Source organism: Streptomyces justiciae, from assembly GCF_015163075.1.
GTDB lineage: Bacteria > Actinomycetota > Actinomycetes > Streptomycetales > Streptomycetaceae > Streptomyces > Streptomyces justiciae.
Genome location: NZ_JADDXU010000027.1, coordinates 56,126 through 113,031, shown reverse-complemented (window position 1 = coordinate 113,031; position 56,906 = coordinate 56,126). Strand labels below are relative to the sequence as shown.

Genomic DNA, 56,906 nt, shown 5'->3' with positions numbered 1-56,906 from the left:
GGCTGGTGCCGGGGCTGACCGGACGCCGGATCGGGGGCATGGCGGGGGGGGGGGGGGGGGGTGGAGGGGGGGGGGCGGGGGGGGGGGGGGCGGGCTTCGGCGGGGCGTAATCGGCGGGGGGGGTGGGCTGCTCGGGCGGGTTGTCGGCGGGCGGGGTGGGCTCCCCGGGGGTGTCCTTGGTTGGGGGTATGGGCTGGTCCGGGGTGTCGTCCGTGGGTGGCGCGGGCTGTGCCGGCGGGTTCTTTGCGGGCGGTGCTGGTTCCTCAGGGGTGTCCTTGGCCGGGGGCGCGGGCTTGTCCGGGGTGTCTTCGGCGGGCGGTGTCGGCTGGTCCGGTGTGTCCTCAGCGGGCGGTGTCGGCTGTTCCGGGGCGGGGGCGGTCGGCGAAAGGACGGAAGGGGGCGTGGGTTCGCTCGGAGGCGGCGCCGGCTCATCGGCGCCCGGCGTACGCGTGTCGACCGACGACCCGTCGCCTCGCTCAGCGCTGGCCGGCTGCACCGTCGTACCGCCATCGCCACTGCCACCGTCGTCACCCCGCGCGCCCGCCACCGGCGTATCAGCCGCCGCCGAACCGGTCCCCGGCGCATCGGCCACTGGCGTACCGGCCACCGGCCCTTCCGCCACCGGTACCTGCCCCGCCGGTGCCTCCGCAACCGGCGTCCGCTCGGCCGGAGTCGGCGTGGAGTAGCCGGGGCCGAGGGCGAGGATGACCACGGCGGCGCCCGCCACGACCGCACCGGCCGCGACCGCGGCCTTGGCGCCGCCGGCGGTGACATGGCGTACCCCCTCCAGCACCCCGCCGCCCTTGAGCCCCGCGGCCCCCGCGGCCGCCGCCGTGAGCACGTACTTGCCCGCACCTCCCGCCACGAACACCAGCAACGCGGGCCCGACCAGCGCCGGCAACCGGTCGTTGGCGCTCATCAGGGCCGCCAGCCGCGCCCGGCAGTCGTCGCAGGCGTCCACGTGTCCGAGCAGCCGCTCGGACTGCCGTTCCGTGGCGGCACCCCGTACATACGCGGGCATCCGTGCCCAGTGCACCTGGCAGGCGGGGTCGTCCGGTGCCCCGGTCTGGGTGCGGAGAAACGCCTGCCGCATCCCTTCCCGTGCCCGGTGCAGCAGCACGGCCGTAGCCCCGTCCTTCGTCCCCACCTGCGGCCCGATCGCCGCGAGCGGCTGCCCTTCCGCCTCCGCCAGCCACAGCGCCTTGACCCACCGCTCGGGCAACTGCCCCAGCACCCGCACGAGTAGATCGACGGCGGACACCTGCTCGGCAGGATCAGCGCAGCCCCGCGTCTGAGCGGGCACCTCGCCCCGCTCGTCGCTCTGCGGGTCCTGAGGCGTCTCCCGTACGGCAGTTCCGGCGGCGGCGCTCGCGAGATGGCGCACGGTCGTCATCAGATACGCCGGCACGTTCTCGATCTCGTGCCCCTCGGCCAGCCGCCGCCACACCCTGAAGTGGGCCTCTGCGACGAGGTCTTCGGCCGTCCAGGAGTTCCGCGTGAGGGAGCGGGCGTACGCGACGAGGCGCGGCTGCTGCTCCTCGTACATCCGGGCGTAGGAGAAGTTCGAAGCGGTGGAAGTGGAACCGTCGGACATGGCGGAACGCTCCAGGGCCTGCGTGGGGAGGGGGCAGGGAAGGGTTTGTCAGCGTAGATGACAAAACTTTCAATCAAAGTTTCAAGCGCCATGGAAAGTGATGCAGGTCACATCAACATCTTGCGTAACCGGCGTAATGCACAGGCCACTTGCGTGCTCGTACCAGTACGTCGGCCAACTCGCCGCCGCCCTGCCCTGCTGTGCCCCGCCCCACCCCGCAACGGAGACCGCCCACCATGTCCATCACCCTGGAACAGCCCACCGGCGCCAGCCTGCTCACCCCCGACGACGAGGAGCTGGCGGTCACGTTGACCCTCCGCTACACCTCGGCCGACCCGCTGGCCGTCCACCTCCTCTTCCCCGCGTGGATCTCGCTCGACGGCGAGGAGCTGACCTGGACCTTCGCCCGCAGCCTTCTGGAGGAGGGGCTGGGCAGCCCGGCGGGCGTGGGGAACGTACACGTCCGCCCGTACGGCCCGACGCGCACGGCGGTGGAGTTCCGGGCGCCGGAGGGCGTGGCGATCGTCCTCTTCGACACGACGACACTCCACCGCTTCCTGCTGCGCACGTACACGATCACGGAGCCGGGTGGCGAGCCGGTGGGGCGGGAATTGGAGCAGGGACTGGCCTCCCTGCTGGGCGGAGTATGAGCCGGACGACGGCCGCCCGGCCTTACTTCTCCTTCTTCGGCCGCTTGTCCTCGGTCTTCATCTTGTCGTTGACCTGCTTGGCCAGTTCGTCGTCGAGCTTCTTGAACTCCCGGACGACGGCGTCCGACATCTTCGACAGCGCGTCGAGCTGCTGCGTGATGTCCTCGCGGCCGTCCTCCCAGTTGGACTCGAAGTCGTCGAGGGCGTCGTTCACGCTGCCGTCGCCGATGTCGTCCTTGTACTGCTCGAAGAGCTTCTTGGTGTGGTTGAGGCGGGTCTTGATCGACCGCAGCCGGCGTCCGTAGTCCTCGAGTTCGCTCAGCGGGAGCGAGAGGTCACTCTTGCCGTTCTGTCCCATGTCCCCGTCCCCCGGTTCCGGTGCCGATCTCGTAGTCTGACGTGCACGGTACAACGCAACGGTTGCAGCGAGCGATCGAGCAAACGCGCGGTACTTCCGAACCACGGGGAACAACGGGGAAGGTCGACGTCATGGCCCGCTACATGGAGGCGCTCACGGTCGAGCGCGGGGGTTTCCGTATCAAGGTCCCCGAGTCGTGGTGGGAGTTCGACGTACGCCCGGAGTCCCGTGACGACTCGATCCGCCGCATGGTGAACGACCGGATCGCCCAGCGCCCGGAGCTGTCCCCGTACAAGGACGTGTACATGGACTTCCTCCGCAAGGCCGCGGCGGACGCCTGGAAGTCGGGCGCCCTGTACTGCGGCTGCATGGCGGAGAACTTCGGCGGCGACACCCCGATCACGGGCTCGGTGACGGTGTCGATGGTCGGCGGCCGCAACGAACGCGGCGAGCCCCTCTCCACCGACCCGTCCGTCATCGCGAGCCAACTCGCCGTCAAGGAAGCCAAGAAGGAGGGCGACTCCTGGCGCAAGGTGACGACGGTGGACATCCCGGGGGTGGGCCCTGCGGCACGCACGTACGGCATCGAGGACATCGTCGTACCCGGCGACGCCCTGAACCGCACGATCCGCGCGGTCCTGATGCAGACATACATCCCCGTACCCGGCCAGGAGGGCAAGGTCGCCCTGGTAGGCGGCAGCAGCCAGGTCCTGGACCTGGCGGACTCCTTCTTCGACATCTTCGACGCGATCACGTCGACGTTCCGGTTCACCGGTTGACGGTGGTCGGGGCCGACGAACGTGGGCTGGCGTACGACGTCTTCGGGCCGTTGTGGTCGGTACTGGACCTGGCGGCCGCGGCCGGGTCGTCGACGCTGACCACCTTCGTGACGGCACACCGCGCCGAACTGGACGGGCTGCTCGCGGTGGTACAGGCGGTCGGCGACTTCTCACCCGAGACGATGCGGCTCTTCGAGCGACAGGGCGGTTGGGGCGACGGGTCGGGGGACGTGACGGCCGAGTCCCTGATGTTGCACTCGGGCTGCATCGAGGAGTATCCACCGAACGTCGACGACCCCTTGGTGCTGCGGCGGATGCTCGGCATGGGTGCGGACTTGCAGTTGGCCAGGCTCATGGAGGGGCTGGTGGGCGCCGCCGTGGCGCGGGGCCCGGGGGTGGAGAGGGGAACGACTCTCGTCGTAGCGGCAATGCGGAGGGCGGCGGCACTCGCAGTGCCCAGGTCCGTGTCGGACGTCTTCCGGATGTGGCGGGTGGCGTTCCTGCCGGGCGTACTGCGACCGGTTTCGCCGACGCCGGAGACGGCGAGGACGGGCGTCAGGGCGTACGCCCATGCATTGGAGGGTGTGCTGCTCGATGGGCCTGGATGACCTGCGTACGTCGTACGACCGCCTGCGCGCGGAGCTGGAAGGGACACGGTTCGAGGTGACCTGGCAGGCACCGACCGCGAACCACCCCAAACAGAGCGCGTGCCTCAGCCTCGAAGGGCCGGACCGCCTGGGGGCGTTGATCGTCTGGGCCAGCGGGGAGGCGCAGCTACAGCTGGCGGCCGTGGCGAGCGGTGAGGTGACGGACGAGGTGTTGGAGTTGGCCGATGCTGATCAATTGGCGTGGGCCGTGACGAGGTTGAAGGCCTGGGTCATGGGACGAGACACCGGAGAAGAGCGTGAGGCATGAACCGCGACTGGAACTGGGAAACCGGCGAGGGCCTGCTCGGCATGGACGACCCGGCCGAAGTTGACGCCGCGCTCGACCGCAACGACGACAGCCTGGGTGCCGCGGTGATCGGTCTCGCCCTCAACTGCCCGCCCGAGGTGGTCTCCCCGCGGATCATCCGCGCCCTGGAACTACTGCCCGGCCCGGGCCGCGACTTCCCCTTCACCGCGACCGCCCACCTCGCCCGCCTCGACGGTCGCCTGACTCCGGAGCTGTACGACGCCCTGCGCGCCGAGGGCCTGGGCGGTGCCGCAGACCATGCGATCGACGACACGCTGACGTTCGTACCCTTCCGGGACCTCCCGCCGTGGCTGAAGCGGCGGTGGGTGTACGTGACGGTGCGGGAGACGCTGCTGCGGTGGATGCGGCCGCTCGAGCCCGTCGGCGACGCGTGGCGAGCTGTGCGCAGTCGCCGCCGGCCCTGATGACATGCTGTTTCTCGCGCCGAACGGCTGTTCCCTGTAGGTTCGCGTGTGCACATGGCTGTTGATAGTGATGCACGCGTGACGGGGGTTGCGGTATGGCGGGGCATCGGCCCACGGACTGGCATGTCCTGGATCTGGACAAGGACCCGACGCCGGGTGATCCGGACCGGATCAAGCTGCTGGCGAAGACACTCCACGACTTCGCCGATGACGTCTCGGATGCCCTTCGCTTGGTCAATGGCATGGCGGGTGAGGACACCCTGCTGGAGTGGGCCGGCAAGTCGGCGGAGGTCTTCAAGGACGAGTTCGGGGACGTCCCGAAGAACCTGAAGAAGCTGAAGAAGTCGTACGAGTTGTGCGGCGACGCGCTGACCGACTTCTGGCCGAAGCTGGAGCGCGCCCAGGCGCTGGCCGACCGTGCCCTGGCCAAGGGCCGGGAAGCTCAGAGCGACCTGTCCTCCGCCAACTCCCGCCTGGCGTCGGCCGATTCGTGGGTGACGCGGGCGAACAAGGAAGCCGACAAGTACAAGGACGATCCCACCGGAAGTAAGTCGGGCGGTGACAAGCCGGACGAGGGCAAGGTCCGAGCCGCCACCCGGGATGCTCAGCATGCCAAGTCCGCGCAGACCAGCGCCCAGTCGGACGTCAACGACGCTCAGGGTGCGTTGGCCGCGGCGAAGAAGATGGCCGAGGACGCGCGCAAGATGCGCGAGGAGGCCGCGCACACCGCGAAGACGAAGATCGACGAGGCCTCCGACGCCGGTATTCAGAACCGGTCGTGGTGGGAGGAGGTCGGGGACTGGTTCTCCGACAACTGGGACAACATCGTCGCCGTCTGCAAGATCGTCGTCGCGGTGGTCGGTGTCATCGCGATGATCATCGGTGGGCCGATCCTCGGCGCGATCGTGCTGATCGCGGCCCTCGTCGTGCTCGCCGACACGCTCTACAAATACTCCAAAGGCCAGGCCTCCCTGTGGGATGTGGGCCTGGCGGCGTTGGACTGCATACCGGGGATGAAGGGGCTGACCACCCTCGGCGGCCTCGCCAAGGGGCTCAAGGCCTTCGGTAAGACCGGACTCAAGGGCATGGCTCTCGGTGTCAAAGGCCTGGGCAAGAGCGCTCGCGGGCTGCTCGACGGATCCAAGGGAGCCTTCAACCGCCTCAAGAACGTGGTGCGGTCCAAGGGCAGTGACCCCGTGGACATGGCCACCGGCGCCATGTACCTCCCGCAGTCCGATGTGTATCTGCCGGGTCTGCTGCCTTTGGAGTTCACCCGCCGAGTCGCCTCCGACTACCGCTGCGGCTGGTGGTTTGGCCCGACCTGGTCCTCCACCGTCGACCAGCGCCTCGAAGTCGACGAGCAGGGGGTTGTGTTTGTCACCGAGGACGGGTTGCTCCTCTCTTACCCCCATCCGGCCGATACCCACGCCCCCGTACTGCCCACAGCAGGGCCCCGATGGCCGCTGATCCGAGGGGACGACGGCGGGTACGCAATCGAGGACCCGTATACGGGGCTCACTCGTCAATTCGCCCACCCCACCACTGACGGCCTCGCGCTTCTGGCACGAATCACCGACCGCAACGAGCACGCCATCACCTTCGAATACGACGACTACGGCGCCCCATTGGCGATTCGCCACTCCAGCGGCTACCACCTCGCCCTGGCCACCGAGGACGGCCGGGTCACCTCCCTCAGTCTCGTCGGTGCCGCGGAGGACGGCTCGGACGTGCTCATCAAGCGGTTCGCTTATACCGACGGCAATCTCACCGAGACGTTCAACTCATCAGGTTCGCCCCTGAGGTTCAGCTACGACCACCGGCTGCGCATCACGTCCTGGACGGACTCGAACGACAGCCGCTATGCCTACACCTATGACGCCCGGGACCGCTGTGTCGCCGAGGGCGGCGAGGCCGGTCATATCGCCATCACCCTCGACTACGAGGACACCGACCCTGCCTGGCCCGGCTGCCGCATCACGACCTTGACGACTGCGGAAGGCGCCGTCACCCGCTTCGTCGTCAACGACAACTGTCAGGTCGTCGCAGAGATCGACCCCCTCGGCCACACCACTCGGACCTCCTACGACGAGCACCACCACGTCACGTCGCACACGAACGAGCTGGGCCACACGACGGAGTACCGCAATGACGAATTCGGCCGACCTCTGGAGATCCGGTACCCGGACGGGAACCGGTCCATCGTCGTCTACAACGAGTTGGGCCTGCCGACCGAGACAGTGACGCCGAACGGCGAGCGGTGGCAGCGTACGTACGATGACCGCGGCAACGGTCTCACCCTCACCGACCCGACCGGAGCGACGAGCCACTTCCGCTACGACGGGCAGGGGCGCCTCACCGAGTTCGTGGACGCTCTCGGACGTGCAACGCGCCTTGTCTGCAACTCGGCGGGACTAGGCATCGAAGTGACCGACCCGCTCGGGAACCGAACCGTCCAAGAGCGTGACGCCTTCGGCCGGACCGTCTCCGAGACCGGCCCTCTCGGCACGGTGACACGGTGGCGGTGGAACACGGAGGGGCAGCTCCTCAGCACCACGCACCCGGACGGTTCGACCGAATCGTGGACCTACGACGCCGAGGGCAACTGTACGAGCCACACGGACGGGACGGGCGCCGTGACGTACTACGAGTACACCCACTTCGACCTGCTCAGTGCCCGCACCGAGCCGGGCGGCGTGCGGTACCGCTTCGAGTACGACCCCTCGCTCCGGCTCATTCGCGTGAGCCGGCCCGACGGCCGTGCCTGGGATTACGCGTACGACGCGGCTGGGCGTCTGGTCGCGGAGTCGGACTTCTGCGACCGTGTGGCTCGCTACGAGTATGACGCTGCAGGAAGGCTCATCGCCCGGACGACCCCCACCGGCCAGGTCGTCCGGCACGCACGGGACGTCATGGGACGGGTGTCGCGCACCGAGGCGGACGACGAGGCCACCGACTTCTCCTACGATCCCATGGGCCGACTGGTGGGCGCCGTGTGGTCCGAGGGGCAGCTGACCCGTGCCTACGACGCCGCGGGTCTGCTGACGTCGGAGACGGTCAACGGGCGCACGCTGCACCTGACGTACGACGCCGTGGGGCAGCTGATCCGGCGCCGGACGCCGGCGGGGACCGACACCGCGTACTCCTACGACGCGGCGGGTCGGCGGACCGTGCTGGCCGTTGGCGGTCGTACCATCACCTCCGCGCACGACCCGGTGGGGCGGGAGACCGGGCGCAGCTGGGGAAGCACGGTCCACCTGGCGCAGTCCTGGGACGTCATGGACCGGCTGCTCAGCAGCGGCCTGAGCGGTCCGCGGGGTCCGGTGTCGGCCCCGCAGGAGTACACGTGGCGTCCGGACGGGGCGTTGGCCGCGGTCGGTGACCGGCAGCACACCTTGGGCGCCGACGGCAGGATCACTCAAGTCCGGGCGGCCGACTGGACGGAAACGTACGCCTATGACGCCCTCGGCAACCAGGTGGAGGCTTACTGGCCCGCGTTCCATCCCGGCGCGGACGCTACCGGAGCACGCGAGTACGAGGGCGGCCGTCTTGTCTCGGCCGGGCATGTGCGCTACGAGCATGACGCGAGCGGGCGTCTCACCGTACGGCGCCGGGTCCGTCTCTCCCGGAAGCCCGATGTCTGGCGGTATGTCTGGGATGCCCAGGACCGGCTGACTGGGGTCACCGTTCCCGACGGGAGCGTGTGGCGTTACCGGTACGACCCGTTGGGGCGCCGCATTGCCAAGCAGCACTTGGCCGCCGACGGGCGGACGGTGCTGGAGGAGACCTGTTTCACCTGGCACGAGGGGATGCTGGTGGAGCAGAGCATGAGTGTGACGGATGTTCCCACTGTGCAGACGATGACATGGGAGTTCGACGAGAGCGGGATAGAACCGCTGGCGCAGTCGGAGCGTTACATGAGGGCCGCGCCCGTAACGCAGGAAGATGCCATGTCGCAGGAAGAGGTCGACAACCGCTTCTACGCCATCGTCACCGACTCCATCGGATCACCGACACAGCTGCTCGACGAGCAGGGTGGTGTCGCATGGAGCCGCACAGCGACCCTGTGGGGCGCCACCACCTGGAACCACGACGCCACGGCCTACACACCATTGCGTTTCCCGGGCCAGTACCACGACGTGGAGACGGGGCACCACTACAACCTGCACCGGCACTACGACCCCGAGACGGGACGGTATCTCAGCCCGGATCCTCTGGGATTGAGCGCGGCACCCAACCCGGACACCTACGTCCACGACCCCCTCACGTGGTCTGACCCCTATGGTCTCTCTCCCTACCAGCCGATCCGGGTGAGAGCGGGACAGCAGGTGAAGAAGGGGACGCCGTTCGAGATGAGCCCGCCGGAGCGGGAGTTTGTGCAAGCGCTCCTGCAGAAGCGCACCAACCTGCGGGTCTATCGCACGCACGGCAAGCAGGCCGAGGGAGACTTTGTGATCGTAGACATGACGGACAAGAAGAACCGGGTCGGGTGGGTCGTTGACCACAAGATGAACAGCGAAAAGGTCACCAAGGGCAACCAGTTTACGAACGCCGCTCGGGCCGCAGAGGCTGTCGGCATCAGGTCCGGAAATTTTGAGATCGCCACGGGAGACACCGAGAAGCTGCTGCAGATCCTCAGCCGTGGCCGTGGTGAGTGGGGACGGTAGAAAGACGTGATCGTTCTTCCCAAACTGATCGACGATCTCCTCGACCAGGTCGAGGAGAAACGCGCTGCGCATCTGGCTCTGGACTTCGCGCATCACATGCTTGACGTCCAGCGGGCGGAGATCGAGGACGACGTGATGGCCGCGTGCCTGGAGTACCTCGCGGCCGCAGATGAGGCGATCGAGCTCGGTGAGGCGACTCCTCGGCTGCTCACGGCGCATGAGCAGCTCAGCGTGACCGCCGAGCGGTGGGAGGGCGACCGGCATCTGCTTGCTCGGGGAGCAGGACTGGCGGTGCAGGCCGTTCGGGTCGGCTGTCAGCGGATGATGGAGGACGTGCGCGATCACGTGATGCGGAGTTCGCTGATCACCTGCCGGGACGTCGCGCGTGAACTTCAGGCCGAGGCCGGCCGCTGGTATGCGAAACGGACCTCTGGCGGCGCCGACGAGCGGCTCGTCGCGCGCAGCGCCCGCTGGGAGGAGGCCCGCTGGCAGCTGCAGCATGTCATCGCCACCGAACCTGCGCCGCACGGCGGCGGCATCACCTGACGAGGCACTTCAGAGGACGACGAGGAGGGCTCGGTGACGTTCTTCGAGGACGGGGTCCGGGTGTGGTGTCTGCGGCACGGTGAGTCGGAGAATGTCACTGGCGGAGTCGCCGGGGCCGTGCCGAGTGCGTCGTTGACCGAGCTCGGGCGGCAGCAGGCTGCCGTCGCGGCACGGGCCCTCGCCGGGGAGCCGATCAGCCAGGTCTACTCCAGCACCGCCCTGCGCGCACGCCAGACCGGGCAGGCGCTGGCCACCGCATTCCGTGTTCCGTTCCGGGCCATGCCTGAACTCGTGGAGATGGGTATCGGCAGGCACGAGGGGAGCAGTGATCCGGGCGTCCGGCGGCAGACGGCTGACGTGCTTCGCGCCTGGGTTGTCGACGGCTGCCTGGAGCGACAAGTCGCCGACGGTGAAAGCGGGTTCGACGTCGTGGGCCGAGTGACCGCGGCCTTCCGGCGCATCGCCGCGCAGCACTCGGGCGAGACCGTCGCCGTCGTCGGCCACGTGGCCGGCCTCACCGTCGCCCTGGGCCGACTCTGCTCGCTCGGGGCCGCGGTCTGGGGTACGCCGCTGCCCCACGCACAGCCCTTTCTCATCGAGGGGGACGGCTCCGGGTGGCGCTGCCTGTCATGGCCGGGAGCGAAGACCGACCTTTGATCCGTCGTTCACGGCATCGATGAAGGTCGTGAAGGTGGCGGGAAGGAAGGAGAGGGTGCCCTGAGTAGGGTCCTTGGAGTCACGGATGGCTATGTGGGTGTGGCGGTCAGTGACTTCCACGCAGGCGTCGCCTTGGCCGCCGCCGGAGTAAGACGCCTTCGTCCACGTATCGGGGGTGAGCACGCTCTCACAGCTCCTTCGTCAGGCGGTGGATGAAGTCACGCGAGCGCACAGGTTCGAGTGACAGCGCCTCCACCTTATGGAAGAGCGTTCGATAGCGGCTGAGTTGGGCCTCGGCGTTGACGAAGACCGGACCGTTGGGGCTGTCACGCACCAAGGTGTCCAGTTGGGGTACGAGGCCGCCCGCGTAGACCATGGCGCTTCCGGCGCCGCCGAAGCCGTCCAGGTCGAAGGGGATGACCCGCACGGTGATGTGCTCGACCTCGGACTGTTCCAGGATGCGGGTGAGTTGTGCCCGTGTCGCGGTTCGGTCGCCGACCCTGATGCGTAGAGCAGCTTCGTGGATCACCGTCGCGTACGGGACCGGATCAGGCCGCTCGATGATCGTCCTGCGCTTCATCCGGTGCTCCACCCAGCGGTCCACATCACTGGCCGGGAACTCCGGGTTGACGAAGGCGAAGAGGGCGCGAGCGTAGTCGGGTGTCTGGAGCAGGCCGGGTACGTGCAGGAAGTCCACGTCCCACCGGTAGCTGGCGTGGTGCTCCAGCTCCGGCAGGTCCAGGAACGGGGTCGGCAGATGATCGCGGTACTCCTCCCACCAGCCGCGCGTCCGATCCGTTGCCATCGCCACCAGGGCGTCGATCAACTCCCCGTCGGTGCAGGAGTAGTGCGCGGCGAGCCGCCGTACGCGCTCCTCGCTGACGCCCGCGGTGCCGGCCTCGATCTGGCTGATCTGCCCTGAATCGGTCCCCAGCAGCGCGGCGGCCTCGCGCCCCTTGAGTCCGGCGGCTTCGCGCAGTTTCCGCAGCTCGGCGCCGAGGCGTTCCTGTCGTGCGGTGGGCTGCTGCCTGCGCGGCATGTGCTTCCTCCCTGCCTCAACTGCCCTCTGGCAGCCACTCGTTCGGAGGGCAGATTACGGCAATGACTTGCGTGGTCCCAAAATGAGGACCTACCGTCAGTGACGCAACGCACACGCTGCGGAACCCGGGAGTCCCGGAAGCGCACCACTCCGTCCTGCCATGACGGCTGCGGCACTGCCACCGGACCGGCCCGCCAACTCCCCTCCCTTCGAACGGAGTTCAGCCATGCCCCAAACCGACGACGCCCCCTGGGAGTACTGTCTTCACATCCCCAACGACCCCCGCGCCGTCCCCATCTGCCGCCGCACTCTCCGCCTGATCCTGACGATGCACGGCCTCATTCGCCTCGTCGACACCGCCGAACTGCTGGCGACGGAGTTGGTCTCGAACGCTGTACGCCATACGAAGGGCCCCGCGGCGCTGAGGGTGCGTTGCGCGGACGGGGTGCTGCGGATCGGGGCGTGGGACGCGGACCCTGAACCGCCGGAGCCGCCGGGTGAGTTGGCCGAACTCCTCGGCGCCGAGGAGGGGCGGGGGCTCGCCCTCGTCCGGGCCTCCGCCGACCTCTGGGGCTGGCAGCCGCTCGCGCGCAACGGGCATCGGGGCAAGTACGTGTGGTGTGACCTTGCCGCGGCGTAGGCGTTGATCACGTCGTACGAAAGGAGGATCGATGGTCAGATCGCCGCACGAAGGGCTGCACCGGATCTGTCAGAAGGACCCGGCAGGCTTCACCCTCCTATCTGTACGCGAAGTATGAGTGGGAGCCGGTGCTGATCGTCCTGACCCAGGACAGGGCCACGGCCCGCTGGGCGAGGCAGCCGATTCTGCTGGGGCTGCCGGGCTGGCATTCGCCGGCGGTACGGCCGCTCGTGCTCGGGCCTGAGAACGTGCCCCTCATCGCCGACGAGGCAGAGGCCCAGCGGGACTTGTTCCTCGCGGCCTTCTCGGCGATGACACATGGTCGGGGACCAAGTGCCGCTGCCGTACTGAAACCGCTGGCGCCAGCCTTGGCGACCACCGACACCGAGAGCGCGGGCGTGCTCGCGCAGTTCGTCGAATCCTGTCTGGTCGATGTCGAGGCCCGGCAGACGTGGAAGGAGCTGATGATGGCGGTCCACTACTTCTTCCGGCACGAGGTTGCCGAGAAGGTGCGCGAAGAGGGTCGCGAGGAAGGTCGTGAAGAAGGCCGCGACGAAGGCCGGGCCCAGGCCAAGGCGGAGATGGTGCTGCGGATCCTCGAATGGCGGGGGTTCTCCGTCCCGGACGCTGCTCGTGCACGGGTTGAAGCGTGCACCGATCCGGATCAGCTCGAGGCGTGGGCCCAGCGGGCCGTCCACGCAACCGACGCACAGGATCTGTTCGTCGACGCCGCGGACGACCCGGCCTGACGGGTGGCGGTCGTGATTCGGCCGTGCGTCAGCGGTTGATCGCCTGGATCTCCTGGACGTTCATGTCCTGCGTCGTCTCGAAGGTGCCGTCCGGGAGGTCGCCGCCGGTGCCGCCTGAGCCCTCCCACGTGATTTGCCAGGTCACGGACGCGGAGAGGTGGTACGGCGTGCCGCTCGTGGCCTTCAGGTAGCGGATGCCGCAGGGCGGAGTCTTGTTGGCGTCGCCCGTGGAATACGGGGTGCCGATCGAGCCGTCCGCGTTGATCTCGCAGTCGCCGGACGCGGGAAACGTCTGCGCGTCCTCCGTGCCGGGGTTCAGATGCAGCGCGACAGGCTTGGCCGTCGTCTCCGCCCACAGACCCGTGTCCGGGAGCTCGGCGCGGACCTTGACCTCCTGGAAAGTGCCCTTGTCCAGCCAGACCCACGTCGGCAGGTTCACCGTGGACCTGGTGGCCGGCTTCAGCTCGATCTTCGTCTCCGGGACCTTCACCTTGTTGTAGGCGTAGTCGGCGAGGGTCTCCGGCGTGGGAGCGTTCGGATCGTCGGGGATCTCACCGGCGTTCTGCCAGAACATGAGGCGATTGCAGAGTGACGTGTCGTCGATGTCGGCGACGTCCGGGGCGACTCCGTGCCAGAAGTACCCCTTCTTGCCGATGTTGTAGTTCTTGTAACCCTTCACGTTCGCCGGGGCGCCGAAGTAGTTGACAGCGTCTTTCTCGTCCTTGAAATGGTCGGTCCACAGGCTCGATCCGATCCACCCCTGTCGGATGCTGACCTGGCCACTGCCGTCGGTCTCCGCGAAGTTCTTCAACTGCTCCGGTGTGAAGAGGGGCTCGTACCAGCAGGGCGGGAGCTCCCAGTTCACATCGGTGGACGACAGGGTGCCCTGCTTTCCACCCGTCGGACCGCTCTTCTGGGTGACCTTGATCCTGGAGTACGAGGCGGAGGCAGCCAGTTCGGTGCCGTCGGCCTGGCCTCGCGTGTCGGTGCCCGCTTCTCCGATCGCTTCTGCGGACGTCGAGCCCAGCAGGGCCACGGAGAGCGATCCGGCGATCAGGGGTGCCAGCCGGTGTCGCAGGCTCACTTGGAGCACCCGCCTCGCTCGGAGTGCACAGACGCGTTCTGCCAGACGCCCTGGGCGTTCTTCGCCAGGGAGACCGTGTAGAAGACGTAGGGGTTCGTGCCCGCCGGATTCCCCTCGACCTTGCCGGTCTTGAGGTTCCTGGTCTGCGCGGCGCTCTCGTCCGTGCAGTAACTGAGCGATGCGCCTCTGCCGGTCTTGGCCACACCGACCTTGGGTGCGAAGGCGGGCAGCTTGCCGATGACGGTGAGGTGCTTGTCCGTGTAGGACTTGATCCACTCCTTGGTCTGCCCGACGACGCCCTGCGTGTCGTAGAAGGCGACGGCCTCGCTGTCAGGGTCGTTCGCGATGATCGCCGCGTATCCGGCCCGGACCTCTTCCTTGGCGTCGTCGAGTACCGCCTGCTCGACGGGGTCGCCGCTCGACCAGTTTTCGAAGGTGAGCTGGAAGCTGCTGGGGATGGTGATCTTCGGGCGCTCGACGCCAGGCGATGCCGACGCGGAAGCCGAAGCCGACGGGCTGCTCGACCCCGTGTCCGCCCCCTGGATGTCGTCCGACGACGTGTCGTCGCCCCCGCCGCACGCGGAGAGCAGAAGCGTTGCCGACAAAGCGAACGTGGCGGCGGTGACGGGCAGGGTGCGGCGGGCCACGATGGATCTCCCCCGAGGATTGGCGATTGCAACGGGGAACGACGCTATCAGGGGCGGGTAATGCGCCCATGACGGGTCATTGGGGATTGTGTGGGGAACGTGAGGGTGTCGCGTGGCGATTGCGAACGGTGCGCATACCCCCCGGTCTGAAACGGGGCAACTCCGGCCTCTCCGGCAGGTCGTGAGGAAGTGAGTCGGGGCGGGGGCAGGGAGGTTATCCACAGGTCTGCCCGGGCTTCGACGGCGTACTTAAGATCTCTGTAGGCTCAGTGCACTCTCGTACTCCCTTGCATCCACCCCCTCCTCACACGACCCAGGACGCCCGCCATGGCACGACGCCGCAGTTCAAGCTCGTCAAGCTCGACGGGAAACACGACCGCGCCCGCGACCCCGGCGCCCCGCAACCGGACCCCGCAGCCCGTGCGGATCCGACGGCGTTCGTTCGGGGACTTCGTGAAGGCGTTCTTCGCGTTCGTCGCGCTGGCCGTGCTGGTGGTCGGGGTGCCCGGGGCGCTCGCCATGGCGGTCGGATGGCCGTTGCCGCACGAGTTCAAGCCGATGGAGTGGCTGCAACAGCCGATCACCACCGGCACCTTCCTCCACATCCTCACCGTCATTGTCTGGCTCGCCTGGGCGCAGTTCACCGCCTGCGTGCTCGTGGAGATAAAGGCCGCCGTGTCGGGGGTCGGGGTCCCGGGCCGCGTCCCGGGCGCCGGCCCCAGTCAGATCCTCGCCCGGCAGCTCGTCGCCGCCCTCCTCCTCGTCGGCGCCACGGCCGCCAGCCTCACGCCGGGGCTGTCGCAGATCGGGCAGCACAGTCTCGACGGGAACCAGCGCGGTACCGTCGCCGCCGCCCAGCAGACCCCCGGCCTCTTCGCCCAGCAGCAGGAGCAGGCGGCCAGTACCGCCGCCGCCCTCGCCGAGCAGGCCTCCCAGGCCGCCTCCCACGCGGACGCGCAAGGCGGCAGCACCGCCAAGTCCGACGACACGAAGTACTACCGGATCCAGCCTCCCGAGGGCCGGCACCACGACTCCCTCTGGGAGATCGCCGAGCGCCACCTCGGCGACGGCCGCCGGTACAAGGAGATCTTCGAGCTCAACAAGGACCGCGTGCAGCCCGACGGCTCCAAGCTGTCCGAGGCCAGCCTCATCCGCCCCGGCTGGATCATGGAGATGCCGGGTGACGCGCGCGGCGGCGACCTCGTCGAGATGCCCCAGGCGGCCGGTGGCTCCGCCGCCCAGCAGCAGATCCACGACTACGGCCAGACCGGCGACCACGCTCAAGGCGACCACGCCCAAGGCGGCGGCCACCAGCAGGGCAGCGGCGGCGCCTCCCAGGTCTCCCTCCCCGAACAGCGCCCCGCCCCCGACCAGCAGCCCAGCGGACAGCAACACCAGCAGCACCAGCAACACGCCACGGCTGCCACAGAAGAATCCTCCTTCGGTCTGCCCCAAGCCCTCATCGGCGCCCCCCTCCTCGCCGCCGGCCTCCTCGGCGCCCTCGGCCGGCGTCGCCGCCAGGCGCTGTGGCAGTCGGCGTTCGGTGCCGTCGGCGGGCGGCGCGGTATGGAGCCGCCCACGCCGACCGGCGACGCCGCCGACGCGCAGGACGCCCTGCTCGTGGGCGCCGACCCCGAAGGCGTACGACTGCTCGACCGCTCCCTGCGCGGACTCGCCGCGTCCCTCGGTGCCGAGTCCCGTCCGCTGCCGACCGCGTACGCGGCCTGGCTCGGCGGCAACGGCGACCTCCACCTCCAGCTCGCTCAGCCCTCCGGCAACCCGCCCGCTCCGTGGCAGCTCGGGCAGGACCAGACGTTCTGGATGCTCGCGCGCACCGACGCCGAGCGGTACGAGGACGTCGACGCCGCCGCCCCGTACCCGGGCCTGGTCAGCCTCGGCACCATGGACGACTCGCGCCTCCTCCTCAACCTGGAGTCCGTGCCCGGCCTCGTCTCCCTCTCCGGCAGCGAGGCCGACCGCGCCGCCGTCTTCGCCTCCGTCGCCGCCGAACTCGCCACCAACGGCTGGTCGGACCGCATGACCATCACCCTCGTCGGCTTCGGCGAGGACCTCACGCCGCTCGCCCCCAACCGACTCCGCCACCTCGACACCATCGACGACCTCATCGAGACGATGGACGCCGAGACCCGGCAGCGACGGGGGGCGTTGGGCGCCGCGGGCCATGACTCCGTGCTCACCGGGCGCACCGGGCCCGCCCAGCACACCCGTTGGGCCCCGCACCTCGTCCTCCTCGCCGCCGAGCCCTCCGCCGACGACGCGATGAAGCTCGCCGAACTCGCCGCCGACGCCAGCCGGCTCGGCATCGGCTACCTCGTCGGCACCGAGAGCGGCGATCTGCCCGGCGCCGCCTGGGAGATGGAGGTCACCGGCGAGGGCAAGCTGCTCGCCCCGCTGCTCGGCCTCGAACTCGACGCCCAGCTGCTGCCGGTGCCGTTGCAGCGCGCGGTCGTCGAGCTGTTCGTCGAGTCCGACCCCGAGCGCGAACCGCAGGGACCGGCCACCGCGCCGCCGTTCCTCGTCGACATCAGCGAGCAGGGGCGGCCGGCTGTGTACGCGCGGCTCGTGGGACCGTACGAGATCATCGGCCTCGACACCCCGGACGGCGACCGGAGCGCCCTCCTCCACGAGGCGCTCGCCCTGCTGCTCCTGCACCGCGAGGGCGTCCACCCGCGCGTGCTGTCCTCGGCGCTGTGGCCGCGCGGTGTCACCGACGACGTCCGCGAGGCCCTGCTCGACCGGCTGCGCGCCTGGCTCGGCACCGACCCCGACGGCAGCCCGCGGCTCCGGACCGACTCGACCGGGCGACTCACGCTCGCCAAGTCCGTCGTATCGGACCTCGACGTGCTGCGCTCGCTCTACCACGAGGCCACGCAGGGGCGCGGTGTCGACAGCCGGGTCGTGCGCGGGCGGCTGCTCACCGACGCGCTCGTGCTGGTGCGCGGCCCGCTCCTCGCCGACCGGCCCGAGGGCCGCTACCGCTGGCTCACCCACGAGATCATCGACGCCCAACTCCCGCTGCTCGTCGCGGACATCGGCCTCGCACTGTCCGAGTTCCACCTGGTCAAGGACCGCGCGGAGAAGGCCATCGAGGCGCTCAACGCGGCCCTCAACTCCGCCCCCGGCGACGAGCGCCTGTGGCACGAACTGCTCCGCGCCACCCACTCCACCGGCGACACCGCCCGCCTCCAGGCCCTCGCCGCGGACCTCATCACCCGCAGCGGCGCCCGCGGGCTGCCGCCGCGCACCGAAGCGCTGCTCGACGAGCTGCTGCCGACGTGGCGCGACGGCGTCGCGGCCGTGGGATGACCACGTTCCTCGTGATCGCCGCCGCGCTGTGGGGCGCGGCGGCGGGCGCGCTGCTGCCGAGGGCGGCCTACCGGTTCTCCGCACCGGCCGGGGAGGCCTGGCGGGAGACGTGCCCCGGCGGGCATCCGGTACGAGGGTGGCTCGGCCGCGGCCGATGCACCCTCTGCCCCCGGTCCTACGGCCCCTCCACCCCCCTCCTCTCCCTCGTCACCGCCCTCGTCTGCGCCGCCCTCGCCGCCACCGGCACCCGGCCCGAGATCGGCGTCTGGCTGCTTCTGGCGCCGGTCGGCGTGCTGCTCGCGGTCGTGGACCTGAAGGTGCAGCGGCTGCCCGACCCGCTGACCCTGCCCTTCGCGGGCGCTGCGCTCGCCCTGCTCGGCGTCATGTCCTTCGTGCCCGAGCACACCGGCGACTGGCTCCACGCCCTCTACGGCTCCCTCGCCCTCGGCGGCGGCTACTTCGTCCTCTTCCTCATCAACCCGGCCGGCATGGGCTTCGGCGACGTGAAGCTGGCCCTCGGGACGGGGGCGGTGCTGGGCTGGTACGGCTGGGCGACGGTCATGCTCGGGACGTTCGCCGGGTTCCTGCTGGGGGCGCTGTACGGGGGTGCGCTGATCGTCGTACGGAAAGCGGGGCGGAAGACGGCGATCCCGTTCGGCCCGTTCCTGATCATGGGGGCGTTCCTGGGCGTGCTGATCGGGGCGTACGCGGCCTGACGTCGGTCCGGAAGACGGCCTGGCGTAGGCTGGCCGGGTCCGCGCACATGGATGCTTCCGTCCACAACCCTTGACGAAAGGGACGCCCCGGTGACCGAGAAGGCCGACCTTCAGTCCGTCCTCGACCGCGCCGCCGCCGGTGGGCGGATCACCCCTGAAGAGGCGCTCGACCTCTACCGCGACGCCCCGCTGCACGCGCTGGGCGCCGCCGCCGACGCGGTACGACGCCGGCGGTACGCGGGTACGGAGCACATCGCGACGTACATCATCGAGCGGAACATCAACTACACGAACGTGTGCGTCACGGCGTGCAAGTTCTGCGCCTTCTACGCGCCGCCGAAGGACACGAAGAACGGCTGGACGCGCGACCTGGACGACATCCTGCGGCGCTGTGCCGAGACCGTTGAGCTCGGTGGCACGCAGATCATGTTCCAGGGCGGGCACCACCCGGACTACGGGGTGGAGTACTACGAGAAGCACTTCGCCGCCATCAAGGAGGCGTTCCCGCAGCTCGTCATCCACAGCCTGGGGGCGAGCGAGGTCGAGCACATGGCCCGCATCTCCAAGGTGAGTGTGGAGGAGGCCATCCAGCGCATCCACGCCGCCGGTCTCGACTCCTTCGCCGGCGCCGGTGCGGAGCTGCTGCCCGAGCGGCCGCGCAAGGCCATCGCGCCGCTGAAGGAGTCCGGCGAGCGCTGGCTGGAGATCATGGAGACGGCCCACCGGCTGGGTGTCGAGTCCACCTCCACCATGCTCATGGGCACCGGCGAGACCAACGCCGAGCGCATCGAGCACCTGCGGATGATCCGTGACGTACAGGACCGGACCGGGGGCTTCCGGGCCTTCATCCCGTACCTCTACCAGCCGATGAACAACCACCTCAAGGGCCGTACCCAGGCCACGATCCTCGAGTACCTGCGGATGATCGCGATCGCCCGGCTCTTCATGGACAACATCGCCCACATCCAGGGCTCCTGGCTGACCACGGGCCAGGACGCGGGGCAGCTGACGCTGCACTACGGAGCGGACGACCTCGGCTCGGTGATGCTGGAGGAGAACGTCGTCTCGGCGGCCGGTGCCAAGCACCGCTCCAACCTCCAGGAAATGATCGACATGATCCGCACGGCGGGCCGGACCCCGGCCCAGCGCTCCACGACGTACGAGCACCTGGTCGTCCACGACGACCCGGCGAACGACCCGGTGGACGCGCGCGTCATGTCCCACATCTCTTCGACGGCGATCGAGGGCGGGACGGCGCATCCTGAGCTGAAGATCCTCGCGTCCAACTAGTGCGTACGCTGCATGCCGCGGACGAGGTGCGGTACACGTGGACCTCTGAGCCGATCAAGGGCGGCGCCGTCCTGGTGGAGCGGGACAGGATCGCCGCCGTGGGCACGCTGGAGGAGCTGCGCGAGCGGTTTCCGGATGCCCGCGTCCGGGTCTGGCCGGGCGTCCTCGGCCCCGCCCGCAATTTCGTGAGTCCGCTTCCGGACGCCCCGAGCCCGCGCGAGGTCATCCACGCCGTACTGAAGTCGGGCGCGACGACGATCCTGGCGGAGTACGCCGATACGCCCGAACTCCGCGCGGCGGCCGAGCGGAACGACGTACTGATGGTCCCGCGCGCCCAGGCGACACCGCTCAAGGAGGCCGGCCGCGCGGACTTGGCGGTTCTCGACGAGAACGGCGAGTGTGTCGCCACAGTCTGTGCTGGCCGACTGGTGCACAGACGCCGCTAACCCGCCAGCGCCTCCCCGAACGCCCCCGAACTCTGCTCAACCCCGCTGCAGTTGGTCAGCGCATCCTCGTCCCCGGTGCACTCCTGATCCCGGAACGTCGCCCACATCGACACCCACCCCACCCCCTTCTCCTCCGCGAACTCCCGCAGTTGAGCGGCATCGGACAGCGTGAACGTCTCCCCGTCCACATCATTCGTGCCGATCATCGACGTGAGCGCCATCCCACCCCACGCCGTCGCGGCGGACGTACCGAACACGTCTCGCAACTGTGCATGCGCAGCCTTCGCCGCCGTGATCGCGTAGTCGCCCATGTCCCCGTCGTACGACTCCGCGTAGTTCATGGTCATGAGATTGACCGAAGAGACCTGCACCGCACTGTTGTTGGCCGACTCCAGCAGCGCCAACGCGTCGTCATCGAGCCCCGACGGCATCACAGGAAGCGTGAAGACGACGCTCACGTCGCTCCGCTCCTCCTGGAGCAGCGCTATCGCCTCCGACCGCAGCTCCACCGAGTCGGAGTCGGTCAGCGCGTCGCCCTCGATGTCGAAGTCGGCCTGGGTGGAACCGGCCGCGTCGAGGGCGTCGCCGTACGCCTGCGCCAGCTCCTCCGCACTGTCGCAGACCTCCGCCAGCTCCTCCCCGGACGCCCCGCCGAAGGAGACGCGGACGCTCGCCCCGTCCTCCTTAAGCGCCGAAATCCGGGACGCCACGGCCGAGTTGTCGATCGCCGTCGTGCCGTTCCACTTCGGGGTGCAACTGCTGCCGTCCGAGATCACGAAGGCCAGGTTGTACGTCGTCGGCGACCCCGCGGAGTCGGTGTCGGAGGCCTCGGTGGCGCTGACGTACGGGGCGTACGAGGTGACGGACGACGTCTCGGACGGTGCCGCGGAGCTCTTCGCCGGCGCCGCGTCGGACGCCGCGTCGGTGTTCGCCGAACACCCCGCCGTGGCCAGGGCAAACAGGCAACCGAGCCCCGCCGCCGGCCTCAGGAAACGCCGCATCGCGCATGCACCCGCTCTCGTGATTTCTGTCTCAGGACGGAAACAAATCGTGTTTCTGAAGGGGAAATGTCTCACACGCGACTGAGCTTCATGAGGACAGTTGGCGCATAGTCAATCCATGGGCAGGGTCGATCAAAACGGACCAATCGGTCAATGAAACCGTACATTCAACTCCATTCGCCCCGCGCAGGGTTACGCAGGCGTTCCAGCGAACTCTCAGAGAAGAGACAGGATAAGGCGTTTCTCATGGGTGTCTCACATGGGAACCCGAGTTTTCGACACATAAAGCCTCCCTAATATCCGGGGAATGCATTCCGAGCCTGCCATCGAAAACCGCGCCCCGCGTGGTCGCCGCCGCAAACGTGGCAACGGGTCCGACGACGAGGGACCCGTGTTCGTTGACAACTCCGGACGCCGCTCGAAGCTGCTGCGCCGGATCGGCCTCCTGATCGGCGTCCTGTGTCTCGGGTACGCCGTCGTCCTGGGCCTGGCCTTCATGGGAATCGGCACGTCGAGCCCGTCCTCGCTGCTGCCCTTCGGCGGCGGCCAGGGCGGCCCCGCCGGCCAGAGCGGCACCGGCCCGGGCGCCCGCCAGCAGGGCGGCGTCGGCGACGTCGTCCAGCCCAGCGGCAGCCCGCCCGCGCTGCCCTCGGGCGTCCCCACGCCGTCCGCGTCCGTGAACGCGTCCGCGAACGCCAACTGACCGGAGCGCAGGCACCGTTATGACGACGACCACGACATCCCACCGGGGGCGGCGCCGCGCCCCCTCCCGTATCGGGCGCGCGGCGGGCAAGGCCGCGGCGCTGCAGAAACCGCGCGTCCTGCTCGCCCTGCTGCTTCTGCTGGCGCTGACCAGCGTGATGCTGCTGGACGGCTATCTGCGCGCCGAGGTCGGCGGCGACCAGCGCGTCCGTGACGGGGCCAGCTCCAGCAAGGTCCCCGACAAGATCCTCAACGGCGGGCCGATCCTCAGCTTCCGCGGCGGACAGGCCACGACCGTCTCGGTCCCGGACAAGACCATCGCCCTGACCTTCGACGACGGCCCCAACCCCACCTACACACCACAGGTGTTGGAGATCCTGGAGAAGTACGACGTCCCCGCCACGTTCTTCGTGGTCGGCTCGATGGTGTCGCGCTACCCGGGCATCGTGAAGGACATGGTCGAGCAGGGCAACGAGGTGGGCATCCACACCTTCACCCACGTCGACCTCTCCTACCAGAGCGACGCCCGGGTCAACCGCGAGATGCAGCAGACCCAGTTGGCGCTGGCGGGCGCGGCCGGCATCACCACCACGCTGTTCCGGGCGCCGTACTCCTCGGAGACGGACGCCATCGACAACTACAGCTGGCCCGTCTACCAGAAGCTCGGCGAGGACGGTTACACCAGCGTCTTCGTCGACACCGACAGCGACGACTGGAAGAAGCCGGGCGTCGCGAAGATCGTGAAGTGGGCGACGCCGTCCAAGAGCAACGGGGCGTCCGTCCTCTTCCACGACGCGGGCGGCGAGCGGTCGCAGACCATCAAGGCGCTGCCCAAGTACATCGAGAAGATGAGGGCGAAGGGGTACACCTTCACCACCATCAGCGGGGTGCTGGAGAAGGACCAGTCGGTCAACGCGCCAGTCGGACAGCAGCCTTCGGGCGTGAACACCCTCCAGGCCGCCCACCGTGCGGCCACCGGCGCCACCCTCTACGAGGGCAAGGCCCTCATCGCCGCCGTCGCCGTAGCCGAGTGGGCCGTGCCCGCGCTCTCGGTCGGCCTCATGGTCGTCGGCGTCGCCGTCATGGGCCGCTTCGGGATGATGCTGATCCTCGCCCGCCGCCACTACAGGCAGCGCAACAAACGCCGTTTCAGCTGGGGCCCGACCGTCACCCGCCCGGTGAGCGTGATCGTCCCGGCGTACAACGAGAAGGAGTGCATCGCCAACACCCTCAAGTCGCTGGCGCAGAGCACCCATCCGATCGAGATCATCGTGGTGGACGACGGCTCGACGGACGGTACGTCGGAGATCGCGCGCGACGCGGCGTACGAACTCGGCATGACGAACGTCCGGGTCATCCGCCAGGAGAACGCGGGCAAGCCCGCCGCCCTCAACAACGGTGTCCGCAACGCCAGTTACGACATCGTCATCATGATGGACGGCGACACCGTCTTCGAACCGGACGCCGTGCACCAGCTGGTGCAGCCCTTCGCCGATCCCGAGGTGGGCGCGGTCGCGGGCAACGCCAAGGTCGGCAACCGCGACACCGTCATCGGCGCGTGGCAGCACATCGAGTACGTGATGGGCTTCAACCTCGACCGCCGCATGTACGACCTGCTGCGCTGCATGCCCACCATCCCGGGCGCGATCGGCGCGTTCCGCCGCGACGCGGTGCTCCAGGTCGGCGGCATGAGCGAGGACACCCTCGCCGAGGACACCGACATCACCATCGCCATGCACCGCGCGGGCTGGCGGGTCGTCTACCAGGAGCACGCCAAGGCGTGGACGGAGGCGCCCGGTTCGCTGAAGCAGCTGTGGTCGCAGCGCTACCGATGGTCGTACGGCACCATGCAGGCGCTGTGGAAGCACCGCAAGTCCCTGACGGACAAGGGCCCTTCGGGGCGGTTCGGCCGCGTCGGCATGCCGCTGGTGGTGATCTTCCAGATCGTCACGCCCGTGTTCGCCCCGCTCATCGACGTGTTCACCGCGTACTCGATGATCTTCATCGACTTCCAGGCGGCCCTGCTCGCGTGGCTCGCGGTGCTGGGCATCCAACTGGTGTGCGCGGCCTACGCGTTCCGGCTGGACAAGGAGAAGTACCGGTACCTGCTGATGATGCCGCTCCAGCAGCTGGCCTACCGGCAGATGATGTACCTCGTCCTCATCCACTCCTGCATCACGGCGCTGACCGGCGGCCGGCTCAGGTGGCAGAAGCTGAAGCGGACCGGCGAGGTCGGCACCCCGGCGGGGGTGAGCTGAGATGGGCTCGCACCGGAGAGGCGGGCCGACAGCCGTGCTGGCCGCCGAGCGGCCGTCGCTCACCGACACCCTGCCCCAACGGCCCGTACGCGACCGCTACTTCGACACCCTCCGCGCCGTCGCCCTCGTCCGCGTCGTCACCTATCACACCTTCGGGTGGGCCTGGTGCGGCATGGTCTTCCCCTCCATGGGGATCATGTTCGGGCTCGCCGGCACCCTCATGGCGAAGTCCCTGGAGCGCCCCGCGCTCAAGGTGGTGAGGAGCAGGCTGCGGCGCCTGCTGCCCCCGTTCTGGTTCTGGGGCTTCTTCGTGGTGCTGGCGATGCTGATCCACGGCTGGATGCCGAGGCACTACAACATCGTCTTCTGGATCGTGCCGTTCGGCGATCCACCCGGCAACAAGTGGGGCGTCCAGGCCTGGGAGATCCTCTGGTACCTGCGGACGTACCTGTGGTTCGTGCTGCTGTCCCCCCTGCTGCTGAAGGTGTTCCGGCTGGCGCGGGTCCCGGTGCTGCTGCTGTCCCTCGCGCCGATCCTGGTCCTCAACTTCGTGTGGTCCGGTCCCGAGGGGCGGCTCGGCAACGAGCTCTGGGACTTCTCGACGTACCTCTTCTGCTGGATCCTCGGCTTCGCGCACCGCGACGGGGTGCTGGAGCGGCTGAAGCCCGCGGTGGTCGTGGTCCTGTCGCTGGCCGCGATCGGGTACGGCGGCTGGTACGCCTTCACCCGCCAGGGCGAGGTCGGGACGTACGACCTCGACGAGATCCCGCTCGCGCAGGCCTTCTGGTCGGCGGGGTTCGTGATGCTGCTGTTCTGGGCCAAGTCGTCCTTCGGGATCGACTTCGCGTGGCTGACCCGCTTCAAGCGCCTGGACCGGGTCGTCACGATCTTCAATGCGCGGGCCGTGACGATCTACCTCTGGCACGAGATCGCGCTGATCCTCGCCGTACCGCTGATCGACCAGTTCTGGAACGTCCCGGCCTTCGAGAAGTACCTGCCGCTGGAGAGCCAGTGGTTCATGTTCGGGATCGGGTGGGTCCTGATCGCGGTGTTCGTGCTGGCGTGCGGATGGGTGGAGGACGTGGCGGCGAAGAAGAGGCCGAGGCTTCTGCCGTGAGCGGGCCCGGCTCCAGCGGGGCCTCGGCTGCTTCGGCGAGGGCGGCTGCAAGAATGGGCCCGTGACCCGCGCTTCCCTGAACAAGCAGCCGCACGAAGTCGCCTCGATGTTCGACGACGTGGCGGAACGGTACGACCTGACGAACGATGTGCTGTCGCTCGGCCAGGACCGGGTGTGGCGCAAGGAGGTCGCGAAGGCGGTCGACGCCCGGCCCGCGCAGAAGATCCTGGACCTGGCGGCCGGTACGGCGACCTCCTCGCTGCCGTTCGCACAGACCGGCGCGTACGTCGTGCCCTGCGACTTCTCGCTCGGCATGCTCCAGGTCGGCAAGAAGAAGCACCCGTGGCTGCCGCTCACGGCCGGCGACGCGACACGGCTGCCGTTCAAGGACGACACCTTCGACGCCGTCACCATCTCCTTCGGGCTGCGCAACGTGCAGGACTTCGACGCCGGGCTGCGGGAGATGTACCGGGTGACCAAGCCCGGCGGCCGGGTCGTGATCTGCGAGTTCTCGCACCCGACCTGGGCGCCCTTCCGCACGGTCTACACCGAGTACCTGATGCGCGCCCTCCCGCCGGTCGCGCGCGCGGTCTCCTCGAACCCCGAGGCGTACGTCTACCTCGCCGAGTCGATCCGCGCCTGGCCAGACCAGGCCGCACTCGCCGGGCATCTGCAGAAGGCCGGCTGGTCGAAGGTGGCGTGGCGGAACCTGACGGGCGGGGTCGTGGCCCTGCACCGGGGTTTCAAGCAGGCCTGACGTCCGGCTTCGAGTAGGCCCGACGCCCGGCTTCAGGCAGAGCTGACGGACACGTAAGGGTCGCCCGGCTCGTCCAGCTCGCGCTGGAGTCCGCCGGTCGGAGGCCGGGGGATGCGTGGCTCGCGCACCCCTCCGCCGCCTTCCCCTTCGCCGAAGTCGAACCACACGTAGATCACGGAGTCCCGGGGCACCTCGGCGTTGGGCTGCGGGTACTGCCGTACGACGTACTCGACCACCGTCCGGTGGAAGTCGGGCCGGTCCGGAGCGTTGAGGAAGAGGCCGGTCGCCTCGGCCGTCCTGCGCGCGTCCATGGCCATCAGTCCGACGAGCCGCGGCACGCGCACTTCGGGTGTTTTGGGTGTTATGCGCAAGATGTCACCCCCAGCGGTACTAGCAGGGTAACCGCCTGGGGGTGCCGTCCGGAAGCGCTAAGTGGCGTTCTGTAACAGTTAGTTACTGTGCGTGACCGTTCTCCAGGTCGAGCCGGAAGCAGAGCGCGTCCTCCGGGAGCCGCGGGTGCGGGAAGGTCTCCGCGAGCTCCATGCCGAGGCGCCGGGTGACCGCGACCGAGCGTTCGTTGCCCGGTCTGACCATCGCCACCACGTTCGGCACGCCCGCCGCCCGCAGCCGTTCCAGCGTCTCCCGCGCGGCGGCGGTGGCGTATCCCTTGCCCCAGTACGCCCGCCCGAGCCGCCAGCCGATCTCGATCTCGCCCTTCGGCCCCCACTCCTGCGGCCACGGCTGGGCGCCGGTGAAACCGATGACCCGGTCGTCCTCGTCGAGCATGGTCCACAGGCAGAAGCCCAGCTCGGCGTCGTGCCGGCGCTGGCGGGCGGTGAGTTCCTCGTAGACGTACAGCTCCGCGGACCGGCCGCCGTGGAACTCCATGACGTCCGGGTCGTCGAAGAGCCGGTGCCAGGCGACGGCGTCCTCGTCGGTGGGGACACGCAGCCTTACTACGGGGAGAGCTCGGTTCACGGGGCAGCCCTTCAGCCGGGTGATCAATCGTGCTGAATAGACTGCCCATGTCCAGTGCTAGTCGGCACGCAGATTTCGAACTTGGGGAGATCCCGCCGTGACCGCCGTGACCGAGCCCCACTCCGAGCCCCTTTCCGAGAACACCGCCGACGTCATCGTCGTCGGCGCGGGGCCGGCCGGCTCCACGACCGCGTACTACCTCGCCAAGGCCGGTCTCGACGTCCTCCTGCTGGAGAAGACGGCGTTCCCGCGCGAGAAGGTCTGCGGTGACGGCCTCACCCCGCGCGCCACCAAGCAGCTCGTCGCCATGGGCATCGACATCTCCGAGGAAGCCGGCTGGCTGCGCAACAAGGGCCTGCGCATCATCGGCGGCGGCGTCCGGCTCCAGCTGGACTGGCCGGATCTCGCCTCCTTCCCGGACTACGGCCTCGTCCGCAAGCGCGACGACTTCGACGAGCAGCTCGCCCGGCAGGCCCAGAAGGCGGGCGCCCGGCTGTACGAGCGCTGCAACGTCGGCGCCCCGATCATCGACGACCGCACCGGCCGCATCACCGGCGTCCACGCCAAGCTCGGCGACTCCGGCGAGAAGCGGGAGGTCACCTTCCACGCCCCGCTCGTCGTCGCCGCCGACGGCAACTCCACCCGCCTCTCCCTGGCGATGGGCCTGCACCGCCGCGAGGACCGCCCGATGGGCGTCGCCGTACGGACGTACTTCGAGTCGCCGCGCCACGAGGACGACTACCTGGAGTCCTGGCTGGAGCTGTGGGACCGCCGCGGCCCTGAGCCGCGCCTCCTGCCGGGCTACGGCTGGATCTTCGGCATGGGCGACGGCACGTCCAACGTCGGCCTCGGCGTCCTCAACACCTCCGACTCCTTCAAGGAGCTGGACTGGCGCGAGGTGCTGAAGGCCTGGTGCGCCTCGATGCCGGAGGAGTGGGGCTACACCCCGGAGAACATGACCGGCCCGATCCGCGGCGCCGCCCTCCCCATGGCCTTCAACCGGCAGCCGCACTACACGCGTGGGCTGCTGCTCGTCGGCGACGCCGGCGGCCTGGTGAACCCCTTCAACGGCGAGGGCATCGCCTACGCCATGGAGTCCGGCCAGATCGCCGCCGACGTCATCGTCCAGGCCCACGCGCGGGCCACGCCGGCCCAGCGGGAGATCGCGCTCCAGCGCTACCCGCAGGTCCTCAAGGACACCTACGGCGGCTACTACACGCTGGGCCGCGCCTTCGTGAAGCTCATCGGCAACCCGAAGGTCATGAAGATCGCGACCCAGCGCGGCCTGACGCACCCGCTGCTCATGAAGTTCACCCTGAAGATGCTGGCCAACCTCACCGACCCGACGGGCGGCGACGCGATGGACCGGATCATCAATGGGCTGAGCAAGGTGGCGCCGAAGGCGTAACTAGCTGCTCAGGGCCTCGATGTTGGCGGTCCGGCGCGCGAACACCTCGTCCCGCCGGTCCGCCACCTGCCGCAGCGCCTCCTTGCGGTCCCGCTTGGAGAGCCGGTCCAGGTAGACGTGCCCGTTGGTGTGGTCGGTCTCGTGGGCGAGACAGCGGGCGAAGTATCCCGTTCCCTCGACGGTGATCGGCTCGCCCTCCTTGTCGTACCCGCGTACCACGGCCCGCTCCGGGCGCGGTACGTCCATCACGGCGCCGGGGACGGACAGGCAGCCCTCGTGGTCGTCGAGGAGCCCGCGTCCGGCCGGAGCCTCGTCGAGCACCGGGTTGACGATGTGCCCGACATGCCGGGCCCCGTCGTCGTCCGGGCAGTCGTAGACGAACAGCCGCAGATCGACGCCGACCTGGTTCGCCGCGAGGCCGGCCCCGTCCGCGATGTACATCGTCAGGAACATGTCGTCGATCAGGGCGGCGAGATCCGGCCCGAACTCGGTCACGTCCCGGCACGGCTTGTGCAGGACCTGCTCCCCGACCTCCGTGATGCGCCGCACCTTCCCGCGCCGGGCGTCGGGCGCGAGCGGCGGATACGAGTCAACGGGCCTGCCTTGTACGAACACGCTGGGCATGAGTGCGTTTCTCCTCGGTGTGTGGATGCTGTGGGCGGTGGGTCATCGGGCTTCCGGCCTCCGGGGCCGCTCCCTACCCTCCGTTGCCCATGACAACAGAACACACCCAGCGGCCCCAGGGCCACACCCGCAGACGCTTCCTGGCCGGTACCGGAGGAGCGGCCGGCGCCCTCGCGTTATGGCCCGCCGGAGGCGCGAGCGCCGCTTCCGGCAAGCGCGTCGCCGTCCTCGGCGGTGGCGTCTCGGGCCTGAGCGCCGCCCACGAACTCGCCGAACGCGGCTACGACGTCACCGTCTACGAGTACTACGACGTCCTCGGCGGCAAGGCCCGCTCGATGCCCGTCCCCGGCACGGCCGCCGGCGGCCGCGCCGACCTCCCCGCCGAGCACGGCTTCCGCTTCTTCCCCGGCTTCTACCGGAACCTGCCGGACACGATGAGCCGTATCCCCTTCCCCGGCAACGCCGGAGGCGTCCGCGACAACCTCCGCAACGCGACGGAGGAGTTGTTCGCCCGCGCGGACGGACGCCCCGACCTGCACTTCCCTTTGCGCCGCGCCACCACCCCGCCCGCCCCCGGTGACCTCACCCCGCTCTGGATCCGAGACCAGATCCTCTCCGTCCTGGACCTCGCCACCAACCTCCCCGCCCACGAGGCCGCCTACTTCGCCGACCGCGTCCTGGTCCACCTCACCAGTTGCGACGCCCGCCGCGAGGACCAGTGGGAGAAGACCTCGTGGTGGGACTTCATCCGCGCGGAGGAGATGAGCGCGGAGTACCAGACCGTCCTCGGCATCGGACAGACCCGCAACCTCGTCGCCACGCGCGCGGAAGTCGCCTCCACCCGCACGGTCGGCCGCGTCATCATCGAGGCCCTGATCCTGTGGGGCCTCCTCGGCCGCGGCATGGACGGCCCCGACTCCGACGTCGACCGCGTCCTCAACGCCCCCACCAGCGAGGCCTGGATCGACCCGTGGGAACGGCATCTGCGCTCCCAGGGCGTGCGGTTCGTGCTCGGCACGCAGGTCCACGAGGTCCTGTACGACGCCGGCCGCGTCACCGGCGTCCGCGTCTCGGCCCGCGACGGCGGCGACGAACGTACCGTCACCGCCGACCACTACGTCTCCGCGCTCCCCGTCGAGCACGCGCGCGTGACGTGGGGAGCGGCCCTGCGCGCGGCGGACCCGCAGCTCGCGCGCTGCGACGCGCTGAAGACGGACTGGATGACCGGCGTGATGTTCTACCTGCGCACGCCCACCCCCGTCGTGCACGGCCACGTCAACTGCCTCGACTCGCCCTGGTCGGTGACGGCGGTCGGTCAGGCCCAGTTCTGGGACGGCCGGGACTTCGCACGCGACTACGGCGACGGCCAGGCCCGCGACTGTCTCTCCGCGATCATCTCGGAATGGGACAAGCCCGGCATCCTGTACGGCAAGACGGCCAAGGAATGCACCAAGGACGAGATCGTCGCCGAACTGTGGGCGCAGTTGAAGGACGGGCTGAACGACGCCGGCAAGACGACGCTGGTCGACGACGACCGGCTCGGCTGGTTCATGGACCCGGCGGTGACGGGCGTCGGCGGCCCCGACCCGCAGAACCGCGAACAGCTCCTCATCCATCCCACGGGCACGCTCTACAACCGCCCTTCGGCCCGCACGAAGGTGCCCAACTTCTTCCTCGCGGGCGACTACGTCCGTACCGACGTGGACCTCGCGACGATGGAGGGCGCCAACGAGTCGGCCCGGCTGGCGGTCAACGCGCTGCTGGACGCGGACCGTTCGGACGCCGAGCGGTGTGAGGTGCTGGAGCTCTTCCGGCCCCCGGAGATGGAGCCGCTGAAGCGGATCGACGAGGCCCGCCACCGGTTGGGCCTGCCCAACACCTTCGACCTCGGATAGTCACGGGGACGGGCGGAAGGGCCGCTGCCCCCGAGCGGCTGCGGCCCTTCCGACGTTCTGTGCGCCCGTGCGCGTTTTGTCAGAGTACGCGCACGGCACCCGACGCCGGGTAACCGGACAGGTCCTGGATGACAACGCCCTTGGACGGGTTGGCCGCGTCCAGGTACTGGCCGTCGCCGATGTAGACGCCCACGTGGTACGCGGAGCCCTTGCCGCCCCAGTACAGGATGTCGCCGACCTGCAGGTTGGACAGGGACACGTCGGTGCCGGCCATGGACTGGTCCTGGGAGACGCGCGGCAGGTCGACGCCGACCTGCTTGAACGCGGCCTGGACCAGGCCGGAGCAGTCCCACGCGTTGGGGCCGGTGCCGCCCATGACGTAGGCGTCGCCCACCTGGGCCTTGAGGAAGGCGATGACGGTCGCGACGGAGCCGCTGGCGGGCGCCGAGGCGGTCGTGGACGCGGAGAGGGTGCTCCGGCTTGAGGAACGCGAGGCGGCGGCCTCTGCGGCGGCCTTGCGGGCCTCCTCAGCCTTCTTCTTGGCTTCCGCCTTCTTCTTCGCCTCGGCGAGGTCCTTCTTGGCCTCCTTGGCGGCCGCGGCGGCGGCCGCGTCACGCTCGGCCTCCAGCTCGTAGTTCGCGGCGGCCTGCTGCGTGGCGTCCGCGGACTGGGCGACCTGGGCGGCCAGGTCGGCCGTGAGCGTGGGCAGTTCGAGCGTCTGCGTCGTCTCGGCGGCGCTCGCCGAGGCCGACGCGCCCGCCGCTGCCATGCTGAGGACGCCACCGGCAACTCCGGCACGCACGGCGAGCGAAGTCGTCGCGCTGCGGCGGGGTTTCCGGTGGCTGCGTATGTGAGCGGTGTGGGACATGAGAACAACCGGTATCAGGGGCTCCTCCATACCTTCAAGAAACGTGTCCTGCGCCACAGTTGTTCATCCAGCCCCTCGAATCCCGGGCGTGGCGCTCTTTATTGACGCCGTAACGGACATTGCGGGCACGGTCCATCATGGCCGTGATCACGGTCTTTCATCGTTACGCCCGAATTGCCCCGCGCCTACCACCGGTTGGGACCGGTGGCCAAGCCCGCTTCTCAGAGGTCTCTCATCGATGTGGCGGAGGTCACGCAACGGTTACGGCGGCGCCTGCGTCACGCGCGCACCCCTCGCCGTCACCCGCTCGTGAATGTGTGCACGCGTCCACATCGCGCCCCGCGACCCCCTCCCGGGTGTGAACGCCGCGCACTATCAAGCGGTCGCGTCCAGCACCAATTTGCATGCACGGGAAGACTCTTGATATTGAGACGCCGCTTCCGCACCCCGTCCCAACTGCGCCGACGAGCCAAAATGTCACCTCTGGTGATCGCTCGGACGCTTCACGTACGAAGATCACCGCTCATCCGACTTCATGATCCTTCGTCAGGTGGTGGAGATCACAAAGCTTGTGCAATACCCCGTGTCGCAGATCACAGACCGGCGGGCATAAGATGCGGGTCAGTTGGGCTTGTGACCTGCTTCACATGTTCGCGATCTTCGTCGGGACGAACGGGGTTCGTGGGGCACGTGAGACGGAAGTGAACCCGACGCCATCGCCAGCAGTCAGTGCCGACTGAGAGGAGCGAGGAGCGGTGAACGCGTATGCGCCCATCCTCGTACTGGGAGCCCTCGGGGCAGGCTTTGCGATCTTCTCCGTGGTCATGGCCACGCTGATCGGTCCGAAGCGGTACAACCGGGCCAAGCTCGAGGCCTACGAGTGCGGGATCGAGCCGACCCCCACGCCGGCCGGCGGCGGGCGCTTCCCCATCAAGTACTACCTGACGGCGATGCTCTTCATCGTCTTCGACATCGAGATCGTCTTCCTCTACCCCTGGGCCGTCACCTTCGACGCCCTGGGTGTTTTCGGGCTCGTGGAGATGCTGCTCTTCGTGCTCACCGTCTTCGTCGCGTACGCGTACGTATGGCGGCGCGGCGGCCTGGAATGGGACTGAGGGGCCTTTAACTCATGGGACTCGAAGAAAAGCTGCCGAGCGGCTTCCTGCTGACCACCGTCGAGCAGGCCGCGGGCTGGGTGCGCAAGGCGTCCGTCTTCCCGGCCACCTTCGGGCTGGCCTGCTGCGCCATCGAGATGATGACGACCGGCGCCGGACGCTACGACCTGGCCCGCTTCGGGATGGAGGTCTTCCGCGGCTCACCCCGCCAGGCCGACCTCATGATCGTCGCCGGCCGGGTCAGCCAGAAGATGGCGCCGGTGCTGCGGCAGGTCTACGACCAGATGCCGAACCCCAAGTGGGTCATCTCCATGGGGGTCTGCGCCTCCTCGGGCGGCATGTTCAACAACTACGCGATCGTGCAGGGCGTCGACCACATCGTCCCGGTCGACATCTATCTCCCCGGCTGCCCGCCACGGCCGGAGATGCTCATGGACGCCATCCTCAAGCTCCACCAGAAGATCCAGGGCTCCAAGCTCGGCGTGAACGCCGAGGAAGCGGCCCGGGAGGCGGAGGAAGCGGCGCTCAAGGCCCTGCCCACGATCGAGATGAAGGGGCTGCTGCGATGAGCGACGCGAACGGGGCGTCGAACGGCGTGAACCCCGAGAAGGACCTCGGTGCCTCCAACCTCCCCGGCCAGCGGGGCGAGGGCGGCGAGGAGATCCGCGTCCAGCGCGGCATGTTCGGCGCCAACAACGGCGGCGACACCTCCGGCTACGGCGGCCTGGTCCGCTCCATCCGGCTCCCGGGGGCGGCCACCCGCCCCTACGGCGGCTGGTTCGACGAGGTCGCCGACGAGCTGGAGGGCGCACTGGAGGAGCAGGGCCTCCTGCCCGACAACGCCATCGAGAAGACGGTCGTCGACCGCGGTGAGCTCACCTTCCACATCGAGCGCGAGCATCTGCTGCGCGTCGCCCGCACCCTGCGCGACGACCCGGCCCTGCGCTTCGAGCTCTGCACCGGCGTCAGCGGCGTCCACTACCCGCACGACAAGGGCCGCGAGCTGCACGCCGTCTACCACCTGCGCTCGATCACCCACAACCGGCTGATCCGCCTGGAGGTCAGCGCCCCGGACGCCGATCCGAAGATCCCGTCCCTGGTCTCCGTGTACCCGACCAACGACTGGCACGAGCGCGAGACCTACGACTTCTTCGGGATCGTCTTCGACGGTCACCCCGCCCTGACCCGGATCATGATGCCGGACGACTGGCAGGGCCACCCGCAGCGCAAGGACTACCCCCTCGGCGGCATCCCCGTCGAGTACAAGGGCGCCCAGATCCCGGCTCCGGACCAGCGGAGGTCGTACTCGTGAGCACATCGCACGCAACCCCTCGCGAGACCACCGAGGGCACCGTCTACACGGTCACCGGTGGCGACTGGGACGAGGTCGTCCAGTCCGCGGCCCGCGCCGACGACGAGCGCATCGTCGTCAACATGGGCCCCCAGCACCCGTCCACCCATGGAGTGCTGCGCCTGATCCTGGAGATCGAGGGCGAGACGGTCACCGAGGCCCGCTGCGGCATCGGCTACCTGCACACCGGCATCGAGAAGAACCTCGAGTTCCGCACGTGGACGCAGGGCACCACGTTCGTGACGCGCATGGACTACCTGACGTCCTTCTTCAACGAGACCGCCTACTGTCTCGCCGTCGAGAAGCTCCTCGGCATCGAGGACCAGATCACCGAGCGCGCCAAGATCATCCGGGTGCTCCTGATGGAGCTGAACCGGCTCTCCTCGCACCTGGTGTGCATCGCCACCGGCGGCATGGAACTCGGCGCCACCACGATCATGATCTACGGATTCCGTGATCGTGAAATGATTCTCGACATCTACGAGCTCATCACGGGCCTCAGGATGAACCACGCGTACATCCGCCCCGGCGGACTCGCGCAGGACCTGCCGCCCGGCGCGGTGGACCACATCCGCGAGTTCGTGAAGAAGATGAAGAAGAACCTCCCGGAGTACGACAAGCTCGCCACCGGGAACCCCATCTTCAAGGCCCGTATGCAGGACGTCGGTTACCTCGACCTGGCCGGCTGCATGGCCCTCGGCGCCACCGGTCCGATCCTGCGCTCCACCGGCCTGCCGCACGACCTGCGCAAGTCGCAGCCCTACTGCGACTACGAGACCTACGACTTCGAGGTCCCGACCGCAGACACCTGCGACTCCTACGGGCGCTTCCTCATCCGCCTGGAGGAGATGCGCCAGTCGCTGCACATCGTCGAGCAGTGCCTGGACCGGCTCCAGCCCGGCCCGGTCATGGTCGCCGACAAGAAGATCGCCTGGCCCGCCCAGCTCGCGCTCGGCCCCGACGGTCTCGGCAACTCCCTCGACCACATCAAGAAGATCATGGGCACCTCCATGGAGGCCCTGATCCACCACTTCAAGCTGGTCACCGAGGGCTTCCGCGTACCGCCGGGACAGGCGTACGCGGCCGTCGAGTCGCCCAAGGGCGAACTCGGGGTGCACGCGGTGTCCGACGGCGGCACCCGCCCCTTCCGGGTCCACTTCCGCGACCCGTCCTTCACCAACCTGCAGGCCATGGCGGCGATGTGCGAGGGCGGCCAGGTCGCCGACGTCATCGTCGCCGTCGCGTCCATCGACCCCGTGATGGGAGGCGTCGACCGGTGACCACCTCTTCTTCGGAGCGGGGCGTCAGCCTGGGCATGCCCGAACTGCCCGCGCCCGCCTACCCGGACGACGTCCGAGCCCGGCTTGAGACGGACGCGCGCGAGGTCATCGCCCGCTACCCCGACTCCCGGTCCGCGCTCCTTCCGCTGCTGCACCTCGTGCAGTCGGAGGAAGGCCATGTCACGCGCACCGGGATGCAGTTCTGCGCGGACGTTCTCGGCCTGACCACGGCCGAGGTCACCGCGGTCGCCACCTTCTACACCATGTACCGGCGGCGGCCGAGCGGTGACTACCAGGTCGGCGTCTGCACCAACACGCTGTGCGCGGTGATGGGCGGCGACGCGATCTTCGAGTCCCTCCAGGAGCACCTGGGCGTCGGCAACGGCGGGACCACCGAGGACGGCAAGGTCACGCTGGAGCACATCGAGTGCAACGCGGCCTGTGACTTCGCGCCGGTCGTGATGGTCAACTGGGAGTTCTTCGACAACCAGACCCCGGGCAGCGCCAAGCGCCTCGTCGACGACCTGATCGCGGGCCGTCCGGTGCAGCCCACGCGCGGGGCGCCGCTGTGCACCTTCAAGGAGACCGCGCGGATCCTCGCCGGCTTCCCCGACGAGCGGCCAGGGGCCGTCGAGGCAAGCGGCGGAGCGGGACCCGCTTCGCTGGTGGGCCTCCGCCTGGCCAGGGGAGAGGCCGCACCCGCGCGCGTGGTCCATCCGCGCGACGGCGGTCCGCACGACGAGCCGCAGGACAGGGCGCCGCAGGACCGCGCCGTGCACGAGCCGTCGCCGACCGAGCACCTGAGTTCGCACGACGCGCCGCAGGACACGTCGGCCTCCGACCCGGCCCACCCGGCGGGGCCCGTCGCCGAGGAGGGGGAGTGATGACCTTGGCACCCGAGCTGAAAGACACCAGCCCCGAGAAGCTGCTCGCACCCGTGCTGTCGGCCTTCTGGGACGAGGACAGGTCCTGGACGCTGGACGTCTACAAGAGGCACGAGGGATACGAGGGCCTGCGCAAGGCGCTCGCGATGTCACCGGACGACCTGATCGCGTACGTCAAGGACTCCGGTCTGCGCGGCCGCGGCGGCGCGGGATTCCCCACGGGAATGAAATGGCAGTTCATTCCCCAGGGGGATGGAAAGCCGCACTATCTAGTTGTCAACGCCGACGAATCGGAGCCCGGAACCTGCAAGGACATTCCGCTCCTCTTCGCGAACCCGCATAGCCTCATCGAGGGCATGATCATCGCGTGTTACGCCATCAGGTCGTCGCATGCCTTCATCTATCTGCGCGGTGAAGTGGTGCCAGTGCTGCGGCGGTTGCACGCGGCCGTGAGCGAGGCCTATGCGGCCGGCTACCTCGGGACGAACATCCTGGGCAGCGGGCTCGATCTCGACATCACCGTGCACGCGGGCGCGGGCGCGTACATCTGCGGTGAGGAGACCGCACTCCTCGACTCGCTCGAAGGCCGCCGTGGTCAACCGCGGCTTCGTCCCCCCTTTCCTGCGGTCGCAGGCCTCTATGCCTGCCCGACTGTGGTGAATAACGTCGAATCGATCGCGTCGGTTCCCGCGATTCTGCATCGGGGCAAAGAATGGTTCCGGTCGATGGGAAGCGAGAAGTCCCCGGGCTTCACGCTCTATTCGCTCAGCGGCCACGTCGCCAGCCCCGGCCAGTACGAGGCCCCGCTCGGCATCACGCTGCGCCAGCTGCTGGAGATGAGCGGCGGCATGCGACCCGGGCACCGGCTCAAGTTCTGGACGCCGGGCGGCTCCTCGACGCCGATGTTCACCGACGAGCACCTCGATGTCCCTCTTGATTACGAAGGAGTGGGTGCCGCGGGTTCCATGCTCGGCACGAAAGCACTCCAGTGCTTCGACGAGACGACCTGTGTCGTCCGCGCCGTCACCCGCTGGACCGAGTTCTACGCCCACGAGTCCTGCGGCAAGTGCACGCCCTGCCGCGAAGGCACGTACTGGCTCGTGCAGTTGCTGCGTGACATCGAGGCCGGCAAGGGCGTCATGTCCGACCTCGACAAGCTGAACGACATCGCCGACAACATCAACGGCAAGTCCTTCTGCGCCCTCGGCGACGGCGCCGCCTCGCCGATCTTCTCCTCGCTGAAGTACTTCCGCGAGGAGTACGAGCAGCACATCACGGGCCGCGGCTGCCCCTTCGACCCGGCCAAGTCCACGGTCTGGGCCGACTCCCGCACGGAGGTGAACGCATGACGGTGACCACCAACGCTCCCTCGGGAGGGGGCGAGGCGGCGGTCCCGCCGGAAGATCTCGTCTCGTTGACCATCGACGGCGCCGAGATCAGCGTGCCCAAGGGCACCCTGGTCATCCGGGCCGCCGAGCAGCTCGGCATCGAGATCCCGCGCTTCTGCGACCACCCCCTGCTCGACCCGGCCGGCGCCTGCCGGCAGTGCATCGTCGAGGTCGAGGGCCAGCGCAAGCCGATGGCGTCCTGCACCATCACCTGCACCGACGGCATGGTGGTGAAGACCCACCTCACCTCGCCGGCCGCCGAGAAGGCCCAGCACGGTGTGATGGAGCTGCTCCTCATCAACCACCCGCTGGACTGCCCGGTCTGCGACAAGGGCGGCGAGTGCCCCCTGCAGAACCAGGCGATGTCCCACGGGCAGGCCGAGTCCCGCTTCGAGGGCAAGAAGCGGACGTACGAGAAGCCCGTCCCGATCTCCACACAGGTGCTGCTCGACCGTGAGCGGTGCGTGCTGTGCGCCCGCTGCACCCGGTTCTCCAACCAGGTCGCGGGCGACCCGATGATCGAGCTGGTCGAGCGCGGCGCGCTCCAGCAGGTCGGCACCGGTGAGGGCGACCCGTTCGAGTCGTACTTCTCCGGCAACACCATCCAGATCTGCCCGGTCGGCGCGCTCACCTCGGCGGCGTACCGGTTCCGCTCCCGCCCCTTCGACCTCGTCTCCTCGCCGTCGGTGTGCGAGCACTGCTCCGGCGGCTGCGCCACCCGCACCGACCACCGGCGCGGCAAGGTCATGCGCAAGCTCGCCGCCAACGACCCCGAGGTCAACGAGGAGTGGATCTGCGACAAGGGGCGGTTCGCCTTCCGGTACGCGCAGCAGCGCGACCGGCTTCAGACGCCCCTGGTGCGCAGCCCCGAGGGTGAGCTCGTCCCGGCCTCCTGGCCCGAGGCGCTGGAGATCGCCGCGCAGGGCCTGCTCGCCTCGCGCGGCCGGACCGGTGTGCTGACCGGCGGCCGGCTCACCATCGAGGACGCCTACGCGTACAGCAAGTTCACGCGCGTGGCGCTCGACACCAACGACATCGACTTCCGCGCGCGCGTGCACAGCGGCGAGGAGGCCGACTTCCTGGCCGCCCGGATCGCCGGCCACGGCCGCGACCTCGACGGTACGGGCGTCACGTACACCGCGCTGGAGAAGGCGCCCGCCGTCCTGCTGGTCGGGTTCGAGGCCGAGGAGGAGGCGCCCGGCGTCTTCCTGCGGCTGCGCAAGGCCTGGCGCAAGCACGGACAGAAGGTCTTCTCGCTGGCCACCTACGCCACGCGCGGCCTGGAGAAGGCCGGCGGCACGCTGCTGCCGGCGGCTCCCGGTACCGAGACCGAGTGGCTGGACGCGCTCGCGAGCGGCGTCGGCCTGGAGGAGGGCGGCGCGCAGGCCGCCGAGGCGCTGCGGACCGAGGGCGCGGTCATCGTCGTCGGTGAGCGGCTGGCCGCCGTGGCGGGCGGACTGACCGCCGCCGTACGGGCCGCGTCCGCGACCGGCGCCCAGCTGGTGTGGATCCCGCGCCGGGCGGGGGAGCGCGGTGCCGTCGAGGCCGGTGCGCTGCCGACGCTGCTGCCGGGCGGCCGTCCGGCCACCGACCCACGCGCGCGTGAGGAGGTCGCCGCCGCCTGGGGCGTCGCCGAACTCCCGCACCGCTACGGCCGGGACACCACGCAGATCATCGAGGCCGCCACCACCGGGGAACTCCAGGCGCTGGTCGTCGCCGGCGTCGAGGTCGCCGACCTGCCCGACCCGGCACGCGCGCGTGAGGCGCTCGGCGAGGTCGGCTTCCTGGTGTCGCTGGAACTGCGGCCCAGCGAGGTCACCGAACTCGCGGACGTCGTCCTGCCGGTCGCCGCCGTCGCCGAGAAGGCCGGCACCTTCCTCAACTGGGAAGGCAGGGTGCGCTTCTTCGAGGCAGCGCTCAAGCCCGACCAGATGACCCGTCGCCTCGCGCCGACCGACGCGCGCGTGCTCCAGATGCTGGCCGACGCCATGGACGTACACCTGGGTCTGCCGGACCTGCGGACCGTGCGCGGCGAGATCGACCGGCTCGGCGCCTGGGACGGCCCGCGGGCCACCGAACCGCTGGAGACCGGCGCCCAGTTGCCGAGGCCCGCCGCCGGAGAGGCCGTCCTCGCCGGACACCGGCTGCTGCTCGACCAGGGCCGTCTCCAGGAGGGCGACGAGGCGCTCGCGGGCACCCGGCACGCCGCCCACGCGCGCGTGTCCGCCGCGACCGCCGCCGAGGCGGGCGTCAAGGACGGCGACGTCCTGGCCGTGACCGGCTCCTCCGGAGTCGTCGAACTCCCGCTCCAGGTCACCGAGATGCCCGACCGCGTGGTCTGGCTGCCGCTGAACTCCGTGGGCGGGGGCGTCGCCTCCGACGCCGGTGCGCTGCCCGGCTCCCTCGTCCGCATCGGCCCGGCGACCCCCGCCGCCGAAGCCCCCAAGGAGGTGGAGGCATGAGCCCGTACCTCGCGGCGGAAGACCTCTCGATGTTCGGCACCGACCCCTGGTGGCTCGTCGTCGTCAAGGCCGTCTTCTGCTTCGCGTTCCTGATGGTGACCGTGTTGTTCTCCATCGTCTGGGAGCGCAAGGTCGTCGCCTGGATGCAGCTGCGCATCGGCCCCAACCGGCACGGCCCCTGGGGCATGCTCCAGTCGCTCGCCGACGGCGTGAAGCTGATGCTCAAGGAAGACGTCATCGTCAAGCGCGCGGACAAGGTGGTCTACATCCTCGCGCCGATCGTCGCGGCCATCCCGGCCTTCATGGCGATCGCGGTGATCCCCTTCGGCCCGGCCGGCAACGAGATCTCGATCTTCGGCCAGCGCACCACGATGCAGCTCACCGACCTGCCGATCGCGATGCTCTACATCCTCGCGGTCGCCTCGGTCGGCATCTACGGCATCGTGCTGGCGGGCTGGAGCTCCGGATCGACGTACCCGCTCCTCGGCGGCCTACGCTCCTGCGCGCAGATGATCTCGTACGAGATCGCCATGGGCGCCGCCTTCGCCTCCGTCTTCCTCTACTCGGGGTCGATGTCGACGTCGGCGATCGTCGAGGCGCAGCAGGACCGCTGGTACGTCATCCTGCTGCCGGTCTCCTTCATCATCTACATCATCACGATGGTGGGCGAGACCAACCGCGCCCCCTTCGACATGCCGGAGTCCGAGGGCGACCTGGTCGGCGGCTTCAACACCGAGTACTCGTCGATCAAGTTCGCGCTGTTCATGCTCGCCGAGTACGTGAACATGGTGACGGTCTCGGCGGTGTCCGTGACCCTCTTCCTCGGCGGCTGGCGGGCCCCCTGGCCGGTCAGCACCTTCTGGGAGGGCGCCAACCACGGCTGGTGGCCGCTGCTCTGGTTCGTCATCAAGGTCCAGCTGCTGCTGTTCTTCTTCATCTGGCTGCGCGGCACGCTCCCCCGCGTCCGCTACGACCAGCTGATGAAGCTCGGCTGGAAGGTCCTCATCCCGGTCTCCGTGGTGTGGCTGATGCTCGTCGCGACCGTGCGGACCCTCAGGAACGAGAACTACGACTTCGCCGACATCGCCCTCTACATCGGCGGCGGCGTCCTGGTCCTGCTGCTGCTCTCCTTCGTCGCCGACATGTTCCGCGGCAAGGCCAAGGAGGAGGAGCCCGCGACCGCCGTCGGATTCGACCCGATGGCCGGCGGATTCCCCGTACCGCCGCTGCCCGGACAGGAGTTGCCGGCCGTGCCGAGGCGCCGCTCGCGGCAGGAGCGGGAGCTGATTGTCAGTGGCGGAGTGAATACTCAGAGTGACGACGGATCTCTGGATGGAAAGGAGGCGTCCGATGGCTGAGGAGCCCAAGGAGACCAAGCCCGGTTTCATGAACCCCGTCGCCGGCTTCGGCGTGACCTTCAAGGCCATGTTCAAGAAGCGGCTGACCGAGCAGTACCCGGAGCAGCAGAAGACCACCGCTCCCCGCTTCCACGGACGGCACCAGCTCAACCGCCATCCGGACGGCCTGGAGAAGTGCGTCGGCTGCGAGCTGTGCGCCTGGGCCTGCCCAGCCGACGCCATCTATGTGGAGGGCGCCGACAACACGGACGAGGAGCGCTACTCGCCGGGCGAGCGGTACGGCCGCGTCTACCAGATCAACTACGCCCGCTGCATCCTGTGCGGCCTGTGCATCGAGGCGTGCCCCACGCGCGCGCTGACGATGACCAACGAGTTCGAGCTCGCCGACTCCAGCCGCGCGAACCTGATCTACACCAAGGAGCAGCTGCTCGCCGGTCTGGAAGACGGCATGGTCGACTCGCCGCACGCGATCTACCCGGGGACGGACGAGCAGGACTACTACCGGGGCCTGGTGACCGAGGCCGCGCCCGGCACGGTCCAGCAAGTAGCCGTCTCCAAGGGCGAGAAGCCCGAGGAAGAGGAGGCGACGGCATGAGCGATCTCGCCGCCTACTCGACCTCCACCGGAGAGGCCTTCCAGTTCTGGGTCCTCGGTACGGTCGCCGTGCTCGGCGCCCTGGCCACCGTGTTCATGAAGAAGGCCGTGCACAGCGCGCTGTCGCTCGCCGGAACCATGATCATCCTGGCGGTGTTCTACCTCGCCAACGGCGCCTACTTCCTGGGCATCGTGCAGATCGTCGTCTACACCGGCGCGATCATGATGCTGTTCCTGTTCGTGGTGATGCTCGTCGGCGTCACGGCCGCGGACTCCCTGAAGGAGACCATCAAGGGCCAGCGCTGGCTGGCCCTTCTCTGCGGGCTCGGCTTCGGCATCCTGCTGATCGCGGGCATCGGCAACGCCTCGCTCAAGGAGTTCAACGGCCTGGCGCAGGCGAACGCGAACGGCAACGTGGAGGGCCTCGCGACCCTCATCTTCACCAAGTACGTCTTCGCCTTCGAAATCACCGGCGCCCTGCTGATCACGGCCGCCGTCGGCGCCATGGTGCTCACCCACCGCGAGCGCACCGAGCGCGCCAAGACCCAGCGCGAGCTGGCCGAGGAGCGCGTCCGCGCGGGCAAGCACGTACCGCCGCTGCCGGCCCCCGGTGTCTACGCCCGGCACAACGCCGTGGACATCGCGGGCCTGCTGCCCGACGGCACCCCCTCGGAGCTCACGGTCAGCAAGACGCTCCGTGAACGCGGCCAGATCCGTGACGTGTCGGCCGAGGCGCTCAACGACCTCAAGGCGCTGGAGCAGCGCTCCGAGGAACGCCTGGAGCGCACCGCGGTCGAGCCGTCCCACCTCAAGCGGGCCGAGGAGGCGTCGAAGTGAACCCCGTCAACTACCTCTACCTCGCGGCCCTGTTGTTCACGATCGGCGCCACCGGCGTACTGATCAGGCGCAACGCGATCGTCGTGTTCATGTGCATCGAGCTCATGCTCAACGCCTGCAACCTCGCGTTCGTCGCCTTCTCCCGGATGCACGGCAATCTCGACGGCCAGATCATCGCGTTCTTCACGATGGTCGTCGCCGCCGCGGAGGTCGTGGTCGGGCTCGCGATCATCGTGTCCCTGTTCCGTTCCCGCCACTCGGCCTCGGTCGACGACGCCAGCCTGATGAAGCTCTGAGGGGTCGGAAGAATCGTGGAGAACCTGATTGCGCTGCTGGTGGCGGCGCCATTGCTCGGAGCGGCCGTACTGCTGTGCGGCGGCCGGCGCCTGGACCGCGTCGGCCACTGGATCGGCACCCTGCTCGCGGCCGTCTCCTTCGTGCTCGGCCTCGTCCTCTTCGCCGACCTGCTCGGCAAGGGCGCCGAACACCGGACCCTGACGAGCCACCTGTTCAGCTGGGTCCCGGTCGAGGGCTTCCAGGCGGACGTCGCCTTCCGCCTCGACCAGCTGTCGATGACGTTCGTGCTGCTGATCACGGGCGTCGGCTCGCTGATCCACCTGTACTCGGTCGGGTACATGGAGCACGACGAGCGGCGCCGCCGCTTCTTCGGCTATCTGAACCTGTTCCTCGCGGCGATGCTGATCCTCGTCCTCGCCGACAACTACCTCCTGCTGTACGTCGGCTGGGAGGGCGTGGGTCTCGCGTCCTACCTGCTCATCGGCTTCTGGCAGCACAAGCCCAGCGCCGCCACCGCCGCGAAGAAGGCCTTCCTGGTCAACCGCGTCGGCGACATGGGCCTGTCGATCGCCATCATGCTGATGTTCACGACGTTCGGGACGTTCGCCTTCGGCCCGGTCCTCGGCAGCCACGAGGAGCCCGGCCTTGTCACCGGCGCCTCCGAGGCCACGCTCACCGGCATCGCCCTGATGCTGCTGCTCGCCGCCTGCGGCAAGTCCGCCCAGGTGCCGCTCCAGTCCTGGCTCGGGGACGCGATGGAGGGCCCGACCCCGGTCTCGGCCCTCATCCACGCCGCGACCATGGTGACCGCGGGCGTCTACCTGATCGTCCGCTCCGCCAACATCTTCAATCTCGCCCCGGACGCCCAGCTCGTCGTCACCGTCGTCGGTGCCGTCACGCTCCTGTTCGGTGCGATCGTCGGTTGCGCGAAGGACGACATCAAGAAGGCGCTGGCCGGCTCGACCATGTCGCAGATCGGCTACATGGTCCTCGCCGCGGGCCTCGGCCCCATCGGCTACGTCTTCGCGATCATGCACCTGGTGACGCACGGCTTCTTCAAGGCCGGGCTGTTCCTGGGTGCCGGTTCGGTCATGCACGGCATGAACGACGAGGTCGACATGCGGAAGTACGGCGGCCTGCGCAAGTACATGCCGGTCACCTTCGTGACCTTCGGCCTCGGCTACCTCGCCATCATCGGCTTCCCGGGGCTGTCCGGCTTCTTCTCCAAGGACAAGATCATCGAGGCGGCCTTCGCCAAGGGCGGCACCGAGGGCTGGATCCTCGGCGCCTGCGCCCTGCTGGGCGCGGCCATCACCGCCTTCTACATGACACGCGTGATGCTGATGACGTTCTTCGGAGAAGAACGCTGGAGGAACCAGCCGACCCGCTCCCCGGAGGCGCCCAGCGCGGAGCCCGCCGCCGAGCACCGCGGCGAGCACGCCGAGCCGCACCCGCACGAGTCGCCCCGGTCCATGACGATCCCGATGATCGTGCTGGCCGTCGGATCGGTCGCGGGCGGCGCATTCTTCAGCATCGGCGACCGCTTCCTGCACTGGCTGGAGCCCATCACCGGGCACGACCACGGTGACGCGCCGATCAGCGCGGCGACGGTCACGACCGCCACGGTGACCGTGATGGTCCTCGGCGTCGCCCTCGCCTGGCTCCAGTACGGCCGCCGCCCGGTCCCGGTCGTCGCCCCGCGCGGATCGCTGCTCACCCGGGCCGCCCGACGCGACCTGCTCCAGGACGACTTCAACCACGTGGTCCTGGTCCGCGGCGGCGAGCACCTCACGCGGTCCCTGGTGTACGTCGACCACACCCTGGTCGACGGAGTCGTCAACGGCACGGCGGCCTCGGTCGGCGGCCTCTCCGGACGGCTGCGCAGGCTCCAGAACGGCTTCGCGCGGTCGTACGCGGTCTCGATGTTCGGCGGTGCGGCGGTCCTCATCGCCGCGACCCTGCTGATGAGGGCGGTCTGATACCGATGTCCTTTCCTCTGCTGACAGCGACGGCGGCGCTCCCCGCGATCGGGGCGGTCGTCACGGCCGCCGTACCGGCCGCGCAGCGCACCGCCGCCAAGTGGCTGGCGCTGCTCGTCTCGCTCGCCACCCTCGTCCTCGCGATCGTCGTCCTGGTCCGCTTCGACCCGGACGGGGACCGCTACCAGCTCACCGAATCCCACTCCTGGATCGCGGACTTCGGGGTCCGCTACGAACTGGGTGTGGACGGCATCGGGGTGGCGCTCCTCGCGCTCACCGCCCTGCTGATCCCGTTCATCATCCTGGCGGGCTGGCACGACGCCGACCCGCTGGAGACCGGCAGCAAGCGGTGGCGGCCGACGCAGGGCTTCTTCGCCCTGATCCTGGCCGTCGAGGCGATGGTGATCATCTCCTTCGAGGCCACCGACGTCTTCCTCTTCTACATCTTCTTCGAAGCCATGCTGATCCCGATGTACTTCCTCATCGGCGGCTTCGGGGACCGTGCCCACGAGCATGGCGAGGAGGCGGCGTCCACGCAACGGTCGTACGCCGCCGTGAAGTTCCTGCTCTACAACCTGGTCGGCGGCCTGATCATGCTGGCCGCGGTGATCGGCCTGTACGTGGTCGCAGGGAACTTCAGCCTCCAGGAGATCGCCGAGGCGCGGGCCAACGGCTCGCTCGACATGGCGACCAACACCGAACGCTGGCTGTTCCTGGGCTTCTTCTTCGCGTTCGCGGTGAAGGCGCCGCTGTGGCCGCTGCACACCTGGCTGCCGAACGCGATGGGCGAGGCCACGGCCCCGGTCGCCGTACTGATCACGGCAGTTGTCGACAAGGTCGGCACCTTCGCGATGCTCCGCTTCTGCCTCCAGCTCTTCCCGGAGGCGTCGAAGTGGGCGACGCCCGCGATCCTCGTCCTGGCGCTGATCAGCATCATCTACGGGGCGCTGCTCGCCGTCGGCCAGCGGGACATCAAGCGGCTGGTGGCGTACGCGTCGATCTCGCACTTCGGCTTCATCATCATGGGCATCTTCGCGATGACCAGCCAGGGCCAGTCCGGCGCGACGCTCTACATGGTCAACCACGGTATTTCCACGGCCGCGTTGATGCTGGTCGCGGGCTTCCTCATCTCGCGGCGCGGCTCGCGGCTCATCGCCGACTACGGCGGTGTGCAGAAGGTCGCCCCGGTGCTCGCCGGCACGTTCCTGATCGGCGGCCTCGCGACCCTGTCGCTGCCCGGACTCGCGCCGTTCGTCAGTGAGTTCCTGGTGCTGGTCGGCACGTTCTCGAACTATCCGGTGGTCGGCATCATCGCCACCTTCGGCATCGTGCTCGCCGCGCTCTACACCCTCGTCCTCTACCAGCGGACGATGACAGGCCCGGTGAAGGCCGAGGTGTCCGCGATGCCGGACCTCCGCGTCCGTGAGCTCGTGGTCGTCGCGCCGCTGATCGTCCTGCTGATCTTCCTCGGGGTCTACCCGAAGCCGGTCACGGACATCGTCAACCCGGCAGTGAAGGCGACCATGTCCGACGTACAGAAGAAGGACCCCCAGCCCGAGGTGGAGGCGGCCAAGTGAGCGCAACAGCCGTCCACAGCCTGTGGACAACCGCGGCCGATCCGATCTCGAAGATCGATGCGCCGAAGATCGAATACGGACAATTGTCGCCCACGCTGATCGTCGTCGGCGCGGCGATCATCGGGGTGCTCGTCGAGGCGTTCGTCCCGCGCAAGCAGCGGTACTACGCGCAGGTGTTCCTGTCCGCCGTGGCGCTGGCCGCCGCCTTCGCCGCGGTCGTCGCACTGGCGGCCGACGGGTACGCGACGACGAAGGCCGGGATCGCGGCGATGGGCGCCATCGCCGTCGACGGACCGGCGCTCTTCCTCCAGGGCACCATCCTGCTGGCGGGCCTGGTCGGCCTGTTCACCTTCGCCGAACGCCGGCTCGACCCCGAGGCGCACGGCAACCGGGTCGACTCCTTCGCCGCACAAGCCGCCTCCGTGCCGGGCAGCGACAGCGAGAAGGCGGCCGTGAAGGCCGGGTTCACCACCACCGAGGTGTTCCCGCTGCTGCTCTTCGCCGTCGCCGGCATGCTGATCTTCCCTGCGGCCAACGACCTGCTGACGCTGTTCGTGGCCCTGGAGGTCTTCTCCCTGCCGCTGTACCTGATGTGCGCCCTGGCCCGCCGCAAGCGGCTCATGTCGCAGGAGGCCGCGGTCAAGTACTTCCTGCTCGGCGCCTTCGCCTCCGCGTTCACCCTGTTCGGCATCGCGCTGCTCTACGGCTACGCGGGCTCGGTGTCGTACGCCACGATCGCCCAGGTCGTCGACGGCACGGTCACGAACGTCGACCCGGCCCTCGCGGACACCATGGGCAACGACGCGCTGCTGCTGGTCGGCGGCGCGATGATCGTGATGGGCCTGCTGTTCAAGGTCGGCGCGGTGCCGTTCCACATGTGGACGCCGGACGTCTACCAGGGCGCGCCGACGCCGGTGACCGGGTTCATGGCGGCGGCGACGAAGGTGGCCGCGTTCGGCGCGCTGCTGCGGCTGCTGTACGTCGTGCTTCCCGGCCTGCGCTGGGACTGGCGGCCGGTCATGTGGGGCGTCGCCATCGTCACCATGCTCGGCGGCGCGATCGTCGCGATCACCCAGACCGACATCAAGCGGCTGCTGGCGTACTCGTCGATCGCGCACGCGGGCTTCATCCTCGCCGGTGTCATCGCGACCACGCCGGACGGGGTGTCGTCCGTCCTCTTCTACCTGGCCGCCTACTCGTTCGTGACGATCGGCGCTTTCGCGGTGGTCACGCTGGTCCGCGACGCCGGCGGCGAGGCCACGCACCTGTCCAAGTGGGCGGGGCTCGGCCGCCGTTCACCGCTGGTCGCGGCCGTGTTCGCGGTGTTCCTGCTGGCCTTCGCCGGCATCCCGCTGACCTCCGGGTTCGCCGGGAAGTTCGCCGTGTTCAAGGCGGCGGCGGAGGGTGGCGCGGCACCGCTGGTCGTGGTCGGTGTGATCTCGTCCGCGATCGCCGCGTTCTTCTACATCCGCGTCATCGTGCTGATGTTCTTCAGCGAGCCGCGGCCCGAGGGCCCGACGGTCGCCGTGCCGTCGCCGCTGACGATGACGGCGATCGGCGTCGGTGTCGCGGTCACGCTGGTGCTCGGTGTGGCGCCGCAGTACTTCCTGGACCTGGCGAACCAGGCGGGAGTGTTCGTGCGGTGACCTGCGGGCGGGTGCGCAGGGCCCCGGTCTCCCCTCGGGGGACCGGGGCCCTTTCGCGTGCGCTCAGGCCGGGCAGGTCACCCTCGGGTTGTACGCCTCGAAGAGCCCGTTGGGGTTGGATTTGTAGATCCAGGCGTGGAGCGAGTAGACGCCCAGCGCCGTGTCCTTGAAGAAGGTCTTGCCGAACAGCGTCGGCGCGGCGGCCGTGGCCGAGATCGGGACTCTCCATTCCACGCCGACCAGCTTGCGCGTGCTGGCGTTGGACCCGCCCTCGTACAACAGGACCTCCGGCTTGGCGGGGTCGACGGCGGGGTCGTCCCGAAGCTGCGCGTTGACGTAGTGGTAGCCCATGTTGGGCACGCACGTGTTGGTGCGGGCGTAGCCCCCGCCGGGGGCGAACGGCTCGTACGCGTACTTGCCGGTCGCCGCGTACGTGGGGACCAGGGCGATCCAGACGTCGGCGTCGTCCGCGGGTGCGGCCTGTGCGGGCGCGGCGGTCAGGGAGAAGGCACCGGCTATCGCCACGGCGACGGCGGCCTTGAGGGGCCGAGAGAACATGCGGGGGCTCCTTGAAGCGGAAGTGGCGCGCGCCGGTCGAGGCACGCTGTCCGGGAGGCGGGCCTCCCCTGCCCGCCTGAGCAGCATGTCCCCGGAGGGCGGTACGCCTCCATGTGACGCGGACCATTGGAGTGAACGCGGAGCGTCACGGGGTGAGCCTGTGGATAACTCCGGCGCTGTCGGTGCGGGCCCCTATCGTGGAGGCAGTGGTCGAGGGACGACGTACGGGGGACAGGACTATGGGTGGGATGGGCGGGATCAGCGAGATGCCAGGGTTGACCGAGGTGGCAGGGCCCGCCGGGGCGGCCGGGAGCGAGGCGCTGGCCGCGCTGCACCGGGTCTTCGGGTACGACGCCTTCCGCGGCGAGCAGGAAGCCGTCATCGAGCATGTGGTCGCGGGCGGCGACGCCGTAGTGCTCATGCCGACCGGCGGCGGCAAGTCACTGTGCTACCAGATTCCGTCCCTGGTCAGACCCGGTACGGGCATCGTCGTCTCGCCGCTCATCGCGCTGATGCAGGACCAGGTGGACGCGCTGCGGGCGCTCGGCGTGCGCGCGGGGTTCATGAACTCCACGCAGGACTTCGACGAGCGGCGGGTGGTGGAGGCCGAGTTCCTCGCGGGCGAGCTGGACCTGCTCTATCTGGCGCCCGAGCGGCTGCGCCTTGACTCCACCCTCGACCTGCTCTCCCGCGGCAAGATCGCCGTCTTCGCGATCGACGAGGCGCACTGCGTGTCCCAGTGGGGCCACGACTTCCGCCCCGACTACCTCGCCCTGTCCCTGCTCGGCGAGCGCTGGCCCGACGTCCCGCGCATCGCGCTGACGGCCACGGCCACGCACGCGACGCACCAGGAGATCACCCAGCGGCTGAACATGCCGACGGCCCGGCACTTCGTGGCGAGCTTCGACCGGCCCAACATCCAGTACCGGATCGTGCCCAAGGCCGACCCCAAGAAGCAGCTGCTGAGCTTCCTGCGCCAGGAGCACGAGGGCGACGCGGGCATCGTGTACTGCCTGTCGCGCAAGTCGGTGGAGGCCACCGCCGAGTTCCTCGCCAAGAACGGCATCGAGGCGGTCCCGTACCACGCCGGCCTGGACGCGGGCACACGCGCGGCGCACCAGTCCCGGTTCCTGCGGGAGGACGGCCTGGTCGTCGTCGCGACCATCGCCTTCGGCATGGGCATCGACAAGCCGGACGTCCGCTTCGTCGCCCACCTCGACCTGCCGAAGTCGGTCGAGGGCTACTACCAGGAGACCGGCCGCGCGGGACGCGACGGACTGCCCTCGACGGCCTGGATGGCCTACGGCCTCAACGACGTCATACAGCAGCGCAAGATGATCCAGTCGAGCGAGGGCGACGAGGCGTTCCGCCGCCGCGCCGCCGCCCACCTGGACTCGATGCTGGCGCTGTGCGAGACCGCGCAGTGCCGGCGCGGGCAGCTGCTGAACTACTTCGGCCAGGAGCCGGACCCGGTGGGCTGCGGCAATTGCGACACCTGCCTCACCCCTCCCGAGACCTGGGACGGCACCATCGCGGCGCAGAAGGTGCTGTCGACGATCGTGCGGCTCCAGCGCGAGCGAGGGCAGAAGTTCGGCGCGGTGCAGATCGTCGACATCCTGCTGGGCCGGCGCACGGCCAAGGTCATCCAGTTCGACCACGACCAGCTGTCCGTCTTCGGCATCGGCGAGGAGCTGACCGAGGGTGAATGGCGCGGTGTCGTACGGCAGTTGCTGGCGCAGGGGCTGCTCGCGGTCGAGGGCGAGTACGGCACGCTGACGCTGACCGAGGCCAGCGGGGCGGTGCTGCGGCGGGAGCGGGAGGTGCCGCTGCGGAAGGAACCGAAGAAGCCGACGGTGGCGAAGGCGTCGGGGTCCTCCGGCAGGGGCAAGTCCAAGGCCGCCGCGGTCGAGCTGCCCGAGGCGCTGCTCCCCGCCTTCGAGGCGCTGCGCGCCTGGCGCGCGGAACAGGCCAAGGAGCAGGGTGTCCCGGCGTACGTCATCTTCCACGACGCCACGCTCCGGGAGATCGTGACGGTGTGGCCGACGTCGGTGGCGCAACTCGGCGAGGTCGGCGGGGTCGGCGAGAAGAAGCTGGCGACGTACGGGGAGGGGGTGCTGGCGGTGCTCGACGGGTTGGGTGCGTCGGCGCCGTCCGGGGCCGGTGACGCAGAACCTGGTGCGGACGACTGGCCCGAGATGGAGGGGGAGCCGGAGCCCGACTGGACGTAGGCGTCGGCCGTGGCGCCCGAGGCCCAGCACCGGTGCGCCCGGCATCTGTGGCCTCGGGCCCATGGCCTGGGCGCCCGTCGCAGGGTGCGTGCCGGTTGTCGTCGGCCCGAGGCCGGTCGGCCGGCAGCCGTCACAGCGCTCGTGACGCGTACGCCCTGACGTCCGCGTCCGAGTCGGACGTCGCCGTGGCCAGGGCGGCGCGGGCGGACTCCGTGGCCGTGTGTCGGGTCAGGGCCAGGACCGCTGCCTTGCGTACGTCGGCGTTCGGGTCGGCGAGTGCCTTGGCCAGGGCGGGGACGGCGGTGTCGGCCGCCGCTCCGGAGAGGGCGGTCGCCGCCCCGGACCGCACCTGCCAGGTGGCGTCCGCCAAGGCGACCACCGCGCGTTCGGCGAGCGGGTCCGGGCATCCGGTGGTGCCCAGGGCGGCGTAGGCGGCGCCTCGGACCAGGGCGTCGGCGTCCGTCGTGAGCGTGGCAAGGGTGGGCAGGACGACGTCGGGGCGCCCTGTGGACACCGTCGCCAGGGCCTTGGCGAAGGTGACGCGGACCTCGCGGGACGGGTCGGACGTCGCCGCGCGGGCCAGTTCCTCGGCGGCGTCGACCGAGACGAGGGCGCGTACGGCCTCGATGCGGACGGCGATGTCGTCGTCCGTCAGGGAGCCCGTGAACAGCGCGGTGTCGCCCAGCCGCAGGGCACGCAGGACGTCGAGGGCGGCGGCCCGTACGACAGGGTCGGGTTCGTGGAGGGCGACGGCGAGGCCTTCGCGCAGGGCGGGTTCGGGCGGGAGCGTCTCGACCAGCTCGCGCAGCGAGGCCGCGGCGGCGGCACGGACCTCGGCGGCGGGGTCGCGGAGCGCGTCGGCCAGGGCGGGGCCGGTGCCGGGCGGCAGGGTCTCGGTGAGCACCGCGACGGCCTCACGCCGGACCGTGGCCGCCGGGTCGGTCAAGTACGGCCGCAGGGCGTCGAGTTCCGGCTCCTCCTCGGCGAGGGCCACCAGTTCGAGGAGGCGGGTGGCTGACTGCTCGGCGGCGGGAGGGGCGGAGAGTCCGGACCGGCTGTCGGCACTGTCGGCCCCGTCGGAACGGTCCGGGCCGTCGCCCCCGGCACCCGTCGCCACCGGCGCCCGGTCCCGCGACCCCGCCGTCGCCACCTCCTCCGGGTGCACCTCGCCGAGGTGCCGGGAGGGGCCGCCGGTCGGGGTGAACTCCTCGACCGGGACCAGATAGGGAGCCACGGGACGGGCCGTGAACTCCATCGCACCAGAGGGGGACTTGTGCAGATCGAGGTGGTGGAACCAGGACGCGTCGTCGCGATGGGGGTGGTCGAGACGGTCGTGGTAGAGGCCCCAGCGGGACTCCGTGCGGGCCAGGGACGCGCGCGCGGCCATCTCCGCGCAGTCGCGGATGAAGGAGACCTCGGCGCAGCGCATCAGCTCGTGCGGGGTCCGGGCGCCCATCGCGGCGATGTCGTCCCGCATCCGCTCGAAGGACTCCAGGGCGAGCGACAACCGGGCCCCCGACTTCGGCGGGGCCACGTAGTCGTTCACGAAGCGGCGCAGCTTGTACTCGACCTGGGGCTGCGGCGGGCCGTCCGGGTTGCGCAGCGGGCGGTAGATGAGTTCGTGCGCCTCACGGAGCTGGTCGGCGGGCAACTCCCCTTCGTACGCCGCGTACTGGGCCGCGTCCGCGCCCGCGAGGTCGCCGAAGACGAAGGCGCCGATCATGTAGTTGTGCGGGACGCAGGCCAGGTCGCCGGCGGCGTAGAGGCGGGGGACGGTGGTGCGGGCGTGGTCGTCGACCCGTACGCCCGAGGCGGAGTGGCCGCCGCACAGGCCGATCTCGGAGATGTGCATCTCGATGTCGTGGGTGCGGTAGTCGTGGCCCCGGCCCGCGTGGAAGGTTCCTCGGGTGGGCCGCTCGGTGGAGTGCAGGATCGACTCCAGGGCGGAGACCGACTCCTCGGGGAGGTGGCTGAGCTTGAGGTAGACCGGTCCCCGGTCGGATGCCACCTCGGCCGCGAACTCCGCCATCATCTGGCCGGACCAGTAGTCGGAGTCGACGAAGCGTTCGCCGTGCCGGTTGACCTGGTAGCCGCCGAAGGGGTTGGCGACGTAGGCGCAGGCGGGGCCGTTGTAGTCCTTGATCAGCGGGTTGATCTGGAAGCACTCGATGCCGGTGAGCTCGGCGCCCGCGTGGTAGGCCATGGCGTACCCGTCACCGGCGTTGGTGGGGTTCTCGTACGTGCCGTACAGGTATCCGGAAGCCGGCAGCCCCAGTCGGCCGCACGCGCCCGTGGCCAGGATCACCGCGCCCGCGCGGACCGTCACGAAGGCGCCCGTACGGGTGTTGAAGCCGACCGCCCCCACGGCCCGCCCCTCAGCCGTCAGCACCCGCACCGGCATCACCCGGTTCTCGATGCGGATCCGCTCCCGCATCTCGCGCCGCCGCAACTGCCGGTACAGCACCTTCTTGACGTCCTTGCCCTCCGGCATCGGCAGCACATAGGAGCCGGAGCGGTGGACCTGGCGGACCGCGTAGTCGCCGTGCTCGTCCTTCTCGAACTTCACGCCGTACGACTCCAGCCGCTGCACCATGCCGAAGCCGCGGGTGGCGGTCTGGCGGACGGTGGACTGGTCGACGATGCCGTCGTTGGCGCGGGTGATCTCGGCGACGTAGTCGTCGGGCTCGGCGCGGCCCGGGATGACCGCGTTGTTGACGCCGTCCATGCCCATGGCGAGGGCGCCGGAGTGCCGGACGTGGGCCTTCTCCAGGAGGATCACGTCGGCACCGTGCTCGGCGGCGGTCAGCGCGGCCATGGTGCCGGCGGTGCCGCCGCCGATGACGAGGACGTCGCAGGAGAGTTCCTCGGCGTCGGTGAGGGCGGGGATCGCCAGGGGGGTGTTCGCGGGGCTGGTCACCGAGGGGCCTTTCAGGAACCGAGGGAGGACAGGACGTCGCGCCGCAGCGCGAGCCGCGCGGGGTCGTCGCGCGCGGTGCGGTCGCGGGGGCGCGGCACGTCGCGTACGGCGGTGAGGCGGCCGTTGCCGAGGAGGGCGACGCGGTCGCCGAGGAAGAGGGCCTCGTCGACGTCGTGGGTGACGAAGACGACGGTCGCGCCCGTGCCGTGCAGCACCTCGACGAGCAGGTCCTGCATGCCGGCGCGGGTCTGGGCGTCGAGGGCGCCGAACGGTTCGTCCATCAGCACCGCGCGCGGGCGGCCGGCCAGGGCCCGGGCCAGTTGGGCGCGTTGGCGCTGGCCTCCGGAGACGCGGTGCGGCAGCTGCCCGGACCGGTCGCCGACACCGACGCGCGCGAGCCAGTCCGAGGCCTGCCGCCTTCGGTCGGCGCGGGCCAACCCCTGGATGGCGAGGGGGAGTTCGACGTTCGCCCGCAGGGTGCGCCAGGGCAGGAGGGCGTCCTCCTGGAAGACCAGGGCGCGGTCGGCGGAAGGGCCCGTCAGCGGTCGGCCGTCCTGGTCGGCCTCGCCGTCGAGGGGTGCCAGCAGGCCGGCCAGCGTGCGCAGCAGCGTCGACTTGCCGCAGCCGGACGGTCCGACGACGGTGAGGATCTCGCCGGGGGCGACGTCGAGGTCGACGCCGGTGACGGCGGGGGCGTCGGGGCGGCCGAGGGTGGCGGCGCGGAGGGTGAGACGGGTGCCGTGGGCGGGTGGGGCATCGGTGACCCGGGGTGCCCTGGCAGCGGCTTCGGTGATGTCAGACGAGGTGCTCATCGCGTGCCTCCTCGGTCTTCGGCGCGGACGCGGCGGACTTGGGCTCCCGCGCAGAAGACGCTGCGCGGACGTTCCTCGCTCGGCCTCCGGCGTCGTACGACGTCCGTGGCAGCCAGCGGGTCAGGCGGCGGCCCAGCAGTTCCACGGCCGTGGAGGTGAGCCAGCCGAGGACGCCGATCGTGACCATGCCGACGAAGACGCCCGGGTAGTCGACGACGGTGTAGTCCTGCCAGGTGCGGTAGCCGACGCCGTACTGGCCGGAGATCATCTCGGCGGAGATCACACAGATCCACGAGACGCCGATGCCGACCGACAGCCCGCCGAAGATGCCGGGCAGCGCCCCCGGCAGGACGACCGAGCCGAGGATCCGCCACCGGCCGCCGCCCATCGTCAGCACCGCCTCCTCCCACACGGGCGTCAGCGCGCGGACCGCGTGCCGGGTGGAGACCAGGACGGGGAAGTAGGCGGCGGTGAAGGTGATGAAGACGATGCCCTGTTCGTTGGAGGGGAAGAGGAGGATCGCGACGGGGACGAGGGCGATGGCCGGGATCGGCCGGACGACCTCCAGCACCGGCCCGATCAGGTCCTCGGCGAGGCGGGAGCGCGCCACGAGCACGCCCGTCGCCACACCGAGCACCGCCGCCAGCAGGAAGCCGCTGAGGATACGGGTCAGGCTGTCGGTGAGGTCGGTCCAGTAGTCGGGCCCGGCCAGCCGGTCGGCGAAGGCGTGGGCCACGTCGGTGACCGTGGGGAACTGCGAGAAGCGCAGCCACAGGTCGATGTCGAGGCTGGTCAGCGCCTGCCACACACCGAGGGCGGCCACCAGCGAGACCATCCGCAGCGCATACCGGCCGGCGGCGGGCAGTGGCCGGCCCACGAGGCCCGCTCCGGCGCGTCGGCGCATCACGAGGCCCGCTCCGGCGCGTCGGCGCATCACGACGCCCGCTCCGGCGCGTCGGCGCATCACGACGCCCGCTCCAGCGCTTCGGCGTATCACGACGCCCGCTCCAATGCGTCGGCGTACGTCACCACGCGGGCGCCGCCGTGCTCGGCCACATACTCCTTCGCGGTCGCCGGTGCGACGAACGGCAGCAGCTTGTCACTGTCGGCCACCCAGACCGCCTTGTCGGCGAACCAGAGGGTGCCGGTGGTGGCGTCGGGGACGTAGGCCGCGCGGATGCCGTCCTGGTGGGCCGAGACGTACGCCAGGAGTTCGGCGGGCGTCTTGAAGGCGCGCGTCGCGGAGGCGCCCTTCGGCCAGACCTCGCTCGCGGCGGCGGGCGGGGCGGCGGCGAGCTGCGTGGCGTACGACGTGCCGAGGGCCTTCTTGACGTACTGGTCGTCGACGAAGGCGTCCACGTCGATGTCGCCGGTCAGCTTGGCCGACTTCAGGATCGAGACGTCGTCCTTCAGCGCGGAGACCAGCTGGGGCTTGATCGCGGGGTCGAAG

Annotated in this window: 50 protein-coding genes and 1 pseudogene (1 of these 51 cut by a window edge); 35 read left to right on the top strand and 16 right to left on the bottom strand. The window is 69.6% G+C overall.

Translation table 11 applies throughout. The features are described 5' to 3' along the window. A partial coding sequence (locus tag IQ210_RS43495; protein ID WP_194084781.1) for a sigma factor occupies window positions 1-1,594 on the bottom strand: 1,594 nt, incomplete at its 3' end. Window positions 1,595-1,830: 236 nt separating this feature from the next. Here IQ210_RS43495 and IQ210_RS43490 point away from each other — a divergent pair. Beyond that, entirely contained in the window at window positions 1,831-2,244 is a 414-nt protein-coding gene (locus tag IQ210_RS43490; protein WP_194084780.1) for an SsgA family sporulation/cell division regulator, read from the top strand. A 22-nt stretch (window positions 2,245-2,266) separates the two neighbouring features. Here IQ210_RS43490 and IQ210_RS43485 read toward each other — a convergent pair whose 3' ends face one another. Next, a complete protein-coding gene (locus IQ210_RS43485) occupies window positions 2,267-2,602 on the bottom strand; it encodes a hypothetical protein (protein ID WP_059193017.1) in 336 nt (111 codons plus the stop codon). A gap of 131 nt (window positions 2,603-2,733) precedes the next feature. On the opposite strand from IQ210_RS43485, the gene IQ210_RS43480 reads away from it, so the two are divergent. The 7 genes from IQ210_RS43480 to IQ210_RS43450 all read left to right on the top strand — a co-directional run bounded on the left by IQ210_RS43480 (window position 2,734) and on the right by IQ210_RS43450 (window position 10,627). After that, window positions 2,734-3,381 carry a hypothetical protein gene (locus IQ210_RS43480; RefSeq protein ID WP_194084779.1) on the top strand — a complete coding sequence of 216 codons (648 nt, stop codon included), beginning with the start codon at window positions 2,734-2,736 and terminating at the stop codon, window positions 3,379-3,381. Beyond that, a complete protein-coding gene (locus tag IQ210_RS43475) occupies window positions 3,378-3,989 on the top strand; it encodes a hypothetical protein (RefSeq protein WP_194084778.1) in 612 nt (203 codons plus the stop codon). Before IQ210_RS43480 ends, IQ210_RS43475 begins: the two co-directional genes overlap by 4 nt. Continuing rightward, window positions 3,976-4,296: a hypothetical protein gene (locus tag IQ210_RS43470; RefSeq protein ID WP_194084777.1), complete on the top strand. Its 321-nt coding sequence runs from the start codon at window positions 3,976-3,978 to the stop codon at window positions 4,294-4,296. Before IQ210_RS43475 ends, IQ210_RS43470 begins: the two co-directional genes overlap by 14 nt. Then, window positions 4,293-4,760: a hypothetical protein gene (locus IQ210_RS43465; RefSeq protein ID WP_194084776.1), complete on the top strand. Its 468-nt coding sequence runs from the start codon at window positions 4,293-4,295 to the stop codon at window positions 4,758-4,760. Before IQ210_RS43470 ends, IQ210_RS43465 begins: the two co-directional genes overlap by 4 nt. 95 nt (window positions 4,761-4,855) lie before the next feature. After that, complete coding sequence (locus IQ210_RS43460) at window positions 4,856-9,424, top strand: DUF6531 domain-containing protein (protein ID WP_194084775.1); 4,569 nt, start codon at window positions 4,856-4,858, stop codon at window positions 9,422-9,424. Between the two features lie 6 nt (window positions 9,425-9,430). Further along, window positions 9,431-9,970, top strand: coding sequence for a hypothetical protein (locus tag IQ210_RS43455; protein ID WP_194084774.1), 540 nt, complete (start codon window positions 9,431-9,433; stop codon window positions 9,968-9,970). A 33-nt stretch (window positions 9,971-10,003) separates the two neighbouring features. Next, on the top strand, window positions 10,004-10,627 hold the full coding sequence (locus IQ210_RS43450) for a histidine phosphatase family protein (protein ID WP_322658230.1): 624 nt from the start codon (window positions 10,004-10,006) through the stop codon (window positions 10,625-10,627). Here the strand turns inward: IQ210_RS43450 and IQ210_RS43445 are convergent. Both IQ210_RS43445 and IQ210_RS43440 read right to left on the bottom strand, forming a co-directional pair. Further along, window positions 10,598-10,810, bottom strand: a complete 213-nt coding sequence (locus tag IQ210_RS43445) for a DUF397 domain-containing protein (RefSeq protein WP_194084773.1) — start codon at window positions 10,808-10,810, stop codon at window positions 10,598-10,600. The genes IQ210_RS43450 and IQ210_RS43445 overlap by 30 nt on opposite strands. Window positions 10,811-10,814: 4 nt before the next feature. After that, window positions 10,815-11,666, bottom strand: coding sequence for a helix-turn-helix domain-containing protein (locus IQ210_RS43440; RefSeq protein WP_194084772.1), 852 nt, complete (start codon window positions 11,664-11,666; stop codon window positions 10,815-10,817). Window positions 11,667-11,892: 226 nt separating this feature from the next. Here IQ210_RS43440 and IQ210_RS43435 point away from each other — a divergent pair, with 226 nt between their 5' ends. Continuing rightward, the gene (locus IQ210_RS43435; protein WP_194084771.1) at window positions 11,893-12,306 is read left to right on the top strand and encodes an ATP-binding protein; all 414 of its coding nucleotides are present in this window, start codon (window positions 11,893-11,895) and stop codon (window positions 12,304-12,306) included. A 95-nt stretch (window positions 12,307-12,401) separates the two neighbouring features. Beyond that, window positions 12,402-13,055: pseudogene (locus IQ210_RS43430) on the top strand (hypothetical protein); the annotation flags it as partial. Between the two features lie 28 nt (window positions 13,056-13,083). Here IQ210_RS43430 and IQ210_RS43425 read toward each other — a convergent pair. Together IQ210_RS43425 and IQ210_RS43420 are read right to left on the bottom strand one after the other, a co-directional pair. After that, window positions 13,084-14,133 carry a hypothetical protein gene (locus IQ210_RS43425; protein ID WP_228049528.1) on the bottom strand — a complete coding sequence of 350 codons (1,050 nt, stop codon included), beginning with the start codon at window positions 14,131-14,133 and terminating at the stop codon, window positions 13,084-13,086. A 2-nt stretch (window positions 14,134-14,135) separates the two neighbouring features. Beyond that, complete coding sequence (locus tag IQ210_RS43420) at window positions 14,136-14,786, bottom strand: hypothetical protein (RefSeq protein WP_194084770.1); 651 nt, start codon at window positions 14,784-14,786, stop codon at window positions 14,136-14,138. A 327-nt stretch (window positions 14,787-15,113) separates the two neighbouring features. On the opposite strand from IQ210_RS43420, the gene IQ210_RS43415 reads away from it, so the two are divergent. The 4 genes from IQ210_RS43415 to IQ210_RS43400 all read left to right on the top strand — a co-directional run bounded on the left by IQ210_RS43415 (window position 15,114) and on the right by IQ210_RS43400 (window position 20,565). Then, a complete protein-coding gene (locus tag IQ210_RS43415) occupies window positions 15,114-18,113 on the top strand; it encodes a BTAD domain-containing putative transcriptional regulator (RefSeq protein WP_194084769.1) in 3,000 nt (999 codons plus the stop codon). Beyond that, the gene (locus IQ210_RS43410) at window positions 18,110-18,829 is read left to right on the top strand and encodes a prepilin peptidase (protein ID WP_194084768.1); all 720 of its coding nucleotides are present in this window, start codon (window positions 18,110-18,112) and stop codon (window positions 18,827-18,829) included. Before IQ210_RS43415 ends, IQ210_RS43410 begins: the two co-directional genes overlap by 4 nt. A gap of 90 nt (window positions 18,830-18,919) precedes the next feature. Beyond that, the gene (gene mqnC, locus IQ210_RS43405; protein WP_194084767.1) at window positions 18,920-20,119 is read left to right on the top strand and encodes a cyclic dehypoxanthinyl futalosine synthase; all 1,200 of its coding nucleotides are present in this window, start codon (window positions 18,920-18,922) and stop codon (window positions 20,117-20,119) included. Further along, window positions 20,119-20,565: an imidazolonepropionase-like domain-containing protein gene (locus IQ210_RS43400; RefSeq protein ID WP_194084766.1), complete on the top strand. Its 447-nt coding sequence runs from the start codon at window positions 20,119-20,121 to the stop codon at window positions 20,563-20,565. The genes mqnC and IQ210_RS43400 overlap by 1 nt, the downstream gene beginning before the upstream one ends. Here IQ210_RS43400 and IQ210_RS43395 read toward each other — a convergent pair. Continuing rightward, window positions 20,562-21,566, bottom strand: coding sequence for a chitinase (locus tag IQ210_RS43395; RefSeq protein ID WP_194084765.1), 1,005 nt, complete (start codon window positions 21,564-21,566; stop codon window positions 20,562-20,564). The genes IQ210_RS43400 and IQ210_RS43395 overlap by 4 nt on opposite strands. A gap of 391 nt (window positions 21,567-21,957) precedes the next feature. Here IQ210_RS43395 and IQ210_RS43390 point away from each other — a divergent pair, with 391 nt between their 5' ends. The 4 genes from IQ210_RS43390 (at window position 21,958) to IQ210_RS43375 (ending at window position 26,400) form a co-directional block, all read left to right on the top strand. Continuing rightward, entirely contained in the window at window positions 21,958-22,269 is a 312-nt protein-coding gene (locus IQ210_RS43390) for a hypothetical protein (protein ID WP_314203186.1), read from the top strand. A 19-nt stretch (window positions 22,270-22,288) separates the two neighbouring features. Further along, the gene (locus IQ210_RS43385) at window positions 22,289-24,526 is read left to right on the top strand and encodes a bifunctional polysaccharide deacetylase/glycosyltransferase family 2 protein (RefSeq protein ID WP_194084763.1); all 2,238 of its coding nucleotides are present in this window, start codon (window positions 22,289-22,291) and stop codon (window positions 24,524-24,526) included. A 1-nt stretch (window position 24,527) separates the two neighbouring features. Then, window positions 24,528-25,643: an acyltransferase family protein gene (locus tag IQ210_RS43380; RefSeq protein ID WP_194084762.1), complete on the top strand. Its 1,116-nt coding sequence runs from the start codon at window positions 24,528-24,530 to the stop codon at window positions 25,641-25,643. Between the two features lie 61 nt (window positions 25,644-25,704). Then, window positions 25,705-26,400, top strand: coding sequence for a demethylmenaquinone methyltransferase (locus IQ210_RS43375; protein WP_194084761.1), 696 nt, complete (start codon window positions 25,705-25,707; stop codon window positions 26,398-26,400). A gap of 32 nt (window positions 26,401-26,432) precedes the next feature. Here IQ210_RS43375 and IQ210_RS43370 read toward each other — a convergent pair whose 3' ends face one another. Further along, a complete protein-coding gene (locus IQ210_RS43370) occupies window positions 26,433-26,744 on the bottom strand; it encodes a PASTA domain-containing protein (protein ID WP_194084760.1) in 312 nt (103 codons plus the stop codon). 109 nt (window positions 26,745-26,853) lie between these two features. Continuing rightward, window positions 26,854-27,378, bottom strand: a complete 525-nt coding sequence (locus IQ210_RS43365; protein WP_194084759.1) for a GNAT family N-acetyltransferase — start codon at window positions 27,376-27,378, stop codon at window positions 26,854-26,856. Window positions 27,379-27,484: 106 nt separating this feature from the next. Between IQ210_RS43365 and IQ210_RS43360 the strand changes: the two genes are divergently transcribed. Beyond that, window positions 27,485-28,786, top strand: coding sequence for a geranylgeranyl reductase family protein (locus IQ210_RS43360; protein WP_194084786.1), 1,302 nt, complete (start codon window positions 27,485-27,487; stop codon window positions 28,784-28,786). On the opposite strand, the gene def is transcribed toward IQ210_RS43360, so the two are convergent. Beyond that, entirely contained in the window at window positions 28,787-29,410 is a 624-nt protein-coding gene (def, locus tag IQ210_RS43355; protein WP_194084758.1) for a peptide deformylase, read from the bottom strand. A gap of 89 nt (window positions 29,411-29,499) precedes the next feature. On the opposite strand from def, the gene IQ210_RS43350 reads away from it, so the two are divergent. Further along, window positions 29,500-31,305, top strand: coding sequence for a hydroxysqualene dehydroxylase (locus tag IQ210_RS43350; RefSeq protein WP_194084757.1), 1,806 nt, complete (start codon window positions 29,500-29,502; stop codon window positions 31,303-31,305). Between the two features lie 79 nt (window positions 31,306-31,384). Here the strand turns inward: IQ210_RS43350 and IQ210_RS43345 are convergent, their stop codons facing one another. Then, window positions 31,385-32,203, bottom strand: a complete 819-nt coding sequence (locus IQ210_RS43345; protein ID WP_194084756.1) for a C40 family peptidase — start codon at window positions 32,201-32,203, stop codon at window positions 31,385-31,387. A 725-nt stretch (window positions 32,204-32,928) separates the two neighbouring features. On the opposite strand from IQ210_RS43345, the gene IQ210_RS43340 reads away from it, so the two are divergent. The 14 genes from IQ210_RS43340 to nuoN are packed head-to-tail and all read left to right on the top strand — an operon-like array spanning window position 32,929 to window position 48,941. Further along, the gene (locus IQ210_RS43340; RefSeq protein WP_007383963.1) at window positions 32,929-33,288 is read left to right on the top strand and encodes an NADH-quinone oxidoreductase subunit A; all 360 of its coding nucleotides are present in this window, start codon (window positions 32,929-32,931) and stop codon (window positions 33,286-33,288) included. Between the two features lie 14 nt (window positions 33,289-33,302). Continuing rightward, the gene (locus IQ210_RS43335) at window positions 33,303-33,857 is read left to right on the top strand and encodes a NuoB/complex I 20 kDa subunit family protein (RefSeq protein ID WP_030494814.1); all 555 of its coding nucleotides are present in this window, start codon (window positions 33,303-33,305) and stop codon (window positions 33,855-33,857) included. Further along, the gene (locus IQ210_RS43330) at window positions 33,854-34,600 is read left to right on the top strand and encodes an NADH-quinone oxidoreductase subunit C (protein WP_194084755.1); all 747 of its coding nucleotides are present in this window, start codon (window positions 33,854-33,856) and stop codon (window positions 34,598-34,600) included. The genes IQ210_RS43335 and IQ210_RS43330 overlap by 4 nt, the downstream gene beginning before the upstream one ends. Then, complete coding sequence (locus IQ210_RS43325; protein WP_059192994.1) at window positions 34,597-35,919, top strand: NADH-quinone oxidoreductase subunit D; 1,323 nt, start codon at window positions 34,597-34,599, stop codon at window positions 35,917-35,919. The genes IQ210_RS43330 and IQ210_RS43325 overlap by 4 nt, the downstream gene beginning before the upstream one ends. Then, window positions 35,916-36,803 (top strand): NADH-quinone oxidoreductase subunit NuoE, encoded by an 888-nt coding sequence (gene nuoE, locus IQ210_RS43320; protein ID WP_194084754.1) that lies wholly within the window; start codon window positions 35,916-35,918, stop codon window positions 36,801-36,803. Before IQ210_RS43325 ends, nuoE begins: the two co-directional genes overlap by 4 nt. Further along, window positions 36,803-38,152 carry an NADH-quinone oxidoreductase subunit NuoF gene (nuoF, locus tag IQ210_RS43315; RefSeq protein WP_194084753.1) on the top strand — a complete coding sequence of 450 codons (1,350 nt, stop codon included), beginning with the start codon at window positions 36,803-36,805 and terminating at the stop codon, window positions 38,150-38,152. The genes nuoE and nuoF overlap by 1 nt, the downstream gene beginning before the upstream one ends. Next, a complete protein-coding gene (locus IQ210_RS43310) occupies window positions 38,149-40,653 on the top strand; it encodes an NADH-quinone oxidoreductase subunit G (protein WP_194084752.1) in 2,505 nt (834 codons plus the stop codon). Before nuoF ends, IQ210_RS43310 begins: the two co-directional genes overlap by 4 nt. Continuing rightward, a complete protein-coding gene (gene nuoH / locus IQ210_RS43305; protein WP_194084751.1) occupies window positions 40,650-42,011 on the top strand; it encodes an NADH-quinone oxidoreductase subunit NuoH in 1,362 nt (453 codons plus the stop codon). The genes IQ210_RS43310 and nuoH overlap by 4 nt, the downstream gene beginning before the upstream one ends. Next, window positions 42,004-42,606: an NADH-quinone oxidoreductase subunit NuoI gene (gene nuoI, locus IQ210_RS43300; RefSeq protein WP_194084750.1), complete on the top strand. Its 603-nt coding sequence runs from the start codon at window positions 42,004-42,006 to the stop codon at window positions 42,604-42,606. The genes nuoH and nuoI overlap by 8 nt, the downstream gene beginning before the upstream one ends. Continuing rightward, a complete protein-coding gene (locus tag IQ210_RS43295) occupies window positions 42,603-43,442 on the top strand; it encodes an NADH-quinone oxidoreductase subunit J (protein WP_194084749.1) in 840 nt (279 codons plus the stop codon). The genes nuoI and IQ210_RS43295 overlap by 4 nt, the downstream gene beginning before the upstream one ends. Next, window positions 43,439-43,738, top strand: coding sequence for an NADH-quinone oxidoreductase subunit NuoK (nuoK, locus tag IQ210_RS43290; protein ID WP_003974374.1), 300 nt, complete (start codon window positions 43,439-43,441; stop codon window positions 43,736-43,738). Before IQ210_RS43295 ends, nuoK begins: the two co-directional genes overlap by 4 nt. Window positions 43,739-43,753: 15 nt before the next feature. After that, window positions 43,754-45,718 carry an NADH-quinone oxidoreductase subunit L gene (gene nuoL, locus IQ210_RS43285; RefSeq protein ID WP_194084748.1) on the top strand — a complete coding sequence of 655 codons (1,965 nt, stop codon included), beginning with the start codon at window positions 43,754-43,756 and terminating at the stop codon, window positions 45,716-45,718. 5 nt (window positions 45,719-45,723) lie between these two features. Beyond that, window positions 45,724-47,295 carry an NADH-quinone oxidoreductase subunit M gene (locus IQ210_RS43280; protein WP_194084747.1) on the top strand — a complete coding sequence of 524 codons (1,572 nt, stop codon included), beginning with the start codon at window positions 45,724-45,726 and terminating at the stop codon, window positions 47,293-47,295. Then, on the top strand, window positions 47,292-48,941 hold the full coding sequence (nuoN, locus tag IQ210_RS43275; RefSeq protein WP_194084746.1) for an NADH-quinone oxidoreductase subunit NuoN: 1,650 nt from the start codon (window positions 47,292-47,294) through the stop codon (window positions 48,939-48,941). Before IQ210_RS43280 ends, nuoN begins: the two co-directional genes overlap by 4 nt. Window positions 48,942-49,004: 63 nt before the next feature. Here the strand turns inward: nuoN and IQ210_RS43270 are convergent, their stop codons facing one another. Then, window positions 49,005-49,499, bottom strand: a complete 495-nt coding sequence (locus IQ210_RS43270; RefSeq protein WP_194084745.1) for a hypothetical protein — start codon at window positions 49,497-49,499, stop codon at window positions 49,005-49,007. 239 nt (window positions 49,500-49,738) lie between these two features. Between IQ210_RS43270 and recQ the strand changes: the two genes are divergently transcribed. Then, a complete protein-coding gene (gene recQ, locus IQ210_RS43265) occupies window positions 49,739-51,727 on the top strand; it encodes a DNA helicase RecQ (RefSeq protein WP_194084744.1) in 1,989 nt (662 codons plus the stop codon). A 130-nt stretch (window positions 51,728-51,857) separates the two neighbouring features. Here the strand turns inward: recQ and IQ210_RS43260 are convergent, their stop codons facing one another. From IQ210_RS43260 to IQ210_RS43245, 4 genes are all read right to left on the bottom strand, one after another. Continuing rightward, window positions 51,858-54,644 (bottom strand): fumarate reductase/succinate dehydrogenase flavoprotein subunit, encoded by a 2,787-nt coding sequence (locus tag IQ210_RS43260; protein WP_194084743.1) that lies wholly within the window; start codon window positions 54,642-54,644, stop codon window positions 51,858-51,860. Between the two features lie 11 nt (window positions 54,645-54,655). Then, complete coding sequence (locus IQ210_RS43255) at window positions 54,656-55,456, bottom strand: ABC transporter ATP-binding protein (protein WP_194084742.1); 801 nt, start codon at window positions 55,454-55,456, stop codon at window positions 54,656-54,658. Continuing rightward, window positions 55,440-56,360, bottom strand: a complete 921-nt coding sequence (locus tag IQ210_RS43250; protein ID WP_194084785.1) for an ABC transporter permease — start codon at window positions 56,358-56,360, stop codon at window positions 55,440-55,442. The genes IQ210_RS43255 and IQ210_RS43250 overlap by 17 nt, the downstream gene beginning before the upstream one ends. Window positions 56,361-56,449: 89 nt before the next feature. After that, window positions 56,450-56,906, bottom strand: partial view of an ABC transporter substrate-binding protein gene (locus IQ210_RS43245; protein WP_194084741.1) — the end only. It continues 887 nt past the right edge of the window; the window shows 457 of its 1,344 coding nt (coding positions 888-1,344); the start codon falls outside the window, past its right edge — the gene reads right to left on this strand; the stop codon is at window positions 56,450-56,452.

Bases quoted from the DNA above. Each gene is read 5' to 3' on its own strand.
- IQ210_RS43490 (WP_194084780.1), top strand. From the start codon at position 1,831: ATGTCCATCACCCTGGAACAGCCCACCGGCGCCAGCCTGCTCACCCCC.
- IQ210_RS43485 (WP_059193017.1), bottom strand. From the start codon at position 2,602: ATGGGACAGAACGGCAAGAGTGACCTCTCGCTCCCGCTGAGCGAACTC.
- IQ210_RS43480 (WP_194084779.1), top strand. From the start codon at position 2,734: ATGGCCCGCTACATGGAGGCGCTCACGGTCGAGCGCGGGGGTTTCCGT.
- IQ210_RS43470 (WP_194084777.1), top strand. From the start codon at position 3,976: ATGGGCCTGGATGACCTGCGTACGTCGTACGACCGCCTGCGCGCGGAG.
- IQ210_RS43465 (WP_194084776.1), top strand. From the start codon at position 4,293: ATGAACCGCGACTGGAACTGGGAAACCGGCGAGGGCCTGCTCGGCATG.
- IQ210_RS43460 (WP_194084775.1), top strand. From the start codon at position 4,856: ATGGCGGGGCATCGGCCCACGGACTGGCATGTCCTGGATCTGGACAAG.
- IQ210_RS43440 (WP_194084772.1), bottom strand. From the start codon at position 11,666: ATGCCGCGCAGGCAGCAGCCCACCGCACGACAGGAACGCCTCGGCGCC.
- IQ210_RS43435 (WP_194084771.1), top strand. From the start codon at position 11,893: ATGCCCCAAACCGACGACGCCCCCTGGGAGTACTGTCTTCACATCCCC.
- IQ210_RS43415 (WP_194084769.1), top strand. From the start codon at position 15,114: ATGGCACGACGCCGCAGTTCAAGCTCGTCAAGCTCGACGGGAAACACG.
- IQ210_RS43410 (WP_194084768.1), top strand. From the start codon at position 18,110: ATGACCACGTTCCTCGTGATCGCCGCCGCGCTGTGGGGCGCGGCGGCG.
- IQ210_RS43395 (WP_194084765.1), bottom strand. From the start codon at position 21,566: ATGCGGCGTTTCCTGAGGCCGGCGGCGGGGCTCGGTTGCCTGTTTGCC.
- IQ210_RS43385 (WP_194084763.1), top strand. From the start codon at position 22,289: ATGACGACGACCACGACATCCCACCGGGGGCGGCGCCGCGCCCCCTCC.
- IQ210_RS43380 (WP_194084762.1), top strand. From the start codon at position 24,528: ATGGGCTCGCACCGGAGAGGCGGGCCGACAGCCGTGCTGGCCGCCGAG.
- def (WP_194084758.1), bottom strand. From the start codon at position 29,410: ATGCCCAGCGTGTTCGTACAAGGCAGGCCCGTTGACTCGTATCCGCCG.
- IQ210_RS43350 (WP_194084757.1), top strand. From the start codon at position 29,500: ATGACAACAGAACACACCCAGCGGCCCCAGGGCCACACCCGCAGACGC.
- IQ210_RS43345 (WP_194084756.1), bottom strand. From the start codon at position 32,203: ATGGAGGAGCCCCTGATACCGGTTGTTCTCATGTCCCACACCGCTCAC.
- IQ210_RS43335 (WP_030494814.1), top strand. From the start codon at position 33,303: ATGGGACTCGAAGAAAAGCTGCCGAGCGGCTTCCTGCTGACCACCGTC.
- IQ210_RS43330 (WP_194084755.1), top strand. From the start codon at position 33,854: ATGAGCGACGCGAACGGGGCGTCGAACGGCGTGAACCCCGAGAAGGAC.
- nuoF (WP_194084753.1), top strand. From the start codon at position 36,803: ATGACCTTGGCACCCGAGCTGAAAGACACCAGCCCCGAGAAGCTGCTC.
- IQ210_RS43310 (WP_194084752.1), top strand. From the start codon at position 38,149: ATGACGGTGACCACCAACGCTCCCTCGGGAGGGGGCGAGGCGGCGGTC.
- nuoH (WP_194084751.1), top strand. From the start codon at position 40,650: ATGAGCCCGTACCTCGCGGCGGAAGACCTCTCGATGTTCGGCACCGAC.
- nuoI (WP_194084750.1), top strand. From the start codon at position 42,004: ATGGCTGAGGAGCCCAAGGAGACCAAGCCCGGTTTCATGAACCCCGTC.
- IQ210_RS43295 (WP_194084749.1), top strand. From the start codon at position 42,603: ATGAGCGATCTCGCCGCCTACTCGACCTCCACCGGAGAGGCCTTCCAG.
- IQ210_RS43280 (WP_194084747.1), top strand. From the start codon at position 45,724: ATGTCCTTTCCTCTGCTGACAGCGACGGCGGCGCTCCCCGCGATCGGG.
- IQ210_RS43270 (WP_194084745.1), bottom strand. From the start codon at position 49,499: ATGTTCTCTCGGCCCCTCAAGGCCGCCGTCGCCGTGGCGATAGCCGGT.
- recQ (WP_194084744.1), top strand. From the start codon at position 49,739: ATGGGTGGGATGGGCGGGATCAGCGAGATGCCAGGGTTGACCGAGGTG.
- IQ210_RS43255 (WP_194084742.1), bottom strand. From the start codon at position 55,456: ATGAGCACCTCGTCTGACATCACCGAAGCCGCTGCCAGGGCACCCCGG.
- IQ210_RS43250 (WP_194084785.1), bottom strand. From the start codon at position 56,360: ATGCGCCGACGCGCCGGAGCGGGCCTCGTGGGCCGGCCACTGCCCGCC.